Genomic DNA, 52,185 nt, shown 5'->3' with positions numbered 1-52,185 from the left:
AAGTTGCATATCCGGTATTAGCATTCGTTTCCGAATGTTATCCCGGTCTTACAGGCAGGTTGCCTACGTGTTACTCACCCGTCCGCCGCTAACCTTACCCGAAGGTAAGATCCGCTCGACTTGCATGTATTAGGCACGCCGCCAGCGTTCGTCCTGAGCCAGGATCAAACTCTCCATAAAGGCGAAATGGCGGAGCCATTTGCGCCAAATGAATTCGCTTGTTAGCTCATTCAAAAAACTAGCTTAATTGTATGACCTTTTGACAGGTCGCTCATTGTTCAGTTTTCAAGGAACAAAATGTTTCTTTATTTCTCGTCCCAGTCTCGCGACCGGAATTAGAATATATCATATTTCGAAACTTAATTGCAAGCTTTATTTTTGGGCTTGTTTTCGTTTCGTCCACCGTGCTAACGTGTACGTCTCAGCGGCGGAATTAGAATATAACACGACATTATTCGACTTGGCAAGTCTTTTTATAAAAAAAGTTTGGAGGCGCCAAAGGCACCTCCTATTGCTCCCTATATCGCTTGATCAAATCCAGCTTCAGCTGCCATGCAGCAACGCTGATATTGACGCGGTACGTCTCAGGGTTCAGCTTGCGCAGATACTGCGGCCAGAACTGGTGCATTTGCTGCTTATGATAGTCCCGGATTTCCCCGAGGCTCGGCATCGTATACACAAGCTTGCCGTCGCGGAAGATATTGCGCAGCAGCGATACAGCTTCATAGTCCTTAATGATAGTCGGTATATAAGGATGAAGTGGATCATGCAGCTGAATAGGCTCGCCGCGCTTTACCCCCTCTTCCTCACGAAGCGCAATATAATCGCCGTCCGCCATACCAGTCTTCCGGTTTATTATGCGGTACACTTCTTTGATGCCTGGCGTGCTCACTTTCTCGGGATTGCCTGAAATCTTAATAACCGGTATGAATGCTCCATCTTCCTCCCGAGCGACAAGCTTATAGACTCCGCCGAGCGACGGCTGGTCGCCAGCAGTAATCAGCTGCGTACCTACGCCCCATGTATCAATACGCGCGCCTTGCGCCTTCAGGTTGAAGATAATGTTCTCATCCAAGTCATTGGATGCCACGATCTTCACATACGGCAAGCCCGCTTCATCCAACATTGCCCGCGCCCGCTGCGACAGATACGCCAAGTCGCCGCTGTCCAACCGGATGGCGTTCATTCGCTTGCCCTGCTGCTCCAGCATATGACCGATGCGAATTGCATTCGGCACCCCGCTGCGAAGAGTATCATACGTATCGACAAGCAGCGTCACCTGATCGGGAAGCACCTCCGCATATTTGCGGAATGCTTCCTCCTCAGTTGCATGCCCTTGTACCCATGCGTGAGCATGCGTGCCTTTGGTCGGTATTCCAAACAGCATGCCACAGCGCATATTGGAAGTCGCATGGAAGCCAGCGATATAGGCTGCCCGCGCCCCCCATATCGCAGCATCCGCCTCCTGTGCGCGTCGAGTGCCGAATTCGAGCAGCACGTCATCGCCGGCGACCTGCTTGATTCGCGATGCTTTGGTCGCGATCAAAGTCTGGAAGTTGACGAAGTTCAGCAGCGCCGTCTCCACTAGCTGCGCCTCAAAAACGCGAGCTTCAACGCGCACCAAAGGCTCGTTCGGGAAGACAATCGTTCCTTCCGGCACAGCGTCCATGTTCCCCGTAAAACGAAACTCGCGGAGCAGCTGCAGGAACTCTTCCGAGTAATTCTCTTCTTGCTCCTTCAGGTAGGCGATTTCCTCCTCGCCGAAACGAAGCCCTTCTATATAGGCAATCACCCGCTCCAGCCCGGCAGCTACAGCGAAGCCGTTCCCGAATGGCAGCTTGCGGAAGTAAACCTCAAACACCGCGCGCTCATTCAACGAGCCCTGCGCCCAGTGCGCGTACATCATATTGATCTGATATTTGTCCGTGTGAAGCGTTAGATTCTCATAGTTCATTGCCCTTACCCCTTCCACCAATCGTCGTAGATTGTAACCGGTCCGCGACGTTTATGTTCTGTCGCACGGTAGCGCGCTTCGATCCGCTCGCTCAGTTCCTCAGGCAATGTCACTCCTTCCAAATAGTCGTCCAGATTCTCATACGACATGCCAAGCGCTTCTTCATCCGGCAATCCTGGCTTCAAATCCTCCAAGTCGGCAGTTGGCTTCTTCATATAGAGACGCTCCGGGCATCCCAGCGATTGAAGCACCGCCCGGCCTTGCCTCTTATTAAGACCGTAGATCGGAGCCATGTCACAAGCACCGTCGCCATGCTTGGTATAGAAACCTGTGATAGCCTCAGCCGCGTGATCCGTTCCGAGCACCAGCAGCCCATAGTGAGCAGCGATATCATACTGAGCCTTCATCCGCTCGCGCGCCTTCACGTTTCCTTTGTGAAAGTCGCCCAGCTTCTCTCCTGTCGCCACAGCAAACTGCTCAACCGCCGCGTCTACTGCCGGTTTCACATTCACCGTTACCGTACGAGTCGGCGCGATGAACTTAAGCGCGTCCTGCGCATCCGCTTCATCCTGCTGCACGCCATATGGCAACCGCACGGCGATGAAGCTCACTTGATCCGAATGCTCCGCATTCCACTCATCAACTGCCAGCTGTGCGAGCCTGCCTGCAAGGGTCGAATCCTGCCCGCCGGAAATGCCGAGCACGAAGCCCTTAGCCTTCGTCCGCTTCAGATAGGCTTTCATAAACTCCACTCGGCAGCGCGCTTCCTCGGCAGCATTGATCTGAGGCTTCACTTTCAGATCGGCGATGATCTGTTTCTGCATCGTTGTAGCCATCGTCACACATCTCCTCTTTTATAACGTAGTAGTCGGTCCATTATTCTTCAACACAGCAGCACCCAGCGATCCTGCAAAATGCCCCAGCGCCCACTCGTGCCCGTTCTGATTAAACGAAGCGACGCTATCAGCATGAACGACGATTTGGAAGCCGCGGTTATACGCATCCACCGCTGTATGCAGCACGCAAATATCCGTACATACACCAACGAGGTGAAGCTCCGTAATGCCTCGCATCCGAAGCTGCAGCTCCAAATCCGTTCCGCAAAATGCGCTATATCTAGTTTTGTCCATCCAATAGATCTTTTCATGCTCGGCTTCATAAACATCTCGCAGTTTGCCGTACAGCTCGCGCCCCGGCGTGCCTTCAATATTGTGCGGAGGGAACAGCTTGTGCTCCGGATGCAGCGTCTCGTGCTCATAGTGAAGGTCAACTGCCATAACGACAAAATCGCCTTCCCGAACAAACTGCTGCGTCAGCTCGGCAATCCGGTCCTCAATCGCAACTGCAGGATCGCCGCAAGGCAGCTTTCCTATTACAAAATCAACGGTGTAATCGATAACGATCAATGCTTTCATCTAACCCACCATCCTCATCATAATTATGTCATAACGACATTATTAAACTGTATAAAAGAATGCCTAGCTGTAGATTGACAGCTGAGGCAGAAAATCTGTGAATCGGTACAGCTGCGCCGCACGCTGGGAGTAGCGATTCGACATCTTCAGCTCGCCGCGGGAATCTCGCACTTCTTCAATAATGCCCCTGCGGCTCTGTGTTGATGTGATTTTGCGGATAAAATTTCGTTCAACAAACTCCGGCACGACGGCTTCAATGACTTGGTACAGCTCGCCGATCGTAAATTCCTCCGGAAGAAACTCGCGTGCTATGGTCGTCGTCAGCATCTGATGCCGGATATGGTTCAGCGCATCCTGCAAAATGAGTTTGTGGTCAAAAGCGAGATCCATCGCCAGCGCCTCTTCCACCGGAATCAGCCGAACATCTGCCGCATCGTCAGCAGCACTGCGTCCTGCAAGATAGCTCTCGTGCACGAGTGCAACGAACGCATGCGAGATAATCCATCCCCGCGGATCACGCCCCGGCTCGCTATAGACATTCAAATATTCGATATGGACATCCTCTACGCCCGTCTCTTCCTGCAGCTCACGCTTCGCGCTTTCCATAATCGTCTCCGTATCCTTGGAGAACCCGCCTGGGAGTGCCCACTGCCCTGCAAAAGGCCAGGCTTTGCGCTCAATCAGCAGCACTTCGAGCTGCCTTGTCGGGAGCGACTTCTTCACCGTATTGCGTACCTGAGATGTAATGGTGAAGATAACAATATCGGCAGGCGCACCGTCCGGCGTCCGATACTTAAGCGGAGAATACGTGGAGGCTGTGTCGTCTATTGGTTCGTTCAAGCGGCCATCACCTGCTTCTTTGTTTTAATAATGTCATAATGACATTATTAAATTATTTTGTCAAGCGGTTATCCGCCCAGTTCAAGTATGTTAAGATTACGTTTGGCAAAAATGCTTATTATCTAGTTCAGGGGGTTCATTACCGTTGTCCAAAGTCATTCAAGTTGATGAACGGCCGTCACTGCTCGCCAGTGTCCCGCTCAGTTTGCAGCATCTGTTCGCGATGTTCGGCTCGACAGTTCTTGTACCTATCCTCTTCAAAGTGGATCCGTCGACGATTCTGCTTATGAACGGCATTGGCACGCTGCTCTATCTCATACTTACGAACTTCAAGATTCCGGCTTACTTGGGATCGAGCTTCGCCTTCCTCTCTCCAGTGTTCGTGGTGCTTAACTCGAAAGGCGGCTATTCCGCTGCGCTTGGCGGCTTTATTATTGTCGGGATTATTTTTACACTAATCTCTCTTATTATTAGAGTGGCCGGGACAAGCTGGATCGATGTTGTGTTCCCGCCTGCAGCGATGGGTGCGATCGTTGCCGTTATCGGGCTTGAGCTCGTGCCGGTTGCCGCGCAAATGGCAGGCTTCATCGCCGGATCCGACGCCCCGGCAGATTGGTCACCGGATGGAACGACACTGACCGTATCGATTGTTACACTGTGCATCGGAGTCGTCGGTTCGGTACTATTCCGCGGATTCCTCCGGGTCATTCCGATTCTTGTCGCCATTATCGTCGGATATGTGCTTGCATGCATCCTGGGCATTGTTGATGTAAAAGCAGCCCTTAGCGCAGCACCGTGGTTCGGCGCTCCTACGTTCTATAAGCCGACCTTCGACTGGTCCAGCATCGCCATTATCGCGCCTGCTGCACTTGTCGTAGTCGCTGAGCATATCGGGCATCTGATCGTGACAAGCAACATTGTCGAGAGAGATCTCACCAAAGATCCCGGCCTCAGCAAATCGCTGCTCGGCAACGGCATCTCGACGATTATTTCCGGCTTCGTTGGCTCAACGCCAAACACGACATATGGCGAAAATATCGGCGTTATGGCGATCAGCCGCGTGTACTCGGTATGGGTTGTCGGGGGCGCGGCTTGCGTAGCGGTTGTGCTTTCTTTTGTCGGGAAACTGTCTGCGCTGATCCAAACGATTCCGTCGCCGGTTATGGGCGGCGTATCCTTGCTGTTGTTCGGCGTTATCGCAGCGTCCGGTCTGCGGATGCTCGTGGAGACGAAGGTCAACTACTCGAAGCCAGCGAATCTGATGCTGACAACGGTCGTGCTCGTTATCGGACTTAGCGGGACTACGCTGAAATGGGGCAATTTTGAGCTGAAAGGGATGGCGCTGGCGACAGTTGCCGCAATTGTGCTCAGCCTGTTCCTGAAGCTGATCGAAGTGCTCGGTTTGACGGAAGAGGACGAACGGAATAAAGCAAAGAAAGAAAGCTAAGAAAGCTAGCTAAGAAACCTAAGAAAAATAGCAAAAGACTCAGCCCCATAGGGACTGAGTCTTTTTGTTATTAAGCTAATGAGGGCGTCATCGTGCGCAGTTTGCGCTCGAACTCGACAAGCGATGCGGCTGCCGCTCCGCAGCCCCAATCGAAAATCGTAAATTCGCCGAGACCTTCGACCGCCGTACCATCATTGTGGCCAAAGTTCTCCATATGGAAGCCATAGTCTTGCTCATTGAACTGTGTATGCACGCGCTCGTATTTAGCCTTCACGACCGGATTAAGAGGGCAGTACATCATATAGAACGATGCTTTCATCGACCATAGCGCTCTCGCTTTATAAGCAGCGTTGCCAGTTACGCGGTAGTAGTCGAGATACGTGAGGGCAAACAGGCTTTGCCGCGCATCATTCCACTCGTCATCCGAGGTCATAACGCCAAACCCGCCGATAGCCGGCACTTCGATGAACGGAGGCTGCCAGATCTGTTGATAGAGCGACGCCTCGGCAAGTACCTGCTCTCCGGCATCCAGCCACAGCACCGAACCGGTTGCTTCATACAAGTCTTTGAATGCTTCCGCCGTCCAATACATGCCGAAGTTGCACTGGTTGTAAAGCCCGCTTCGCGCATCCAGCACGCCGTGCTGCTTGTATTCCCACTCCCTGGAGCAGGACCAGTACGTCTCGAAGTCCTCCCAGCGTCCTTGTTGAACGACATCACGTAGCACCATCTCCGCCGCCCGCTCGGCAGCATCGATATAGTGCGCATCCGCTTCGATGCGATTAAGCAGGCAAAGCAGCATGACATGCATGGAAGTTTCAGGACTCTCCAGCAGGTAAGGAGCGATGTCGCCATTCACGGGATTGACCCATGCCGGGAAGCCGCCGCTCTCTAGCTGAAGCTCCAGCAGACGATTCACGTAATTGCGGACATACGGTAGAATCCGTTCGTCTGCGCCTACATCCTGGTACCACTTCAATAGCCAGTAACAGGTCCACGAAGCATCCAGCAGATGGACATAGTCGTCCAGCCCATCCGGGCGACGAGGACAGGACATGTACCATCGGCCCGTCTCCCAGCTATTATCATCCCCGGCTTTAAAATAACCCGGGAACAGCCCGTTCTGCTGCGGAGCACTCAGCGCGAAGTTAAGCGCTTTCTGAGATTTCGCTACCCAGTCCTCGCGGCCGTGAGCTCGACCCCACCCCGCATATCCGTATGCGGTACGCAGTCCGCAGAACCACGCTTGGTTCCAGAGACTCTTCGGCTCACGCCACTGATCTTCCTCGCCAAGACCTGGCTTCTGCCGGGCACGAACGATAAAGACTACGCCGCCGACTTCTTCGCCGCTGCTTAGCGTAAACTCTTGCCACGTGACATCCTTCCATCGATCAAGCGCCCAGCCGAACGCGTGCTCGGCATAAGGCTGCAGCTCCTCGATTTGGGTTAGCTCCTGCTCGGCAGGCATCCGCGTGTCCAGGGAATAAAGATTCCATAGGAACTTCTCGACGAAACGATAGTCTTTGTCACGTGCATCTGCATCTTTCGCCCACTCTACGAGATAGAATCGGAAGACGAGCGGCTCTGTAACTATAGTAGGCGATGGTGTCAGCTCGTGATACACATGCCCTGTTTCTACGTAACTGCACAGACCATACATAAGCGAGTGATCCTGCAATGAATAATCCATCACATACGGAATGCGACGGTCCTGCTCGATTGATTTCAAGTCAGGCACGAATGCGGCCATATGCTCGGCGTTCTCGAAGACGATGGCGGGGGAACGGAACATTTTGTCCCCGATAGCCATGTTATCTTGCGGCGCGAGCTGCGGTTTCCACACGCATGTCTGGTCCGCTGCGACTGGCATCGTTAGCTGAATGCCGCTTAACGCGAGCTCGGCTTGTTTCGGCGTTATGATGACTTCAGCCTCGCAGCAGCTCATTCTGGAATCGATTGCAGTAGGACGAATGGTAAGTTCGATCTTTGCTTCGGGCAGCTCTGCTACATAGCTTGCGGTGTCTCTGTCAGATGAATTCTCTTCGCTCGCAGGAACGAGCTTATGGTTGTGCCATTGATGCTGCGTGAACCATTTGATTCCTAATCCTTGTTGAAGCCAGCTTGCCATGAAAGTGTTCATCCTCTCGCCGGAAACGATGTAATTGGAATTCTACGCTGTGCAACATGCTGCTCATATTAGTATAGCATGGGAGATTCCGGCGTAAGGATAGAAGAATGTTTTATTTTACGAGAGCTGCGCGCAGTTTCGCACCGTATTCGAGGTAGCCCTTAAGGCAGGTGAGCATGTAGGTCCACCCTTCCTTGTTGTCGATCATGGCTTGCCGCAGTTCTTCGCTGTCCGCGCTTGGGTCGAACCCTGCTTCTATAACCTCCACAACCGTTGTCGTTGGCTGCTCTGGATGCATGATGATCGTGACGAAATTGCCGCCATCTTCGCCGCCCCAGCGGAATACGATACGTTCGTTCGCTGACAGCTCTGCGATGTAGATCGGCACCTCGGCATTGTACTCTTCATAGCGCCAAGTGAAGGTCCTACCTTGCTCAAGTCTTGCGGAGCCTGAGAACCAGAACTGTGTCAGCTTGTCCGGATCGGCGAATGCTTCATAGACATCTTCGGCGGACTTGTTGATGCGGATCTTCGTTACGTTGGATAGATTGCTATTGTTATTGTTATTGTTATTGCTATTGTTATTGCTATTGCTATTGCTCGACATCGTGTAGTGGTCACTCGCTTTCGTTAATAGGATTAGAGGGATACAGGCGGCAGCGTTCTGCCCGTTTCCAGCAAGCTCTTCAGATTACTCAGGATTGCCGGCCAGCCGTTGTTTAAGCCCTCGAAAGTATCATCGCGGTCGACAATATCCGAAGGGATCAGATTCTCGTGCTTCAGCGTCAGCTTCACGGAGCCGTTCATCGGTACGAGAGTAAACGTTACTTGCGACGGCTCGGCGCGTCCGGACTTGTCCGCCACATAGTTCCATGTGAACGACAGCAGCCTATGAGGCTCGCATTTCAATATCGTACCGTAATCCGTCACTTCCCCGCCCCGCGAATAAGTCACCTTGGACCCTATCTTCCAATCGGATTCAATCCGACTGCCGAAGAAATACTGCTCCGTAAACTCGCTGCTTGTCAGCGCCTCCCACAGCTTCTCCGGCGTAGTGGCAATATACGTCGTGTAAACAAAAGCATTAGTCGTTGTCATGGCGTTCGTTATGCTCCTCCTCTAGTTTCCGTTTCAGCAGCTGCAAAATATTTACCCGGTGCTGGTCGAACTTGCTGATCCAGCGATCATGAATTTCTCCAAGCGGCGCGGTGTTCAAGTAGTGCAGCTTGCTGCGCCCCTGCCACTCGGTTACGACGAGCTGCGCATCCTCCAATATCGATAGATGCTTCGTCACCGACTGCCGCGTCATCTCCAAATGCTCGCACAGCTCGGTTAAGGTTTGTCCATTGCGTTTGAAAAGCTCGTCGAGCAGCTGTCTGCGGCTGGCGTCGGCGAGCGCTCTAAATATGTTGTCCATGGGAATATAATATGCAGTCTAATGGTTGCATGTCAAGCGTGAGCAGCAGTCCCCTGCTACTCCCCTGTAAAATTCGGCTTTCTCTTCGCGCGGAACGCTTCGAGCGCCTCTTGGCGATCCTTCGTCGGAATCGTCACTTCGTAGGCGGCATTCTCGATGTCCATCCCGGACTCAAGGTCCGTGTCGAGTCCTCTATTAATGGCGAGCTTCGCTTGATAGACGGCGATCGGGGCGGCCTGCAGCAGCTCCGCCGCCAGCTGCGAGACGAGCGCCTCGAGCTGCGTCTCGTCATCGGCAACGCCGTTCAGCAGGCCGAGCTCGCAGGCCTGCTCCGCTGTTATGCGCCGCGCGGTCAGGATGAGCTCCTTCGCGCGCGCTGCCCCGATGAGCCGCGGCAGCCGCTGCGTGCCGCCGCCGCCGGGGATGATGCCGAGGCCGACCTCGGTCAGGCCGAGCTTCACCCCGCGCGCGGCGTAGCGGAAGTCGCAGGCGAGCGCGAGCTCGAGCCCGCCGCCGAAGGCGAGCCCGCCGAGCGAGGCGATCGTCGGCTGCGGCAGCTGCTCCAGCGCGGCGAGCACCGCTTTGATGCGATGGATGCTCTGCCGGATTTGCTCCGGCGAGCCCATCGTCTGGCGCTCCTTCAGGTCAGCGCCGGCACTGAACGCGCGGCCAGCGCCTTCGATGACGACGACGCGCGTGTCCCGCGCGCTGCGTCCGATCTGCTCGATGAGCGCGCCAAGCGCATCCAGCATCGCCCGGTTAATCGCGTTCAGCTGCTCCGGACGATTGAGCCGGATATAGCCGATATGGCCGCGATGCTCAAATACGATCGGCTCCTGCTCCGCTTGCTGCTCCTGCTCCCGCTCCTGCCCATGCTCCGTTGACATCAGCTCAGCCTCCTTCTTGTCAGACCGGATTGACCGGATGCTTGCGCTCGGTGAACGTAAGGGTCTTCGACGCATACACGTCGAACCGCTTAATCAGCTCGCGGCGCAGGCCATGCGCCGGAACGATCCCATCAACGACCATATCCGAGGCGAGCTGGTAGAGGTCGATATCGCGGCTGTATTCCTCGCGCTTACTCGCGATATAACCAGCACGCTCCGCCTCCGGCAATTCCGCGATCTTATTCGCGTACACCGCATTGACCGCCGCCTCCGGCCCCATGACGGCGATCTGCGCCGAAGGCAGCGCCAAGCAGCAGTCCGGTTCGAACGCCGGACCGGCCATCGCATACAGTCCCGCACCGTACGCTTTGCGGACAATGACGGAAATCTTCGGCACGGTGGCCTCGGACACCGCTGCAATCATTTTCGCGCCATGGCGGATAATGCCTGCCTGCTCTACCGCAGTACCAACCATAAAGCCCGGAACGTCGGCGAGGAACAGCAGCGGAATATGGAAGGCGTCGCACAGGCTGATGAACTTCGCCGCTTTGTCCGCCGAATCGTGGAACAGGATGCCGCCTTTCGTCTTCGGCTGGTTGGCGATAATGCCGATCGGCTTTCCGTTCAATCGCGCCAAGCCCGTGATCAGCTCGCGCGCGAACAAACGCTTGATCTCGAAGAAAGAGTGCTCATCAATCAGCCCTTCTATAAGCTGGTACATATCAAACGCTGTGTACTGATTGTCTGGAATGATGCTGTCCAGCGGCACCTTGAGGTCCGCAGGCGGCTCAGCTCCCCGCGAAGGCGGCAACTCCGTAAAGTTTGCAGGGAAGTAGCTGAGATACTCGCGGGTCAGCCCAATCGCTTCCTCCTCGTTCTTCGCAAGCACATCGCCGCAGCCGGAGACGGAGCAGTGCATCCTAGCCCCGCCGAGCGCTTCGAGCGTTGCCTTCTCCCCTGTCACCATCTCCACAATCCGTGGAGAGCCGAGGTACATGGACCCGTTCCCCTCGACCATAATGACGATATCGCAGAACGCCGGAATATAGGCGCCGCCTGCAGCGGACGGTCCAAACAGGATGCACACCTGCGGGATGCGGCCCGACAGCTTCACTTCGTTATAGAAGATCCGTCCCGCTCCGCGCCGGCCCGGATACATAAGCGCTTGATCGGTGATCCGCGCGCCAGCCGAATCGACCAGATACAAGAGCGGAATTCGAAGCTTGTCTGCGGTCTCCTGCATGCGGATGATTTTCTCCACGGTGCGTGCTCCCCAGGAGCCGGCTTTCACGGTCGAATCATTCGCGATGACCGCGACCGGCTTGCCGTGAATGCGGCCGATCGCCGTAACGACGCCGTCGGCAGGTAGCCCGTACTCCGCACAGCTGGCGAACATGGCGTCCTCCAGCTCCACATCCGCATCGAACAATAACGAGAGCCGGTCACGGACGAACAGCTTACCCTGCTCGGCATTCTTCGCATGGTACTTGGCAGCGCCGCCTTGCTTGATCTCGTCGATCTGCTCCTGCAATCGATCCTTCACCGGTTCCGCTTCATCATGTTCATGCTCCATCTGCTTCTCCCTCCTTGCAGGCACATCAGCGCGTCGCTGACTTCAACAGCCGAGCTGCGCAGCGATGACCATCCGCTGAATTTCCGAGGTGCCCTCGCCAATCTCGAGCAGCTTCGCGTCACGCATGAACCGCTCCACCTCGTACTCGCGCATATATCCATAGCCGCCATGGATTTGTACGGCTTGATCGCATACCTTCATACAAATCTCCGACGCGAGCAGCTTCGCCATTGCTGCCTCTTTCTTGAACGGCCTGCCTTGATCCTTCAGCCAACCGGCCCGATACACCATCGTGCGCGCCGCGTCAATCTGCGTTGCCATATCCGCAAGCTTGAACTGAATCGCTTGGAACGAGGACAGCGTTCTCCCGAACTGCTTGCGCTGCTTCGCATAACGAAGCGCCCGCTCGAAGGCGCCTTGCGCAATGCCGATCGCCATCGCGCCGATGCCGATGCGGCCGCCGTCGAGCACGGCGAGAAACTGCTTGAAGCCATTGCCTTCGGTACCAAGCAGATTATCAAAAGGCACTTCCACCTGATCGATTACGAGCTCGGTGGTGTTGGAGGCGTGAAGCCCCATTTTCTCGTAGTTATCGATAATGCTGAAGCCAGGCGCATCCGTTGGTACGATGAAGGCGCTGATGCCACTCGTTCCTTTCGCCCGGTCAGTCACCGCCGTAAGCGCGAGATGCTTCGCATAGCTGGCATTGGTGATGAAGCATTTCGAACCGCTGATGACCCAACCTTCTCTGCCTCCGCTTCCGCTTCCGCTTCCGCTTCCGTCTCCATCTCCATCGCCAACGCCATTACCTTTTCGCACCGCCGTCGTCCTCGTCCCGCCCGCGTCTGATCCGGCATCCGGCTCGGTAAGCCCGAACGCCCCTAAATAATCACCCCGACACAGCGGAGCTAAGTACTGCTTCTTCTGCGCCTCCGTCCCGAAGAGGTAGATCGGGGAACCGCCGAGCGACACATGCGCCGAATAAGTAATGCCTGTCGAAGCACACACTCGACTCAATTCCTCAACTACAATCGCGAAGCAGATCGTATCCGCCCCGCCGCCATCGTACTGCTCGGGAAAAGGCAGCCCCATCAGCCCGAGCTTCGCCAGCTTCTCGAATATATCAACCGGGAACGTGCCGGTCCGGTCTCGTTCAACCGCTCCCGGAGCCACTTCCGCTTCTGCAAAATCACGAATCAGCGTTCGAATCATCGCCTGCTCTTCCGTTAAGTCGAAATTCATCCTCGAACACCCTCTCTTGCTTATGACTTGGAGCTAAGAGCCTGCTAGTACGGTGTCGTCGATATCGATTTCGAGCCTCATCAAATTGGCCGCATAGCACTTGCCGAGATTATCGATGCGCAGCGTTCTGGAGCCGCCCCCGCCGAGCGCGCCACGGCACACAAAGTTCATCGCATGAAGACCGGGCACCTCATAACGTTTCACATCCCCCTCTACCATGCCGCAAAAATGTGCCTTCACCCGCTCAACCGTCACTTCCTGCAGGAGCACGGCATACACCTCGGCGTTTGGCGCGATCACGGCAATATTGATCGTATTGCCCTTATCGCCGGAGCGCGCCTGCACGAGATGCCGCAGCTGCTTGCGAACTAAAGCCATCGTTAGACCACCTCCTGCACGGTCACGCGAATGCCCCGCTCGATAATCTCGCGCGGCACGAGGCACGACCACATGCCGAGCAATTCCCGCGGCTTCATCACGCCGAGAAAAGCGCCCATCGCCGGCGGGCCGCTCAGCATCAGCGGCGGAACGAGCCTCCCGAGCTTCGCCGCATCGTCTCGACTTGTTGTCCGCACTGCCATGCGAAGATAAATCTCGTTCGGCTCCTCCGCTGGCTCCTCTGCCAATACGCCATGGATGGAATTCAAGCCAATATAGTCCGTTCGAATCTCTTCGTATTGCAGCTGCAGCGCCTCGATCTGCTTTCGAATAATCCGGTCCGCTGCCTGTGCCTTCGCCACCGCATCCGGCCAGGAATAGCCCCATATCGCTTGCCCAAGCCAACCGTCCGCGTAGCCCATGACGACTTTGAACGTATCCGGTCTTGCAGCCCCGCGCGCTCCGGTCACCTGCACCCGATTCGGTCCGACATCTTGCAGCTGCACGCCGGTTAAGTCCAGCATCACATCCGGCGTCTTGTAGGACGACGGATCGTGGATCTCATAGAGCAGCTGCTCCTTCACGGTGGCGGCGGAGACAAGACCGCCGGTCCCTTCCGTCTTCGTGACGACGAACTCTCCGTCTTCGCGAACCTCCGCGATCGGAAAGCCGATGCTCTCCAGCGACTCGACCGCTTGCCAATTACCGCTGAAATTCCCGCCGCTCACCTGACCGGAGCATTCCAGCAGATGCCCCATGAGTACGCCTTGCGCCAGCAGCTCCCAATCCTGCTCGGCATTCCAGCCGAATTCATAAATAAGCGGTGCGAGAAATAGAGCCGAATCCGACACCCGGCCCGTAATGACGATATCCGCGCCTAACCGAAGCGCTTCCACAATCGGCTCCGCTCCGAGGTAGGCGTTCGCGAACACGATCCGATCTTGCACGGCAGCGATGTCGCGCCCGTCTTCCATATGCGACAGCGTGACGCCTTCTGCCGCAATATCGGATAACTTCAGCTTCACGTCATCGCCTGTCACGACGGCCAGCTTCAAGCCCTGCAGCCCAAGCTCCCGAGCCAGGCGCTCTGCCACGTTCAAAGCTCCAAGCGGATTCATGCCGCCCGCGTTCGTAATGAGCTTCAGCCCCGTTGCTCTCGCAATCGGGAGCAGCTCCCTGAGCATCCCTGCTATATCCGACGCATAGCCCTTGGCCGGGTCCCGCTGTCGGTCCTTCTGAAGAATGGCGAGCGTAAGCTCAGCCAGCGAGTCAAAACAGAGATAATCGACATTGCCGCGCCTCGCGGTTTCAAATGCGGGGATGATCGAATCGCCATAGAAGCCTTGCCCCGCTCCAATGCGTATTGTTCGCATTCGATCCTCCTTTCAGCTGTCTTACGCTTGCGTAATACTACATTCTATGGAGCCGTACAAGCAGAACAGACCGCCGATCCGTTACATCCGTAACGATTCTGCGGTCTGTCTCTATTTCTATCATGGGCAAACAGTCAAACAGCCCTCTATTCGTCCTTGTTCAATACCGTCGACAGGTCATGTGCCGTCTTATCAATCTCCTCGAACGATGCGCTCAATTCCTCCATGCTCGCTGCATGTTCCTGCGTTGAAGCGGCAATATGCTTGATCGCCCCATCGATACTGCCTACATAACGCTGCATCTCTTCAAGAATCGAGGTAATCGTCGCGACAGAGCTTTTGCTATTCTCCGCCATCTTGCGAATTTCAGTTGCGACGACGTTGAATCCGAGCCCATGCTCGCCCGCTCTAGCCGCCTCAATGGCAGCGTTTAGTCCGAGAAGATGCGAATTCGAAGCAACTTCCTCCACGAAGGAGAGGATCGAAGTAACCTTCGTCACGTTCTCATTCAGCAGCTGGGAATCCTCGAGAACGCCTTTAATCTGCTCTGCCACCTCAAGCGATGATACCGTCATCTGCTCCGTCGATGCTGCAACGTCATCAACCGACTTCGCCAGCTTATCCGCGCTCTTGCGAATAATATCCGCTTTGTCGTTCGCCGCGACTGTCGTGTAGTAGCCAATAATCTCGCCGCCGTCATAGACAGGAACGCTAGTCGCCACATACGCAATACCTATAAACTCCGGTCCCCGCTCTTGGCGGACCAGCTGCTGCTTCTCTCGCGCCGCGTAGGTTACGCTTCCTTTCAGCTTCCCTTCGAACGTATCGCCGACCTCGAATGCGAGGTTAATCCGATTCCCAGGCAGCTTGGCCAGCAGCTTCTCCTGGTCGAGCACGAATATATTCAAATCCTCCACGCTGGATTGTTGGATCGTTGTCATACTGTTCATTAACTCTTGCAGCTTTGGATGCATAATGGTTCCCCTTATCTGTTCATCTAGGATCATGATCATCGGTTACCATTATTTCTTTCTACAAAATATGACAAAGTCCTTGTCGCCCCTCAGCTGTTCTCGTTCAAAGTTACTGTAAAGATCGCGAGGCTGCCATTACGATTGTCCTCCCACACGATCTGGCCGCCGCTAATCGCAGGCTCGTAGTGCTTGGAGTCGTCCGTCGTAACCCGACTCTCTAGTCCAGTCGCGAGATTGTAGAGATAGATATTCCAGTTGCCGTCCCGCATATCGACCCAAACGACGTTGTCTCCGGACACCTTCGGACTCCACTTCTTCACATCCGGATTCGTGTCGCTTGGAAGCGAGCGCTCTTGCCCCGTGCCCAGATCGTAGGTGTAAATCTCGTCCCTGCTGCTGCGTTCATCCAGCCAAACGACGGTATTGCCGCTAATCGAAGGCAATGACTGATCGGAGATATCCGTCGTTAACCGTCTCTCCAGCTCCGTGTTCAAGTTGTATTGATAAATATCCGAGCTGCCATTGCGGTCATCCTGCCAAACGACGTTGTCTCCTGCAATCGCCGGCGCATACTGATCCGCGCTGTTCGTCGTAATCCGGCACTCCTTGTTCGTCGTCAGATTAAAGCCGTAAATATCCGAATTGCCATTTCGGCCGTCTTCCCAGACAATCATATCCCCATCGATGGCAGGGTCCCACTGACCTGCAGCGTCCTTAGTAATCTGGAACTCTTCCCCTGTTGCGAGATCGAACATATAAATATCCGCATTCCCGTTCCGATAATCGGTCCATACGATACGGTCGCCGTTAATAGCCGGGTCCACTTGTTTCGAGCTGTTCGAGGTGATCTGCCGCTCTTTCCCTGTAGTTGTATCCATCATATAAATATCGAAGTTCCCGCTGCGCTTATCCGCCCATACAATCCGATTCCCATCAACCGCCGGTTCAATCTGAGCTGCCTCACTTCCTGCCTTCACCTGCTTGTCCGCCGCCAAAACAGTTGGAGCAAAAGCAAAAGTCGTTCCCCCGAGCATCAGCAACGCCGTTACCGCACTAGCGATTTTTCTCATGGGCTCACTCCTCTTCGATATGAAGTCGACTAAAAGGGCTCTATATGCCTAGAATGATAGCAGAAGAAAGCGTTAACATCATTAACAACGTTAACATCAAAAAAGAACCGAATCCCCCTCCATAGGAAAGAAGACTCGATTCTACTGTTGCCCTATTCGCTAGATCGCAAACCCATCCTGATTGAGGTTAACCGGGCGTCTGCCGAGCACCCGATTCAGAATGCTGCTCTCGTAATGGGTGAATCCGTTATCCTTCTCGCGCGGTCTCGCCAGCGCGATCGCCGTATCCTGCGAGATCGTGCCGTTCTCCACGAGCACGACGCGATCGGCAAGCGCAACCGCTTCGCTCACGTCATGGGTGACGAGCACCGCGGTGAACTTGCGCTCCTGCCATAACCGTTCGATGAGCTGCTGCATCTCGATGCGGGTGAGCGCATCCAGCGCGCCGAGCGGCTCATCGAACAGCAGGAGGCTCGGATTGCTGACGAGCGCTCTCGCAAGCGCCACCCGCTGCCGTTGTCCGCCGGACAGCACGGAAGGCCATTCCTTCGCGCGGTCGGCCAGGCCAACGAGCTCCAGCGCATCCAGCGCTTTGGAACGGTCGCCGCCCGGGACGCCGATCCGAACGTTATCCAGCACGCTTTTCCAAGGGAGCAGCCGGGCGTCTTGGAACATGACCCGCACATCCGATCTGAGTCCGGATGAAGCCGCGCCACCTATGGCTACCGAGCCTTGCGATGCTTGCTCCAAGCCGGCCAGAAGGCGAAGCAGCGTGCTTTTGCCGCAGCCGCTCCGTCCGACGACAGCCAGAAACTGACCTGCAGGAATCGATAGTTCAAGCTTCTGAAGCACGGTCAGATCGCCGAACTGTACCACTGCATCTCGTACTTCTACTTGCAGCCCTCGGGTAGAGGTAGATGTCGAAGTTGGAGTGCCTCCTGAAATCACAGTTTGTGCCTGCTGCTGAAGCGTTATTTCGCCCGCCGGTAGTGTGGATGCCATTGCAGCCAACTCCTCTCCAGTAGCTTCGCCATCCAATCCGACAGCTTGCCTAGCAGCGCATAGATGATAATGCTGAGCACAACAACGTCCATCTGGAAAAACTCCCGCGCGTTCATCGCCATATAACCGATGCCGCTATTCGCCGAAATCGTCTCCGAGACGATCAGCGTGAGCCACATAATGCCGAGCGCAAATCGAAGTCCGACCAGAATGGAAGGCATCGCGCCTGGCAGAATAATCGTTCGGAAGAGCGCAAAGCCCCGAAGCCCGTAAGTCCGGCCCATCTCAATCAAACCGGTCTCGACGGATCGAATGCCGTGAAGCGTATTTAAGTAAATCGGGAATGCGACGCCGAGCGCGACGAGGAAGATTTTTCCCTGCTCGCCGATGCCGAACCATGCAATGATGAGCGGAATGAGCGACAGATGCGGGATCGTGCGAATCATCTGAATCGACGAATCCGTCAGCTTCTCCGCAAGCGGCAGCAAGCCGTTCAGAATGGCCATCACAAACCCGATTATCCCGCCAATGGCAAACCCGATAATGGCACGTCTTGTGCTGGAGCCAATATAAGTAAATAGGTCACCGCTCTTAACCAGTTTGACTCCTGCCTCGATCACGGATGCAGGCGTCGGCAAAATGCGCTGCGATATCCAGCCCGCGCTGCCGAGCCACTGCCATACAATGACGACGACAATGGGAATCAACCACTCGAGCCCGATAGATAACGTGCCAGTTTTCCAGTTACGTGCCGCTGGACTCTTCATTCTCGCTTCCCCCTATCTGGCTGCCGTTGCCCGTTCCGCAGGCTTAACTGCATTGGCGATCAGCTCGCCGAACGGACTCGTCGATGTTGGGCCACTCGCCGGCTGAACTCCTTGAAGCGGAAGCAGCGGGAACACGCGCTCTGCGAATTGATAGGCTTCTTCCAAATGCGGATAGCCGGACAAAATGAATGTATCGATGCCAAGGGCCGCGTACTCTTTCATCAGCCCTGCTACTTCTTCCGGGTTGCCTACGAGTGCCGTACCTGCGCCGCCGCGGACGAGACCGACGCCAGCCCAGAGGTTCGGATAAATCTCCAGCTTGCTCCGATCGCCGCCATGCAGAGCGGACATCCGCTGCTGCCCTGCCGAATCGTAACGGGCGAACACTTTGCGGGCAGCTGCAATCGCATCGTCATCAACTTTGCTGATTAGACGATCCGCTTCTCTCCACGCCTCTTCGGACGTTTCACGAACGATGACATGCAGTCGAATGCCGAAGCGAACTTCTCTTCCCCGCTCTGCCGCCAGCTTGCGCACCTGTTCAATCTTCTTCGCTACCTCTTGCGGCGGCTCGCCCCACGTCAGGTACACATCGATATGATCTGCGGCCACCTCTTGGCCCGCTGGGGACGATCCCCCGAAGTAAAGCGGCGGATATGGCTTCTGCACCGGCGGATAGAGCACCTTGCCGCCTTTTACTTGCAGATGCTTGCCTTCGTAATCGACCGTCTCTCCGCTAAGCTCCCTGCGCCAAATATCGAGGAATTCGCTCGTCAGCTCGTAGCGCTCGTCATGCTCAAGGAAGACGCCTTCGCTCGCAAGCTCCACCGGATCGCCGCCGGTTACGACATTGATAAGCAGCCGTCCGTTCGAGATGCGATCGAAGGTCGAAGCCATTCTCGCGGATAGCGTCGGCGACATGAGCCCTGGACGCAGCGCGACTAGAAACTTCAGCCGCTCCGTGACCGAAATGAGCGAAGAAGCGGTTACCCATGCATCCTCGCACGACGTTCCTGTCGGGAGCAGTACACCGCCATAGCCAAGTCGATCTGCTGCTTGCGCAATTTGCTGCATATATTTGGCATCGACGACGCGCGCGCCTTCTGCACTTCCTAAGTAACGCCCATCGCCATGTGTCGGAATAAACCAGAATACTTCCATTTTCATACATCCTTTCCGTTGTCGGTTATCGGTTGGATTCTATTACTAACAAACGTTGCGTTAACATCTATTTCAGCGTTGCATCCTTCACCTGAATGGCTTTCGGAATCAGCTTCAAGTCGAAGAACGTCTCTGCGATCTTCTGCTGCGCTTCAACAATTGAATCTTCGATCGGCGCCAAGCCATAGCCTCTGCGTGCTGCTGCCAGCTCAAGTGACGGAACATCGATGCCGAGCTGCGGGGACAGCAGTGCTGCGACATCCTTCTGGTTCGTCTCCGCCCACTTGTCGATTTTGTCCAGCTCCTCCTTGAACGCCTCAATGACAGGACCGTTCTCTTCCGCGAATTTGCGGGAAGCGAGGTAATACTCAATATTCGATACGAGATCCTTGCCATCTGTCAGCAGCGTACCGCCAGTCGCCGTTTGCGCGGCTGCCAGGAACGGGTCCCAAATGACCCAAGCATCGACCGTACCATTCTCAAAAGCAACGCGTGCATCGCCTGGCGGCAGGAACACCGTCGTAATGTCGCTATATTTCACGCCCGCCTTCTCCAGTGCTTTAACGAGCAGGTAATGGACGTTCGAGCCTTTGTTGAGCGCAACCTTCTTGCCTTTCAAGTCAGCGATTGATTTGATCGGGGAACCTTTCGGCACGAGAATGCCTTCGCTATTCGGACTTGCAGGCTCATGCGCCAAGTAGACGAGCGGAGCGCCGGCTGCCTGTGCGAAGATCGGCGGAGCTTCGCCTGTGTGACCGATGTCGATGCTGCCGACGTTCAGCGCTTCAAGCAATTGCGGACCTCCAGGGAATTCCGTCCACGTAATTTTGTAGCCTTCCGCTTCCAAACGTTTATCGAGCGTGCCTTTGGCTTTGAGAATATTGACCGTACCGTATTTCTGATAGCCGATGTGGATTTCCTTGGTGCCGGATGCGCCTTTGGAGTCATTGGAATCTTTGCTGTCGGAGCTTGCATTTGAATTGGTTGAAGTGGAGCCGCCTTCATTCGCAGAGCTGCCGTTGTTCGAGCCGCAAGCAGCGAGCAGCAAGGTCAGACTAAGCAGCGTAATCATCACTAGGGATAAGTTCCGGTAAACCTTGTTTCTCTTCGTCATCATAAACACCCCTCAATTTGGATAAGCGGACAACACAAAAACCGGAAGTTTCCCTATCCCAAGCTCCATCAAAGGAGAATTAGTGTAGGAAACTTCCGGTCGTCCGGTAAGCTCATTGATCTATGCGTTTATAATATACATATAATTCCGATGTGTCAACTATGAATTAATAAAAGGGCATTAAGCGTGAATTTTCACCATCGTCCCCGTCGGAATCGTATCGAACAGCCACTCCACATCCTTATTGTTCATACGGATGCAGCCTGCGCTGGCATTGGTACCGATTGAGGAAGGCGCGTTCGTGCCGTGAATGCCATACTTGGTGCCGCCTGTATTCGGTACGCTTAAACCGAGCCATCTGCTGCCAAGCGGATTCTTCGGATCGCCGCCAGGAATTTCTTTGGCCAAGTACCACGGATTCTTGACCTTCGTTATAATCTCGAAGCTTCCGATTGGCGTTAGCCCCTGCCGCTTCCCGCTGGCGATGTCGAAGCTCTTCACGATGATGCTGCCGGCGTGGACATATAGTTTATTCCGCGTCACGTTGATTTCAAGCGAGACGCTCTTCGACTGCTTCACAACCGATATGGACTTGTCTGGCATAGCGGCAGCTTCCACCGGCCCCGATAAGTAATACGGATTCGGAATTTGCAGCACTTGCCCTGCTTTGATAGAATCTACCGTTTCCAGCAGGCCGTTGTAACGTGCAATTGCCTGTTGATAGTCTTGGAACTTCATATACTGCGCCACCAAGCTGTAGATCGTGTCGCCCTTAACGACGGTATGCCTCTTCTCTCCCGTAGGCAGCGGAATACGCAATTCCATGCCGAGCTTCAGCCCCGTGTTCGGATCCGTAATCTGATTGTAGCCCATCAGCACGTCCATATACTGAGCGCGATTGAAGTATTGATTCGTAATCGCGTACAGCGTGTCTCCCAGCCTAACCGTATATTGGTCCAGTACAAGCGGATTCGACAGCTCAAGCGTTGTCCCCGCTTTTAAGCTTGCTTTTGGATCCAGCCCATTCGCCTTCGCTACCCGCTCGTAATCGCCGGTCAGGTAGAACTTTTTCGCAATTGCGTATAACGTATCCCCCGGTTTGATACTATATGAAACCATAATAGAGGTGTCCGTGTCTGCCAGCGCATTTGATATCTCCGGACGGCTAGTAAACAGCATGACTAGTAAAACAATACCAAGTACCCACTTCGACTGCTTGCTCAACGATTATCACCCTTCTGTGCCCAAATGAAATTTTGCGGCTCAGAGGATTCGCCTTGTTTCGTCAGTATTCCTTCTTCTTCATCGCTGATTTTAGTAAATTAATCCAATAGGCGGAGAAAAGCGATAGTGACCGCCGTTCGCGGGTTCTTGGGTAGGGAATATATGGTCCTTGTTCGGTTGCAGCAGTTGCGGGGGAAAAGTCCCAGCCACTAGTGCTAGAGCGTTCAATTATCCCGAGCGATGGCGTGACTTTCCAATACTTCTAGCCTTCCTCGCGTACTTTCAAGTCAAAGAAGCTAACGGCATACAGCACGACTGGAAGCGGAAAGAGCACGATTCTTAGAAGAATCAGCACGATCTGTCCCAGCATCGTCGCTAAACCTTCCGAGCCGATTATTGCGTTAAATAACGGCTCAACGACAACTGAAAAGATTCCCACGATTAGGTTCATCACGAACATAACCCCGAATAACCGCCAAAAGCTGCTTCGCGTAAGCGCCCAGCTTCGGCCTAGCCCGAGCGGTTCTTCTCTCAAAGCGGTAACCGGCAAGTAGTACATCCAGCGAATAACGAAGTAAGACCATAGCAGAAGAACGCCAATGTAGATCAAGATGAAACTAATAACTACGCCAACGACTGTGCCTCCGACTGACCCGCCGCCGCTGGCATAAATTCCGCCAGCACCAATAGCAAACAATATCCCGATCAAAATCATAGTAACGATTCCGATACCGAAGATAATGAGACCGAACAACAAGCTGCTGCCAAGCAGTGCACCGAAACGCTGAAATGCTCGTTTTATAGCTTCCTTGATGGACATAGGCGCTTCTCTATTGAATACAGCCTGGACCAAGAAGACGTTCGCAGCGGCGAATACCGGTCCTAGCAGAACAACATACAGGATGGAGAACAGGGAGAACAAGACCATTCTTACGATGCTCACAAACGCACCTGTATCCAGCGTTTCTCGCTGCCACGTAGGATCGATAGCACCGCCTGCGAAGATGTGATACAAGTTATTTAGACTCGTACTGCTTTGCTCCATCGCAGCGGGCATTAGCAGATACATAACCAAGTAGATCGGCCCGAAATAGAATAGAGAGAGTAAGAATAGTTTCTCAAAATGCTGCTTGTAGAGTTGGAAACTGTACTTCAGCATCCGGCTAATCCCCAACGGCAATCGTGGTTCGTTCGACATGAGCAGTATCCTCCGGCTTTTGTGTATTGGATGTTATATGATGCATGATGGAAACTCTTGTCTATTTTAGCATGTATTTTGGATATTTTTGTATGCAATATTCAAAAAAGAGGGGCATAATCGCCCCTCTTCTTGTTCTAGTCATGTGTTGTGCTTATTGTGGAGCATAAGGCTTGTAATCCCTTTCATATGCAAGCTTCGTTTCTTCATAGGTTGCTATTCTTATCAATTGCACTTCTTCTACTGACATGTGAAGGAATTCGCTCGCTAATACTTTTACAATGTCTGTAATACTGGCAACGTCCCAATGCAGGGAAAGCTTGGACCAGACAAATATATAAATCGGCTTGTGGCCCTTGTCATTCTTTGGAGTAAAATGGTCGACTTGATGAAGCAAGTCTTCTTCATCTCGCGGATAGATGTAGCTGTAGCCTACGTCCAAGCTACCGTTAATAAACGATTCAATCGCGCTGTAATATACTTCGTCATCCGCTCTATCCAGCTCCATACCAGAACTGCCAGTGACGCACACGTACATAAATTGTTGTCATTGAAATTACCTCATTTGATGGATGTTCGATCAAACAGTCAGCAGCTCCTCCATCCTGAATAAAGACCGGAATACGAATCCGGCATTCTCCAGGTTTGCTCTTCCCGCTTCCTCTCTCTCGATCACGCAGATCACATCTTTGACCTTAGCGCCATACTGCTTCAGATCCTCGGCACTTAGCAGAATTTGCCCGCCGGTTGTAACGACATCCTCAATGATACAAATCCTCTTACCTTGTATATCCATACCTTCTGCCAGTTTACACGTTCCGTACTCCTTGGCTTTTTTGCGTACAAATACAACGGGGATGCCTGTCTTCAACGATAACGCTGTTGCAATTGGGATACCGCCCATTTCTAATCCGGCCAATACTTCCGTACCTTCCGGAATAAGCGGCGCCAGCTGTTCGGCGACTTCAGCCAACAAAGCCGGGTTCGATTCAAACAAGTACTTGTCAAAATACTGATCCGACGTCTTGCCCGATCTGAGCTTGAATACCCCGGTAAGATGCGAAGTATCGTAGATTTCTTTCGCTAACTTTTCCCGTTCCAAATGCGATCCCCGTCCTTTGAGGTAGGTTGTTTTTGCCAAAATTCAGATTAACAACCTGGCCAGGGGTGTGTCCAATCAAACATTTTAGGGTGGGGAGAAAGTTTTGTTTAACCCCTCGACTACTAAAATGATGAAAACAAACAGACACGGAAGATTACTCCGTGCCTTTCCTCGGTTTATGAATTGCCTGATTGCTTCAGATAATCCCACATTCTCAGTAGAATCGTGACTGCCTCAGCTCTAGTCGCATCTCCGGCTGGATCGAAAATGTTATTGTTCTTACCTTCGATAAGCCCCAGCTCGCGGACTTCTGTGACTGCGCCTCTCACCCAGCTCGGAATGTTCTTGTCATCCGCGAAGCCAGTTGCTCTAACTGACGTGGTGTTCAATTTAAGCGCATTGGCAATCATGGCCACTATTTCTGCGCGTGTAATTTCGGCGTTCGGACGGAAAGAACCATCCTTGTAACCATGAACAATGCCTGCTTGAACCGCTTGTGCGACAGCTTGCTGCGCCCAGCTTCCGATCTGTGTTTTATCGGTAAAATCAAATGTCACCCCTTCGCTGATCGGCTTCAGCGTATTCATCAGCATCACAGCAAATTCAGCACGAGTTACGGTTCGATTCGGCGCAAATGTTCCATCTGGGTAACCTGCGACGATTCCACTGTTGATTGCTCGCTTAATGTTCGTTTCAGCCCAGTGGCCAGCGACGTCTTTTAAGCTGAGCGGCGGTGGATCTATGTTCGGCTGCCCCATTACGAATACCCCGTACTTTGTGAAGTGATTGACCTCTACGGTAATGTGATCTTCGTTGATTCTACCGCCTGGAACCTCGACCCATTCCTTCTTCGCTTCGTCAAAATAGAACACCGCTACCGATTGATCACCGCTCAATTTTGCCCGATCAAATGATAAAGTGAGGGTGACTGGATTATGGAAGTTTTCCGCGAAGTTTTTCAAAATCTCAAATATGGAGCTCGCTGACATGTTCCGATCTGTTAGAAGCTCCTGCGTATTCAACAGTTTCTCTATCGTTAACCTCAGCTCTTTGTCTGTAGCGTTGGCTGGAATGGAGATAACGACCTCATTCTCCAGGCTAACCGTGCCTCTCTTGCCAGCAGGGAGCACTAGTGTGCCATCTGTTGACGTTACAGGAGTGTCAGTTACAGGCGTTGTTGAGCCGCCAGCTTTACGAGCGACGACAACTTCTATTCCCGCTGTGAGGTTGTCCGTGTTTGTTGTATTTGCTGGCAAAGATCCTAGCGTCGCCATGAAGGTGTAGCTCCCTGGGACGGTTGCGTTGTAGCCGTCTTTATCGTACCAGCTAGTTACCGGCACCGTGATTGTGCCGTTGTTGGCTGTTACTGTTGCGTGGCTAGCGAGCAATGCCACTGAGACTGATGTTCCATCGGCATAGGTAGCCGAGCCTGCTGTTCCTGCCGACACATCAGCAATCGCATCAAACACCGTGATGTTCTTCGGCGACACGACGACTTCCAATGTCGCTGTTAAACCGCCCGTGTTTGTTCTGCTTGCCGGCAAGCTGCCTAGCGTTGCCGTGAAGGTATAGCTCCCAGCTACCGACGCGCTATAGCCATCCGTATCCGTCCAGCCCGTTACCGGCACAGTAATTGTGCCGCCGTTGGCTGTTACTGTTGCGTGGCTAGCGAGTAATGCCGTTGAGACTGATGTTCCATCAGCATAGGTAGCCGAGCCTGCTGTTCCTGCAGATACATCACCAATCGCATCAAACACGGTGATGTTCTTCGGCGACACGACTACCTCCACTGTCGCTGTCAAACTGCCCGTGTTTGTTGTGCTTGCTGGCAAGCTGCCTAGCGTTGCCGTGAAGGTGTAGCTCCCCGCGACCGTTGCGTTATAGCCATCCGTATCCGTCCAGCTTGTCACAGGCACTGTGATTGTGCCGCCGTTTGCTGTTACTGTTGCGTGGCTAGCGAGCAATGCGGATGAGACTGATGTTCCATTGGCATATGTTGCCGCTCCTGCCATTCCTGCCGCGATGTCTGCAATTGCATCGAAGGTGGCGATGTTTTTAGGAGCGACGACTACTTCCACTGTCGCTGTTAAACCGCCCGTGTTCGTTATACTTGCCGGCAAGCTGCCTAACGTCGCCGTGAATGTGTAGCTCCCAGCTATCGACGCACTATAGCCATCCATATCCGTCCAGTCTGTTACCGGCACCATGATTGTGCCCCCGTTTGCCGTTACCGCTGTATGACTCGCCAATAATGCAGTCGATACCGCTGCTCCATTAGCGTACGTTGCAGAACTAACAGTTCCTGCCGATACATCACCAATCGCATCAAACGCAGTGATGTCTTTAGGAGCAACGACTACTTCCACTGTCGCTGTTAAACCGCCCGTGTTTGTTGTGCTTGCAGGCAAGCTACCTAGCGTCGCCGTGAAGGTGTAGCTGCCTGCGACCGATGCGTTATAGCCATCCGTATCCGTCCAGCCTGTTACTGGTACCGTGATTGCTCCGCCGTTGGCTGTTACTGTTGCGTGGCTAGTGAGCAATGCCGTTGAGACTGATGTTCCATCGGTGTACGTTGCAGAACCCGCAGTTCCAGCAGAAACATTACCAATCGCATCAAACGCCGTGATGTTCTTCGGCGACACGACGACTTCCACTGTCGCTGTCAAACCACCCGTGTTTGTTGTGCTTGCAGGCAAGCTACCTAGCGTCGCCGTGAAGGTGTAGCTGCCCGCGACCGATGCGTTATAGCCATCCGTATCCGTCCAGCCTGTTACCGGAACCGTGATTGTGCCGCCGTTTGCAGCCACTGTCGCATGGCTCGCCAATAATGCAGCCGATACTGCTGTTCCACTAATATATGTTGCCGCTCCTACTATCCCCGCCGACACATCACCAATCGCATCAAACGCGTTGATGTCCCTCGACGACACGACGACTTCCACTGTCGCCGTCAACCCGCCTGTGTTTGTTGTACTTTCAGGCAAGCTGCCCAGCGTCGCCGTGAAGGTGTAACTACCAGCTACCGACGCGCTATAGCCATCCGTATCCGTCCAGCTTGTTACCGGCACCGTGATTGCGCCGTTGTTTGCCGTTACTGTTGCGTGGCTAGCGAGCAACGCCGCTGATACCGCGTCCCCATCGACATAAACAGCCGAACCCGCCGTTCCTGCCGACACATCACCAATCGCATCAAACGCGGTGATGTCTCTCGGCGATACGACGACTTCCACTGTCGCTGTCAAACCACCCGTGTTTGTTGTATTCACTGGCAAGCTACCCAGCGTCGCCGTGAACGTGTAGCTGCCAGCAACCGATGCGTCATATCCATCCGTATCTAACCATCCCGTCACAGGCACCGTAATCGTGCCGTCATTCGCCAACACGGTCGCATGACTCGCCAACAACGCCGCCGATACCGCGTCCCCATCGGCATAAACAGCCGATCCCGCTGTCCCCGCTGATACATTCGCAACACTATCGAATGCTGCGATATTCGTAATAAGCGCTGCCACAGTTGCCGTTGCTGCCGCACTTATAATCTCGCCTGCCGACTGTGCAGTAACGCTGATCGTATCGCCTGGGGCCAGCGTCAATCCAGACACAGTCCAATTGCCATTGACCGCCGTAACCGGAGCCGCAGGTACCTCGTTCACACTGAGAGTGACAGTCGCACCTGCTGCTGCGGTACCTGTTACGCTCGTATCTCCAGCATGTACCGTACCTGTTATAACAGGAACTGCCGTCACCGACGAAGCGGTTGTCCACTTCGCGATATAGTTCGCCGAGTTTCCGTCCGCTGCTGTAAAACCTCCGCCTGCGTAGACGTCGCCATTCGATACGGCTATTGAACTAACCGAGCCGTTGACACCAGCGCCAGGGCTGGACCAGCTGCTGCCATCCCACGTCGCAATACGACCAACCGGGATGCCGCCAGATGTAATAAAATCACCGCCCGCGTACAGGGAATTGCCCGACACAGCCAATGCGGAAACCGTGTTGTCGACTCCGCTGCCGAGGCTCGACCAGCTGCTCCCGTTCCATTTGGCGATACGACTTGCCGAAGCGCCGCCCGCTATGGTGAACGTTCCTCCTACGTAAATGCTATTCTCTGATATAGCCATCGCATAGACCGTACTACTGCCTGTACTGCTAACTCCAGTTCCAAGACCGGACCAGCTGCTCCCGTTCCATTTTGCGATATGACTTGCCGAAATGCCGCCTGCCAACGTAAAATCTCCGCCTGCATAAACATCCGTGCCTGATACAGCAAGCGTGTAGACTGCGTTATTAAGACCTGTCCCGAGGCTGGACCAGCTTGTCCCGTCCCATTTCGCGATATTGCCCGCAGAATTGCCATTCAAGTATAGTGCTGAGCCGCCAACATATACATCCGTACCCGACACAGCAATTGCATAGACCGTACCGCTAAGCCCGGAACCTAAAGCGGACCAGCTGCTTCCGTTCCATTTGGCAATGGGCCCTGTCGCAACCCCGCCAGCAGTTCCAAAAACACCGCCTGCATAGACGTCGGTTCCCGCTGCAGCTACCGCAAAAACATGAAAATCCATGCCCGTGCCGAGGGAGGACCACTGACTGCCGTCCCATTTGGCAATACGGTTAACCGTATTGCCGCCTGCCGTGGTGAATACTCCGCCTGCATAAACATCTGTACCGGAGACTGCAATCGCACGCGGCTGTCCGTTAAGCCCGGCTCCCAAGCTCGACCATGCATTGCTGCTCGCATTAGCCGGCCCTCCACCTATAAATCCCAACACCTGGACCGCCAGCGCGACTACCAGAACGATTTTCCAAACCATCTGCCTTGCCCTTTGCATCATCAAATCCCCTTTCCTTCTATGAATGACAATCTATTGAATCAGCCCAAGCCACTTCCAATACGGTATACACGCGACCGCAAGCGCAGCGATGACAATGATGTACCCAACAGCAACCAGCTGGGCCTGCCGGTGATTGAACAGCTTCCCGTTCGTGCTGTAATACGCCGTTAGGTACGTTGGCGATTGATAAGTGAAAAAGAACGGATCGGTGGATAGCAAAATAACGAATACGAGCACCCACGGATGAATGCCAACCTCTTGCGCTAAAGGCAGCATGGAGATGACGAGCAAAATAACCGCCGGATCATCCCGCACGACCAGCGTTACCAAAGACGAGATGACGATGACTGCAACGAGGAACAATGCCGGGTTCCCCATAAACGGCTTCATGAACGCCCCCACCCAGTGAGTCGTCACCTCGGTAATGCCGAGCTCGGATGCAACCGCCGCGAAGCTAAACGCGATGCCGATGAAGAGCAGAAACGTCCAATCGATTCGATTCAGGAGCGTCTTCGTATCAAGCACGCCGCCTATGACAAGCGCCGAGAATCCCAGCAGCATCACCCATGCGTTGTCCAGATGATGAATAGGCTGAAGCATCAGAAGCGCTACGCAGCCAAGCGTAACGGCCGATGTCACTTTCTCTTCCTTGGTCAGCTTGCCTAGAATCCGAAGCTGCGCCACAAGCACCCCTTCGGACACGGTCGGTTTCTCGCCCTTCTTGGGCTTGTAACGCATCGTGATCCACAGCCACATACCGGCTAGAAAGACGAGCAGCGCAGGAAAGGCGTACACGAACCAGTTGAGCCACGTCACTTCCTCTCCGTCGCCAGCCAAACTATAAGCCATGACGTTCGTATAGGATCCGGTCATGAAGAATGGCGCTGTAAATCCGAAGAAGATCATGCCCGCAAGCCCCAGCCCTGCCGAGCCTTTGCTTCGAGGTGCGAATCCCATCGCTTCCGACACCGTTCCGGCAATCGGCACGCCAAGTGCGACCTTGGCAGACGACGACGGAATGAGCGGATTCAGCAGCAGCCCGCTGGCGATCATCCCCCAGAGCTGACCTTGGTAGTGCTTGGGGAATGCTTTTAACGCATATAGTGACACTCGGTACAAAATGCCCGACTTCGAAATGGCAGCGCCCAGCGCAAGAATACATAGCATATAGATCCACGTCGGAGAGGCGTAGCCAGATAAGGCAACCTCGGGCGTGACCAACTTCGCCAGCACCCAGTACATCGCCATGAACAGCGCGACGAGATAATCCGGAATAATGTTGACGATCCAGAGGACAACCGCGGCAAGCGCGACGCCGATGAATACCATGCCCTCATGAGACAAGCCCCCGAAAGGCGGCGACCACTGGAAGAACCCGACGCTCGCGAGGGCAAGAGCAATTGCGATCCAGCCCGTGAATCGGCTCCGGGTCCACCATTTGACTGCATTTTCCGCCTTGCCTGCCGTTATTAGCAGATCCAGATTTTGCTTGGCGAGAAGGAAGCTTCGTCCTTCTTCCTGATGATCCGGTGCAGTTGTGGTCGCCGCTGCCGCAAGCTGCAAGTACTCCATCGCCTTCTGATGATGCTGAAGCCGGTGGCAAAACTCCGCTGCAACCTCATACAATTGAACGGTCTGCGTGCCTGAGAAGTAGACCGAGCTTTGGCCGAGTGCCTGCTCAAGCCTAGCCAATTCGCTCTCCCGAGCTTCTTCCTCCAGAGCGATTTTCAAATAAGTAACGTAGAGATCATACTCGCGAAAAAGCATTTCGTTCGGACAGGCGTCCAGCAGACGGAGTACTCGAAGCTCTTCATCCGGGATGCCGGGATTCCAGGACTTGCCGGAATTGCCGGAGTGTTCATCCCCCAAATTCCGCATGAGCTCCAGCGCCGTCGCCCAATCGCCCTGCTCCACATGGAGCTGCACAGCGTAAAACAGCTTGTTGTCATCCAGATACCGCTGGCCCGTCCGGCTCAGCAGCTCTGTCTTCGCCCGAACTCCGTAGCTGCTCACATATACTTCCGCTAACGTGCTCTTCACCGAGCTATGGATGGTAAACCAATCCGGACCATCATCCAAAGGCTGGACATAAGCTTGCCACAGCGGGCGATCTGCCAGCGCTTCATGAATCGAGGCCACTCCATAATCCCGCTCCGCCCATTGGTTGTGGAATGCCGGTACAATTGACGCCGAGAGCAGACACCAGCGAAGCGAATCCGGTAGAGCTTCCAGCTCCTCGACCAGGTGCTTCTGTTTCTGCCCCTTGGACGCTTCCAAGTCGCGATTCGTCCGAACGAGACGCTGTGACAGCAGCCGGATAAAATAAGCCGAGAACGAAGGATATTCGTCCACCAGTTCCTGAAACGTATCGACGTTCATCCGCAGCAGCACGGTATCGCTTACCGTAATCGCCGACGCCGAACGCGGCTCTCCCGTCAGTAAAGCCATCTCGCCAAAAGCGCTCGCTTCCCCTAGCACTGTGAGTGAATGTTTACGGCCGTCTGGCGCAACCGTGAACAGCTCGACTCGCCCGCTTCGGACGATGTACATGCTGTCTCCGGCATCCCCGTGCTCGAATACGGTCGCACCCGCTTTGTAATGCTCGGTTACAAGCTTCCCGATTAATCTCGCTTGATCGACATGGGATAACCCATGAAATAGTTCTAATTGCTCTAGCATTCTATGTAATCCCTTTCCAGAGAACTCTTGACCTTAGACTCACACATTCTAGCAAACCGACCGTTACACTATCATTAATCTGGCGGTCCACGAAATAAGAAAAACCCCCGATTTCACGAGGAAACCGAGGGTTTGCTTATACGATTTTCTTATACGAATCGGTCGATGAACTTCTTATATCGCTCCGACTGGCGACGATCGTTGTTTTGCTCGTAGTACTCCACCGTCCAGCGCGCAAGCTCCTCCAACTTATGCTCCACCTTCTCGATAATGGCAAGCAGCCAATTGTCGAAGATCCCCGTAGCCAGCGAATACGCGGTCTTGTCGAGAATATCTCGGCTGAGCAGCGCTTTGCGCTTCGTGTTCGGTTCGGCTGCTGTCGCTTGCAGCTTCTCCAATAGATCCTGCAGATCGCATTTGATATTGCCGCGTAAGTGGATGTACTCGCGGTCCGCGACGAGGAGCGGATTCGCCCCGCCCGTATGCTTGTCCAGCAGGCTCTTCAAATAACTGAGCGATACGCGAAGCCTGTTCTTCGCCTTGGACAGCTCCGCTTCTGGCCACAGCACATCGCACAGCTGCTCTCTCGTGACCGACGGATGGAACAGCAGATAGACGAGGAGCCGCTTGGCGTATCGCTGATTCCATTCTCCTGCTACCACTTGCCGATTGACTAAGACGCGAAAATTACCCATGACTTCGACTTCGAGCGTGGTGGTCGATTCATTTTGCTGGCGAACCTGCTCTACGAAATCTTTGATCTGATTCTGCATATGAGCGGACAGTTTCTCTACCACCTGAATCTCAGGCGCCTCTGCGGCTTTCCGAATATGCTCGTCAATCCACTGCGCCACAATCGCTGGTTGATCCAGCTGAACGGCGTTAGCCGCGTCGGGAACGACGAGAAACCGGTAGTTTTGCAGCAAAATCGTCCCTAACGCCAGCACGCTTGGCGGGAACAGCCTGTCATATTCCCCACCTAGAAACAGCACAGGAAGCTCGACTGGACCTATCTGCTGCGCGGCGATATAGGCTGTAATCCGATCTCGAATCTGCACGTAGCGGCGGAAGTTCACTTTACGATACGTTTCATATAATAGTTCTTGTTTGTCCGGAGTGACACGGTGGCAAGCAGCGCTCAGTAAGCGCTCGGCAACCGGCATAATCGAGTTGCTCTCGAGTACGGTCTGCGTTCGGTCTCCCGATAATATCGGCATCACGGTCACCGGATAATACAGCGGTACGGACAACAAACAGAGCGTTAGCGCCCTTCCGGGATACTCGCGAACGAATTCCAATCCGATATAGCCGCCCATCCCATGACCGACGAGATGAAAACGACCAATATGCAAATGTGCCAGCAGGCCAGCAAGGTCATCACACAGCTGCCGCCATGTCATGTCGTCGTCCTCGCCTAGAGGCTGGTTCTCGCCGTGACCTCTGACATCATATACGAGAATATGGTAACGCGACTGCAGATATGGAATCGTCCAGTTCCAGATGCTAAGGTCCGTTCCTAGGCTGTGAATCATCACGATCGTTTCTGCAGCGTGCTCCGTGCCGCTCGCCCGATGATATTCGTAGTACAAGTTCTCTTGATTGATTCGTGTGAACGGCATTACGTTCTCCTTCAAAGTTAGAAATAAGCTTCACAACTTATTCGACTTTTTCCGACAGGTTTCCTGCTATTGATAGGTAAAGAAAAAAGCACCGCGGGGGGTGCTTGGCAGGTTTTCGAGAAATATGGGCGGGCGCTAGTCGCACCTGAAGCCCTAATGCTAAGCTGAGGTTCATTTTCGGCGCTCTCAACCCTTGTCGCACAACGGCTATAGTGGATTTATCCACTCATTTTTATCGAAATGAGCCATTTTCGCTTATTTCGAGCTAAAATGAATGGATTTTTCCACTATAGCTCGCCGTTTCCGCCCCAAATGCCTTCCTATGTTGGATTTATCCATGATAGCCCTCAAGGAGACGGGTTAACCTAGACCGTTGCGGGCTTCGGTATGTTCATTTCATCATAAATGAAATCAAAATCATTTAGAATAAAATATTCAATCCGATTAGAGTCATCTTCATAGGCAACGAAGGATAGCGAATATAGATTATTCCGGTGATACTTACTGTCGGCCCACCTGTAGAAATTCATAGACTGTAACTGAGCTCCAACCTGTTCAAAATGATACTCTAGACCGCTCGACTCACTAGACGTCGGTTCTCCGTACATTCGAAGAACTTCGTTTCGGCTTGCTGGCATACGAAGCCCTTTATTCGTCTGTGTATCTGCCTTGGGGTCAACGAGGATCGCCGCTACGATCTCGTCCCGATAGAATACCGATATCGTGCCATAGGTATCCATGACCGCCATACCATAAGAAAGCTGTCCATCGGGCTTGCCGTACTTTTCTTCAACCGTTTCACGGTTCATGCCCAGAGAAATCCGTTTGTCGCCACCGCTGCTAATGCCAATAATGTCTTCAACCGCAAAGGCTGATCGATTCGGATCCGGCTTATTTATGCGGTCTTCCATCGCTTGAGTGAAAGCCGATTGTTGGACAGATATGCCTATAATGTTACCGTTTGATTTTACGGTGAATCGTAACGTGTATACGTCAGACCTACCTTTGCTCAGTGGAACGGCTTGTCCATAAATCTGCTTCAGTTTACCGTTTGTGATCTGAAACACGTACTCATAGCGTAAATCATTCTTCTGAGAAGGCTGACCAAGCTTGGCTAAGACCTTCGTCCCAGGAGTTCCTCTCTTGAAAAGGCCATTTAATGATGCTTCGGTTGTCGACGTGGCAATCGAAGCCACTCTACCATCTAGATAGCCTATCATCAGCGATGCCATGGAATAGAAATAACCTCTGAAGCTGTCGCTTTCTACTACAGCAGGAGTACCAAGCAGCTTATCCACCTGCTGTTTACTCATACCCGGTCTAATGGAAGCCGGAACTCCCTGCTTCTGGAATTGAATGGTTAAGTAGGGATGCTGAATGACACCGCCACTGACTATACTGGTGCTGCTTGCAGCCGCATTCACGCTGAGCGGACCAGAAACCGCCATTAAGCTCAGAATCAGCACTAAAGCCAAAATCACGGCAGTATGTGACACCCACCGCCTACACCATGCAAACTTTGAATTCATCTTCATAAATCGTTCCCTTTCTTTTTCCCACTCCATAGTTCCCGTACGCTTCTACAACCATTATATACCAGACCAGACAATGCTAAATGAGTCACAAGCCATGATCAAAATTCCGAGAGAACGGATACGTTCTCTCGATTTCTTTTTCGCGCGTTTCCGTTCCTGAGAGCACGTATGTGTTCTCTCGATCTAAGCTAAGCCATCATTCAGGCATAATCTGCCGCTGAAAGAACATACGTGTTCTCACAGCTCCGATTCCACGCGATTTCACCCCCGAGAGAACGTATATGTTCTCTCGCCCCCGCTACCCAGCTAATCCCGCCGCCTAACGGACCCAAAATATACCTCCCCAAACTAAACCTGCAAAAATGCGACAAGAGGGCCCATTCCTTTACAATTGTGCTATAATTTCCTTTAGTTTTTCGAAGGCACTTCAGACTAAAACGGAAATCGGTGATGACATGTTTCAGTTCAAATGGCTTTGGCACAACTTGAAAGGGGACCGGGCAGGGTATATCTTCGCGCTTTGCATGTCGGTCATAGGCTGCTCGCTTACTATCATTAATCCTTACATCGGTCAGCGCATCGTAGATCACTTTATTGCGGGAAACGATGCGGCTCAGCACCTGGCGACGGAAAAGGGATTGCTCATCGGCCTTGTGCTTGGCATGGTCGGCTTCTCGCTGCTTAGAACGGGCCTCGCTTATTTCACAACCCTTCTGTATGAGCGTTCCTCGCAGAACATGCTGTTTCGCATCCGCGTGTATCTGTACAACAAGATTCAAGGCCAGGATATGCGATATTACGACCGGAACCGCACCGGCGACCTTATGACCAAGATGACGGGCGACATCGAGATGGTACGTCACTCCTTGGCGTGGATCATGAAGACGATCATCGAATCGCTGACGGTATTCATCGCGGCGGTCGTCTACTTCTTCTTCATCGACGCCGAACTGACGTTATGGCTGCTTCTGCTATCGCCTCCAATCGGCATTGTTGCGTTCATCTTCGCACGGCGCGTACGCCCGATGTATGTCGATCTGCGGGAGAAGCTTTCCCAGCTGAACACAATCACGCAGGAGAACATTGCCGGCAATCGTGTCGTCAAAGCGTTCGCGCGCGAGGACTACGAAATCCAGAAGTTTACGGAGAAGAACGTCAATTATTCCAAGGCCAACAAAGCCGCAGCGCTTGTCTGGCTGGATTACTTCCCTTACTTAGAAACGTTCTCTCAAGCGTTCCTTGTTATCCTAATGCTTGTCGGCGGTCTATTCGTCATGAATGGGCGCATTACGTTCGGCGAGCTTTCCGCCTTTTCCGCGCTGATCTGGGGCCTATCTAACCCTATGCGCACGATCGGTATCGTCATCAACGATATTCAGCGCTTCTTCGCCAGCTTGAGCAAAATCATCGAGGTCTACTACGCGAATCCCGACATCGTCAATGAACACAACGCGGCAGGCAAGAAGCGTTACCATGGCTACATCAAGTTTGAAAATGTAAGTTTCAAGTATGACAGTGCAACGGTGCTCGATAATATTAATTTCAGCGTAGATCCCGGCGAAACCATCGCCATTATGGGAGCGACAGGCTCGGGCAAAACGACGCTTATTAACCTTATCCCCCGCTTCTACGATGCGACTAAAGGACGCGTACTCGTCGATGGCATTGACGTGCGCAAGCTGGAGCTCGACGAGCTGCGCAGCAACATCGGGGTGGCGACGCAGGATGTGCTGTTGTTCTCCGATACGGTCGACGGCAATATCGCCTTCGGCGATCCGGATATGCCGGAGGAGGACGTGACGAGCTTCGCCAAACTGGCTGCGGCGCATGACTTCATCGCGAAGATGCCGGAAGGCTACAATACGATCGTCGGCGAACGCGGCGTCGGCCTGTCGGGCGGACAGAAGCAGCGGATCGCGCTTGCGCGGGCGCTCGCCGTCAAGCCGCCGATTCTGATCCTCGACGATACGACGTCCGCCGTCGATCTCGAGACGGAGGAGCATATTCAGCAAAGCTTGCGCGAGCTTGACTTCACTTGTACGAAAATCATTATCGCGCAGCGCGTGTCTACGACAGCGAAGGCGGACCGGATTCTTATTATCGAAGACGGCCGCATCATTGAGGAAGGCACGCACGCCGAGCTTCTAGAGAAGCGAGGATATTACTACGACGTATTCATGCTGCAGAACGAGGGCATCGGAAGGGAGGCGTCCATCCAGTATGGCAAGAAATAAATTCGATATCGACGAGAACCTGGAATCGCCGTTTAACATCAAGCACTTCCGGCGCGCGCTCGTCTACATTCGCAAGCAGCAGAAGCCAATGATCATTGCATTCTTGCTTAGCGCCCTGTCGGCCGGCATCGCGCTCTCCGCGCCGCTCATCATCCAGCATATCGTGGACGTGACGATTCCTGCCAAGGATAAGACGGCGCTGCTAGGCTGGTCCGCACTCATCTTCGCAACGATCATTGTCAGCGTCATTCTCGCGACCATCCGTTCGCGGATGATGACCCGCGTCGGTCAAGATATTATCTACGATATCCGTACGGACCTGTTCAAGCATCTGCAAGAGCTGCCATTTCAATATTACGACGATCGCCCGCAGGGTAAGATCCTTATCCGCGTCGTCAACTACGTCAACTCCGTGTCCGACGTACTTTCTAACGGTATTATCAACTTTGTACTCGAAATCTTGAATCTGCTCTTCATCGCGATATTCATGTTCGCCGTTGACGTGAGACTGTCCTTCGTTATCCTCGCAGGACTGCCTGTCTTCGCGGTCGTCATCCTGACGATTAAGAAGAAGCAGCGCAGGGGATGGCAGAACATCTCGAATAAGAGCTCTAACTTGAACGCCTATCTGCAGGAGAGCATCAGCGGCATTCGCGTCACCCAGCTCTTCACCCGAGAGCAGCATAACGAAGGCACATTCACGCGTCTGGCGACGAACTACCGTTCCGCATGGATGAAATCGATGCGTATTAACTTCTTGGTCCCGTTCTCGGTCGATAATTTGTCGACGATCGTGACGGCGGCGATTTATTTTGTCGGCTTGCTGGCGATTGGACCGAAAGAAGCGACATTCGGCGTCATTCTGGCGATGAGCGGTTACGCGGCGCGCTTCTGGCAGCCGATATTGAACATCTCGAACTTGTACAACAGCTTCGTCAACGCCGTCGCTTATTTGGAGCGGATCTTCGAAACGCTTGACGAACCCGTCACCATCAGCGATAAACCAGGTGCGCGGGAGCTTCCGCCAATCCAAGGCCGCGTGACGTTCGATAATGTGACCTTCGCTTATGACCCCGGCGTTAATATTCTGGAGAAGCTGTCGTTCGACGTCAAACCGGGCCAGAGCGTTGCGCTTGTAGGTCCGACAGGCGCAGGCAAAACGACGGTCGTGAACCTGATCTCGCGCTTCTACAACATTACGGGCGGCAAACTCTTCATCGACGGCCATGATCTCTCCGAGATTCAGCTGAAGTCGCTGCGCAGTCAGATGGGCATCATGCTGCAGGACAGCTTCATCTTCTCCGGCACGATCATGGACAATATCCGCTACGGCAAGCTCGATGCCACGGAGGAAGAGGTCATTGCGGCTGCGAAGACGGTATGCGCCGACGAGTTCATCCGCGAGTTCGAGAACGGCTACATGACCGAGGTGAACGAACGCGGTTCGAAGCTGTCGCAAGGTCAGCGGCAGCTGATCTCGTTCGCTAGAACGCTGCTTGCGAATCCGCGCATTCTCATTCTCGATGAGGCGACCTCGTCCATCGACGCCCAGACAGAACGGCTGCTCCAGAAGGGGCTCAATGAGCTGCTGAAAGGGCGGACATCGTTCATCATCGCGCATCGCCTCTCGACGGTGAAGAATTGCGACCGGATTATGTACGTATCCGACAAGGGCATTGCCGAGAGCGGCTCGCATGATGAGCTCCTCGCGAAGCGCGGAAGGTATTACAAGCTGTATTCGGCGCAGAAGATGGAAGCGATCAGTTAGTGGTTTGGCAAAAGAAGGGCCCCCGATCTCGCGATGCTGCGAGATTGGGGGCTTTGTTATTACACTATTATAGAACCGTACGCAGGCTCCACAGCTCTGGAAAATACCGCTGGCCCACGACATGCTTCAAATAATCGACGCCGGATGAACCGCCGGTTCCGCGCTTGAAGCCGATGACCCGCTCCACCGTTCCCATATGGTTGAAGCGCCATTGCTGCTGGCGGCTGTCGATATCGACGAGCTTCTCGGCGAGCTCGTACAGATCCCAATATTGATCCACGTCGCGGTACACCGTCAGCCAAGCTTCTCTGACGCTGTCGTTCTCGGCATAAGGCTGCGACCAATCGCGCTGCAGATAGTCTTGGTCAATTGGAAGGCCGCGCTTCGCAAGCGCGCCAATCGCCGCATCGTAGATGCTCGGCTCGTTCATCGCATCAGTGAGTTGCTTGTGCAGCTCTGTCTGATGCCCGTAAACATCGAGCACAGTCGGCTTCTTGAGGCCGAGCATGAATTCGATGAGCCGGTTCTGGTACGACTGGAAGCCGGAAGAGCTGCCGAGCGCATGACGGAACTCCATGTATTCCGCAGGCGTCAGCGTGGACAAGACATCCCAGGACTGAATCAGCTGCTGCTGGATTCTGGAGACGCGCGCAAGCATCTTGAAAGCCGGCTCCAGATTGTTCTGCTGAATGCTGGCGCGAGCGGCAGTCAGCTCGTGCAGAATCAGCTTCATCCACAGCTCGCTCGCTTGGTGAATGATGATGAACAGCATTTCATCGTGGTGATTAGACAGACGATGCTGGCTGGACAGAATTTGATCCAGGTGCAGATAGTCACCGTAAGACATGGACTTCGAGAAGTCCGATACGAGATTTTCGTTATTTTGTGGTGTTGGTGAAGGCGTAGGGTTAGGCGTTGGCGTGTCGGCCATCTGTTCGTAACTCCTTTAACTATGTTGTGTATGGTCGAAGCACTGCACGTACCGGGCTGCCATCCGCTTCTGTAAGCGGGAGCGGAAGCGCGATCAGTTCATAATCTCCTGGTGCAACGTGCTCGAGCGCGAGCCCTTCCAGGATGTGAATGTCATGGGAATGCAGGCCGTGATGGGCCGCAAGCTCTTTGCTATCCAGCGGATCGACCGAAGGTACATCGACCCCGATGAGGCGAATGCCTCGCGCATGCAGGAACGGCGCCAGATCTGCTCTCAAATAAGTGATTTGAGCCGGAAACTCGTTGGCGTTCGTCCACGAGTTTGTGCGAAGAAGCAGACGCGTAACACCTTCCAGATCATACGCAGCCAGATCATCTGCACCAATGCTTGAGCGGCCAGATACATCGATCATCCGCGCCGGCCCGATATAGAGCTGCAGGTCGAGCTCCATCACTTTGCGGCCATCGTTGTCGAAGTGAAACGGCGAATCGATATGCGTCCCTGTATGAATGCTCATCGTCAGCTTGCCTACGTTCACCGAGCCGCTTTGCTCCTTGGACCAGCTCACTTCATAGGAGAAGGCGGTGTCCCCCGGCCAAGTCGGCGTTCCATTCTGGAGCGGGCGAGAAATATCAATCAACGTCATAGTGGCTCCCTCACCTCCATCTTATGCGACGACATCACGTGTATTGGCGAATTTCTCGTACTGTTTGTCCGCCATGATCGTCTTCAGGCGCTGCACGGTTTCCCATACATCACTGTAGCTCGTGTAGAGCGGAACAGGTGCCAGACGAATAATGTTCGGCGCACGGAAATCCGGCACGATGTGCTGCAGCTCCTTGAGCGCTTTGCAGATCCGCGCAGCATCCTGATGCTCTAGGCTAACATGCCCGCTTCTGCGCTCATCCTCAGTCGGATTGCCAAGCGTAAAGCCGAATCCGCCCAGCTCCTGACCAATCAGTTCCATCATATAGCGCGTCATGTGCAGCGATTTCTGACGCAGCTTCTCGAGCGTCGCTTCCGCGAACAGCTCGAGCGAGCCGAGGAGCGGCGCCATGCTGAGCAGGTTCGGCGTCCCGATCTGGAATGCGCCGGCCGTCTCGTCTTGATGGAACTGATGCTCCATATCGAACTGTTTATCTTTGCGCGAACCGAACCAGCCTGCGAGACCCGGAGAAGTCCCGTGGTGCTTGCGGTTGACGTACAGACTCGCCGTGCCGCCAGGTCCGCTGTTGAGGTATTTATAATTGCACCAGAAGGCAAAATCAACGTCCCACTCGGTAAATTGGTGAGGGATGGAGCCGACCGAATGGCAGCCGTCAAAGCCGATCAGAATGCCGCGCTTATGCGCTTCGTCCGTCAGGCGCTTCACATCAAGCAGCTGCCCGCTACGGTAAAGCACCGTCGGCAGCACAATAAGCGCAACCTCGTCCGTCATCGCAGTGATAATATCGTCTTCGCTCAAGAAGCGGCCGTCGCGGCTTGCCACTCGGATAAGGTGCTCAGCCGGGTCGTAGCCGTGCAGCTTCAGCTGGCTTTGCAGGGCATAGATATCGGATGGGAAGTTCAGCTCATCCGCGAGGATCTTCGTACGCGTGCCTTGCGGCTTATAGAACGTAGCGACCAGCTGGTGCAGATTCACCGTCGTGGAGCCCGTTACAATCACTTCTTCCGGAGATGCCCCGACAAGCGGCGCGCTCATAGCCGCCAGCTTCTCTGCAAAGTAGAACCACGGGTTCTCGCCCTGCGTCCAGCCGTCGATGCCTTGGATTTTCCAGGCGTTCAGCACTTCGAGCAGCGTCCGCTCGGCGCGTTTGGAGAGTAGGCCAAGCGAGTTGCCGTCCATATAAATCGAATCCGGGCTCAAGTAAAATTCATCGCGAAAGCGTGCAAGCTTGTCTTGTTCATCAAGCTTCGCGGCATATTCAAGGGAATATGGATTGAGGTCGTGCGGGATGTTGGACATGGTGAGCCTCCTTACTCCTGCTGTAATCGGTTGCAAGTTGCTTGATTATCTTAACTTAGATTTTGCAGAGGCGTCAACGAACGAGATCCATCATGCCCAAGGAATGGGTTTGAAAAATCTGGATAATCTAAATGGGGTATCATACCGCGCGTAACAAGGGGTTGTAAGAGATGCTTCTGTTCTTGTACATCTTAATGAATGCAGCTGTTCTATTTGTATTCATGAAAACACGAAGAACGATGCACATGCTTGAAATCTTCGTGTGCTGGTGGATGGCCTCTTATGTCTATCAGAACTACTCCGCCCTCTGCTTCATGAATTTCAAAACCTTGATTATTCCCGACATGTTCACGCCAAAAGCCGCTCATTTCCTTAATCGAATCGTGCTGTACCCGGTGCTTATGGTCGTCTTCCTGCAGCTGCTGCTTCGGATGAGTACCTTCCTGCGGAAGTTCGCTCTATACATCGGCTTTATCCTTCTCTTATCCGCGCTGGATGGATTGGATCATGTGTCCGGCATACTCATACATGCCGATTGGAGAGCCTGGTGGACGATTGCGCTCTGGGTGATCACATTGCCTTTTCTGATCGTATGCATGAAGCTGTTTCGCATCATTTTGTTCAAAGGAGATCATACGGCATGAACGTGAAGTTCGATTGGAACGAATGGTACTTCATTATCACCGCCGCTATCGCCTTAATCGTCTTCTTGCCCATTCGCAAGTACTTCTCCCTTGCAATGATTGTCGTCATCTGGATGTACAACTTGGTATTAGTGGCAACCATCGATTACTTCTTTATTGCGACTCCGTTCCATCTGTACTACTTTGGCGATAATCCGACGTATGAGCTTTCGGGCGCGCTGTATCATTTCTTCATGTATCCTTGTTGCTCCGTGATCTTCCTATTTATATATGATAAGTTCGAGCTGTATGGGAAGAAAACCATCGGGTACGTTGTTTGCTGGACCGCTTTCTCGCTATTCTTCGAATGGTTGTGCGTCCAGAACCGCGTGCTGAACTACACCGGCTGGAAGCTCTATTATTCCATCGCCTTCTACCCGACGGCTGCGATAGTGCTGATTGCGCTGTTTCGGTTTACGAAGGGGAAGCTGCATGAGCTGGCGCTGCCGAAGCTTAGAGTGTGACAAAAGGAAGCGGCTGTGCCAAAAGAGAGTCATTGCAGCTGTGAGCGCCCGGTTTCGCGCCGCCTGCGAGGCTGAGAGTCGGGATATCCGACTCTCAGCTGCAAGCCCAGGATGGGATATCAAAGAGAAAGACGTGACTGCCGTGCTGATCGCCTAAGCGATCCTCACTTCAGTACACGTCTTCGCATGTTCGGGCTTCAGCTAACATAACCAGTATTATTCCCGGCAGCCTCCCCGCAAGAAGGCCAGCCAAGCGGCCGCCAACCGAGGATCGAACTGCCGGCCGGCCTGTGCCTCGATCTCGCGCTGTGCCTCGCTCGGGGATAGGGCTTGCTTGTATACCTGATCATGTGTCATCACATCGTACGCATCCGCAATCGCCAGCAAACGGGATAGATAAGGAATTTGCTCCTGTGACAGTCCATAGGGATACCCGCTGCCGTCCCAATGCTCATGCATGCCTCGAATCGCTTCGGCAAGAGCCCATTCGCCGATGGAAGCGGCCATCCGGTAGCCGATCTCGCTATGGCTCTTCACGATCTCCCATTCCTCGTCGTTTAATGAACCGTGCTTGAGCAAAATGTCTTCGGGAAGAGCCAAATAACCGACATTATGCATCGAGACCAACGCTTCCAGCACCTTCATATCATGCGAGCCCGGCTGTATGCCGACCCAAAGGGCGAACCTCGCAACCTGCCCGGCCAGCCGCTCCTGATAGTCGATCTCCACGACGCGTTTGGCATACAGAGCGGAAGTCACGCTTTTCATCATCTCGGCACGAACCATCCGGTTCTCCCGCAGCTTATTCTTATACATCTGCTTCTCTGCAGCTGCAAAAGCAGTCATGAGCTGCGCGTCGGTATCGATCAGCGTCGCGTATCCGATCGCCATCGAAACCTGCACGGGATCGACAGCCGACCGCTCGCATGCCGCCTTCAGCCGAGCCGCTGCGGCTGCGCAATCGTCCTTGTCCGTGTTGGGCAGCAGGACTACAAATTCGTCCCCGCCCCAACGCGCCAGCGTCGCCGATTCGTCATCGAACACCGACTTTATCAGCTCCGCGCTGCGAACTAACAGCCTGTCGCCTTCGCGATGCCCGAATACATCGTTGGCCAGTTTCAAGCCGTTCAAATCAATGACAAGCACGCTGACCGGCAGCCAATCCTGCGCAGGCGGCAAGCTCAGAACAGGCTCCAGATAGCTGCGGTTATACAACGATGTCAGTACATCCCGGTAACTTAAATACTGGATGCGTTCTTCGGACGCAATTCGTTCCGTCACATCCGTAATAATCAGCAGCATCAGCCGATCGTCGGTCATTTCATCTACGATTGGCCGGTATTCCAACGTCACGACGGTCTCCCCGATCACCGCCCGCTCCGGCAAACTTGCAAGCAGCAGCCGGCCTTCATTCATGGATACGCCCGCGCTAAGCGCCATGCTTAACAGCCGGCGAAGCGTCGACACATCCTCATGCGTCGCACCGAACAGCAAGTCGACGATATCCTCTCCGAACACGCTTCTGCCGAAGATGCGTTTACACTCCTTGCTGAACTGAGGATTGACGCGCAAATTGGAGCCGAACGTCAGGAAGCCTTGATTCGCATGATCCAGCAAACACTTCAAATCGTTCTCGCGGCGCCGAAGCATGCCTGACTGCGCATCGCTGATCGAAGCGATCTTCTTGGATATTTTCATCAGCTTCTCATATTCAAGCAGCAACAGCCCATACTCCTCTTTCAGACTGTCGGCCGACAGATCGGAACGATTCAGCTCCTGCTTGCTCCGTAAGAGTACGTTATGCTCATGCCGATAGATGTCATAATGCTTCTCCAGATTCCTCATCCGATTCCCCTCTGTATCCGTGTTCCTCGCCAACAAGAAAAGAAAGCACTGTAATATCATCTCGCTGCCGTTCTTCGCCCATATAGGACTCGAGCGATTGAATCATCTTGTCTCTCTGCTCCGTCTCCTTCAAATCCCCTATGGACAATAACAGCTCTTCAAACCTCTTTCGCCCGAATGAGTGATCCCGGTCTCCGCCGTTCTGATCCATCAAGCCGTCCGTTAAGAGATACATTCTTGCTTTGCCTTCCGGCAGCGCAATATTCGTAAAGCGGTAATCGCCCGGCGTACGCCGATAGCCGATGCCGCGGCGGTCGCCCTTCCACGACTGCAATCCCTCTGCGTCCAGACGGTAGAGCCAGCAGGACGCACCGGCAAAGGTGACGGCCCCATCTTGCTCTATGGCGCATAAGCCGATAGACATGCCGTCGTCCGTTATCTCCTCTTGGCCCTCGCGATGCAGCGTTTCCTTGATCAGCCGGTTAAGCGCCTCCAGCATATCCGCCGGACTAGAGCAGGCATCGGTCTCTGCAATACGATTGAGAGCGGACAACGCCAGCATCGTCATGAACGCGCCGGGAACGCCGTGCCCGGTACAATCCCCCACCGCGACGAAAGTTCTGCCGTGTCGCTTCTTCACCCAGAAGAAATCGCCGCCGACGACATCTCTCGGCCGCCAGAGGACGAAAGGCGCGCTCAGCAGATTCTCGATAGCCTCCGGCTTCGGCAGAACCGATTGCTGCAGCAGCCGCGCATAATTAATGCTGTCCAGCATCTCCTCATTACGCTCCGACAGCTCCTTCGTCCGAAGCGCAATCTCGTCTTCCAGCCGCCGGTTCATTTCCACCGCCCGTTTATACGGATTGACCATTCGGCGGGAGATATAGAAGAAGAAGCCGATGGTTGCCAGAATGATCACCAAAGCCGCCAAAGCGGTATTCCAGCGGATCGACTGCAGGAAGCCTGTCGTCTCCCGTCTCTCCACCTCGACATACAGCTGCAGCTCCGTCGATTTCAGATGCTGTCTGATTAAATCCACTCTTCCGGCATCAGGCGTGTCATATTCCAGAACGACCATTTCGCCTTTCTGATCGCGGGTATTCTCCGACAGCTGACTCTTGGCTGAATCGGGCAGTACATCGCTAATATTGCGTCCGTTATCGGATGCATTGTCGGACAGATAAATTTTCCCGTCGCTGCCGGTCAGCCATAGATTGATTCCGCTGCCCTCTTTATACGAATCAAACTCCTCCGACAGCCCGTCCAGCTTCATCCCGACGCCGACGATGCCGAGCGGTCGCTTGAGGTCGCTGCCGGCCAACACGTTGATGAACGCAAATACACCATGAAGCTCTTCGTTCGTATCGAAATTAATGGATACTTCACGCCCCGCTGCCAAGGTGTCGAAGAACCAGGCGTCTGCAGGATCTTCCTTCTTGATCACGGACAGCAGGCTGCCGTCGTAACTCCAATACTTGCGGGAGGCTGCGCCTACGATAAACGTGGCGCTGTAGCCGAGTTTCTGGTGCAGGTAGCTTGTCTTCTTGCTAATCATGTCGGCAAGCCTCTTGTCCTTCTCTTCACCGGACAGCCACTCCAGCACGAACGGATCGTGAGACAGCGTAAGCGACGTTTCCACCGCCCGCTCGATTCTGCCGTCCACGCGTGCGGAGATCGACTTCGCGAGCGTCGGCAGATCACGCGCCTTCAGCTTATTCAGCGCTTCCTGCTCCGTAACCCGATAGATATAGGAGCCGATCAAAATAATCGATAGCGCAATTAATGCGCTCGCCAGCACCATTACCCTGCGAATGCCAATATCCAGCTGCCGCCCATCGACAAAGCCCTTCGGCGCAGCCCGCTGCAGCCTCTCGTCCTTCACGCGCCTGTACCTCGCGGGAGTATGGCGAACGGCAGCTGCAAGTCTTCCTTGAATTCTTCCGCGCATTCCTGCTCCGCTTCATTCTCTTCGTCGCAGTACCAGCGAACCTCGACCTTTTTGCCGCTTGCAAACGCTTTGTCGAGCTTCTCCAGCAGATGCATTAAGCACTTGGTGCTGCTCGTATTGACGTATGGCAGATGCAACTCGATGGTGACAACAGTGCTCTGCTTCATGTGCTCCAGATAGTCATCCAGCCAATTCATCAGCGGTTCATAGAATCGGAACGCATTCTCGGGATAGGATTGACCTGTGATAACGAGCGTTCCCCCTGCCGGATCGAACCGAACTTCCGGGGTGCTCTTGGTTGATTCAACATATAGTGGATTCATGCTGACACTCCTCGTACAGTCGCCTTCAAAGTAAAAAAGGATAGCCCATTATTCTGATCGACGATCGAATATTCCAGCTTCGTCGATGATTTGCGTGCCATATCGATAAGCCCAAGACCGGCTCCGGTTTCCTCCGGCGCAATCTCCGCTTTGAGCTTCATTTTGTATAGCGCTTTAAGCTCCGTCTTATCCATCACAATGAGCGAATCCAGATAAGTTTGAAGCGCTTCGGCATCCTCGTTAAGAATCAAATTGCCGGAACAGACCATATAGCCCGCCTCTTCCTGCTTGCCGATCGTCACAATGCTGGAATAGAGCAGCAGGCCGTGATGGGGACTGTCGGCCTTGGCCACATTATATTTATTAATATTTTGCGTTTGCTCGATGAACAAAGAGAAAATATTGTACACTTCGTTCTGCGGACGGTGCTCCGTTTCCAGATAAGACTTGACCGCCTCTCCGTATTCTGCAATAAGCGCTTGCGACAACCTGCCCGAGAAGCAGATCAGGATTCCGCGAGCGCGCAGCGCTTGCTGTACTTCCAACACATCGATCATCATGAGCCGGCTCATTCCCCTACTTTCAAATTCATACCCGCGGCTTGCGGCCCAGGATACGTCCTACCAAAGGAATACATTTCCTTACTCATTCGACAACGCCGTTCTTCCTCCTGCCCCCATGCATAAAAATGCAATCGTTTCTGCTCAAAATATGTCAAATTATGAACTGAATTGTCGGAAGGGTGCCAGGAGAGTCTCACTATGCTGTGCGAGCTGCCGCAAAGTTCGTTCCCGCAGCTCCCTAAGCACAAGAAAGACCGCTTTCGCCTGCCCGAATGGGTAAGCGAAAGCGATCTTTCGAGTCTGGTGCTTATGAAATGAACGGCATTTCTACCTGCTTCGCAGCAGCACGGTTTAAGGTCAGCTCAAATTCGGCCAACGAGGAGGAAGCCGCTCCGCAGCCCCAATCGAATATGGTGAATTCCCCTAAACCGTCCACCGGCGTACCGTCGTGATGATTAAAATTTTCCATATGAAAACCGAAATCATGCTCGTTAAACTGCTTGTGTACACGCTCGTACATCGCTTTAACGGCGGGATTAAGCGGGCAATACATCATATAGAACGAAGCCTTCATCGCCCACAGCGAGCGAGCGAGATAGCTCTCTCTGCCGGTAAGAAGGTAGTAGTCCAGGTAAGTAAGCGCAAACAAGCTTTGGCGAGCGTCGTTCCATTCGTCATCGCTATTCATGACGCCAAAGCCACCTACGGTCGGAACCGGAAAATAAGAGGGCTGCCATATTTGCTGGTAGAGCGAAGCTTCGGCCAGCACCTGCTCGCCCGCATCCAGCCAATGCTCCGATCCCGTTGCCGTATAGAGGTCCTTGAACGCTTCAGCAGTCCAGTACATGCCGAAGTTGCACTGATTGTACAGGCCGCTGCGCGAATCGAGCTGACCGTACTGCTTGCCTTCCCATTGCTTGGAACAGGACCAGTACGTTTCGAAGTCTTCCCATCTTCCCGCAGCTACCACCTGCTCCAGCACCCTGTTTGCGGTACGTTGCGAGGCTTGGATGTAAGCCGCATTCGGCTCGATTTCGTTCAGCAGGCACAGCAGCATGATATGCATCGACGCTTCGGGACTTTCGAGCAAGTAGGGCGAAGATTGCGAGGTCGTTGGCTCCACCCACGCCGGGAAGCTGCCGTTGTCCAGCTGCAAACTCAGCAAGCGGTTCACATAACGGCGGACAAACGGCAAAATCCGTTCGTCCGCGCGAACGTCGCGATACCACTTCAACAGCCAGTAGCATGTCCAGGAGCTATCGAGCAGATGCACATCATCCTCGTGCCCCGGCGGTCGCCGCGGACCGGACATATACCACCGTCCCGATTCCCACTCATTGTCCTCTCCGGCCTGGTAATACCCAGGGAACAGCCCTTCGGTCTGAGGCGCGCTCAGGGCGAAGTTAAGCGCAAGCTCCGCCTTAGCCGCCCAATCCTCGCATCCGCCGCTTCGTCCCCACAGCGCATAGCCGTAGGCGGTGCGCAAGCCGCAAAACCAGGCTTGGTTCCACAAGCTTTTCGGCTCGCGCCACGCTTGCTCCTGACCGCCACCGGGCTTTTGTCTGGCGCATACGATAAAAGCGACACCGCCGACTTCTTCTCCGTTCAGCCTGAACTGCTGCCATGTCACATCGCCCCATCGCTCGAACGCCCAGCCGTAGGCATAGTCCGTATAAGGCTTCAGTGCATTCACCACTAGCCGTTCATCTTCCAGCGGCATTCGCTTCGCGGCGAACAGCTCCCACAGCAGCCGTTCGACAGGCCGGTAATCCTTGTCCCGGCCGTTCTCCGGCTTTATCCACTCCGCCAAGTAGAAGCGGAATGATAACGGCTGCGCCGCGCTTGTCCGCTCAGGCGCAAGCTTGTGATACACATGACCGGTTTCTTCATAGTCGCACAAGCCGTACATCAAGCTATGATTCGATTCCGTATAATCCATAATATGCGGAAGCACGCGCAGCTGCTCGATTGCGTCAATATTCGGCACCAACGCGGTCATCTTCCGCTCGCTCTCAAAAATAATCGCAGGCGAGCGGAACAGCCTGTCTCCGACCGCCATATTCTCGAACGGCGACAGATGCGGCTTCCAGACGCACTTCAATGCCGGGTCGATCGGCCATACAAGCTGTATGCCGCGAATTGAAGCCGCTTCGCTCGACGGCATGATCGCTATCTCCGCCTCATATACTTGCTGCACATCCGTCTGCAGTTCGGGAGACGCAAGGCGGACTTGGAGCGTGACCTCCGCTCCGGACACGGCCGCATAGGATGTATGCGCTTCGCCTGCCGGAAGAGAAACCGGATAGTCGTTCCATTCATGATCGGCGTACCACCTCAGATGGGCGCCTGTCTTCAACCAGCTTGCCATGGAGCTGTCATCCTTTCACGCCGGACATCGTAATGCCTTGCACGTAATATTTTTGCAGCAGGAGAAAGACGCCGAGAATCGGTACGGAGCTGATCGTCGTAGCAGCCAGCACCTTCCCCCACGATATATTCCGAAGGGATTGAAACGATGAAATCGCCACTTGAATGACCTGCTTCTTCTCCTCGTTAATGACGACAAGCGGCCATAGGAACGAATCCCACTGGTTCAGGAACGTCATCAAGCCGAGCGTAATCAGCGCCGGAACGGCCGTCTGCAGCACGATCTTGGAATAGATGCGCAGCCAGCCAGCGCCGTCTATCTTCGCAGCGTCCAATATATCTCTCGGAATGTCCGCAAAAAACTGGATCAGCATGAAGATGCCGAATACCCAGACGATCTGCGGCACGATCAGCGCTTTGTAATCGTTCATCCAGTGCAAGTCGCCGATCAGCAAATACTGTGGGATCATGATGACCTCATAAGGAATGACGAGCGAGGAGAGGAAGATCACGATCAATGTCTTCTTGAACGGAAAGCGCAGCTTGGCGAACGCGAAAGCGGCGAGCGAATTGACGATCAGCCCCAGGAAGGTGACGATAACCGCCACGAGCAACGTATTCAGCATATATCTGCCGAACGGCTTTGAATCGTCCATGAAAATTTCTTTGTAGTTGACGAGCGTCCACTTGACAGGAAAGAACAGCTGCCAGCTTAAGGTGCTGTATTTGAATATTTCCTCATGCGTGCGGAATGAGCTCATAATCATCCAATACACCGGAAAAATGACCAGTAAGGCGATAAGTGTCATGACAACATATTGAACGGCGAGAATGCCGATCCGATTCTTTCTCATACCCGTCCCTCCTTCTAATACGCAATCGGACTAGTATTCTACATCCGTTCGGAACAATCTAAGCTGAATAACGGAGATGACAAGCACGATAGCGAATAAGACGAAGGCAGCAGCCGATGCGTACCCCATATTCATTTGCTTGAACGCCGTCTCGTAGATGTAGAAAACGACGGTGCTGGTGGATTGCGCCGGGCCTCCGCTAGTCGTGATGTAGATCGGAACGAATATCTTGAGTGCATCCATTGTCGTAATAATAATGACAAAGGCCGTTGTACGCTTCAGAAGCGGAAGCGTCACCTTGAAGAACTGCTGAACCGCTCCAGCGCCATCCACATGCGCGGCTTCATAGAGCGAATCGGGAATGTTGTTCAAGCCGGCGAGAAATACGATCATAAAGAAGCCCATTGCTTTCCAGATACACAAAATAATGATGCCGATCATGGATATGTCCGGATTGGACAGAAAATCCCACGCAGGCAGTCCGAGTCCCCTCAACAAGACGTTCAGCATGCCGTAGTCTTTGTTGTAAATAAGCTTGAATATGGTAGACGCAATCGCGAACGACACGACTACCGGCAGAAAGTAGACCGTCCGGAATAGGCCGACGCCCCGAAATACGCGGCGGACGAGCAGGGCGAGACCGAGTGCGATTACCGTTTGCAGCGGAATGACGACAGCGGCAAAATAAAACGAGTGGCCCAGACTCTCCAGAAAGGATGAGTCCTCGAACAACTGCCGGTAATTGGCAAGCCCCGCTGGACTTGTATTTGCGGAAATCAAATTATAATTTTGGAAGCTGATGAGAAGCGCGCGCGCCATCGGATAGAAGATAAACAATATGAGCAGCAGCAGCGCGGGCAGAATGAACAGGAACGCCGCTCGCATCTCCTGCTTGTCATAGATCCCCGATTTGTATCCTCTCACGACTGTCCCTCCCCACATAACGAATGAAATAGACAGCACAAAGGGAGACGGAGCTTATGCACCCCCTCTCCCTTCGTGCACCAGCTATGAACGATTACTTTACCTGCGCAATCGCGTTGTCGATCTTATCTACAGCTTTGGCTAATGCATCGTCGATGTTGGCATCGCCAAGACCAACATCCTCAAACAGGAGCCGGACTGCCTCGCTGACCGCCGGGTAAGCAGGCGTGACCGGACGAGGATGAGCAAAGTTGGCGGATTGCTGTACGAAAATGTTCATCGGATACTCCTTCAGTTCTGCGAAGGCTTCCGCTGTGGACAACCGGGCAGGCAGATTTTTCGTATCCTTATACCATTCCTTGGCCCCTTCCACACCGG

The 52,185-nt window shown here is 53.7% G+C and carries 43 protein-coding genes and 1 rRNA gene (1 of these 44 only partly in view); 5 read left to right on the top strand and 39 right to left on the bottom strand.

Annotated elements, in window-relative coordinates:
* From A8990_RS07595 to A8990_RS07575, 5 genes are all read right to left on the bottom strand, one after another.
* Positions 1 to 180, bottom strand: a 16S ribosomal RNA gene (locus A8990_RS07595); the annotation flags it as partial.
* A 328-nt stretch (positions 181 to 508) separates the two neighbouring features.
* Entirely contained in the window at positions 509 to 1,954 is a 1,446-nt protein-coding gene (locus tag A8990_RS07590; RefSeq protein ID WP_116188405.1) for a nicotinate phosphoribosyltransferase, read from the bottom strand.
* 5 nt (positions 1,955 to 1,959) lie between these two features.
* Complete coding sequence (gene nadE, locus A8990_RS07585; RefSeq protein WP_116188424.1) at positions 1,960 to 2,778, bottom strand: ammonia-dependent NAD(+) synthetase; 819 nt, start codon at positions 2,776 to 2,778, stop codon at positions 1,960 to 1,962.
* A 30-nt stretch (positions 2,779 to 2,808) separates the two neighbouring features.
* Positions 2,809 to 3,369 (bottom strand): cysteine hydrolase family protein, encoded by a 561-nt coding sequence (locus tag A8990_RS07580; protein WP_116188404.1) that lies wholly within the window; start codon positions 3,367 to 3,369, stop codon positions 2,809 to 2,811.
* A gap of 63 nt (positions 3,370 to 3,432) precedes the next feature.
* Positions 3,433 to 4,209, bottom strand: coding sequence for an NUDIX domain-containing protein (locus A8990_RS07575; RefSeq protein ID WP_245995884.1), 777 nt, complete (start codon positions 4,207 to 4,209; stop codon positions 3,433 to 3,435).
* A 145-nt stretch (positions 4,210 to 4,354) separates the two neighbouring features.
* Between A8990_RS07575 and uraA the strand changes: the two genes are divergently transcribed.
* Positions 4,355 to 5,656 (top strand): uracil permease, encoded by a 1,302-nt coding sequence (gene uraA, locus A8990_RS07570; protein ID WP_116188403.1) that lies wholly within the window; start codon positions 4,355 to 4,357, stop codon positions 5,654 to 5,656.
* Between the two features lie 70 nt (positions 5,657 to 5,726).
* Here uraA and A8990_RS07565 read toward each other — a convergent pair whose 3' ends face one another.
* The 23 genes from A8990_RS07565 to bamE all read right to left on the bottom strand — a co-directional run bounded on the left by A8990_RS07565 (position 5,727) and on the right by bamE (position 34,967).
* Positions 5,727 to 7,784, bottom strand: coding sequence for a prenyltransferase/squalene oxidase repeat-containing protein (locus A8990_RS07565; protein WP_116188402.1), 2,058 nt, complete (start codon positions 7,782 to 7,784; stop codon positions 5,727 to 5,729).
* Between the two features lie 112 nt (positions 7,785 to 7,896).
* Positions 7,897 to 8,391 carry an SRPBCC domain-containing protein gene (locus A8990_RS07560; protein WP_116188401.1) on the bottom strand — a complete coding sequence of 165 codons (495 nt, stop codon included), beginning with the start codon at positions 8,389 to 8,391 and terminating at the stop codon, positions 7,897 to 7,899.
* A gap of 32 nt (positions 8,392 to 8,423) precedes the next feature.
* Positions 8,424 to 8,882, bottom strand: coding sequence for an SRPBCC family protein (locus A8990_RS07555; protein WP_116188400.1), 459 nt, complete (start codon positions 8,880 to 8,882; stop codon positions 8,424 to 8,426).
* Positions 8,869 to 9,201, bottom strand: a complete 333-nt coding sequence (locus A8990_RS07550; RefSeq protein WP_181909448.1) for an ArsR/SmtB family transcription factor — start codon at positions 9,199 to 9,201, stop codon at positions 8,869 to 8,871. Before A8990_RS07550 ends, A8990_RS07555 begins: the two co-directional genes overlap by 14 nt.
* Positions 9,202 to 9,257: 56 nt before the next feature.
* The gene (locus A8990_RS07545; RefSeq protein WP_116188398.1) at positions 9,258 to 10,088 is read right to left on the bottom strand and encodes an enoyl-CoA hydratase-related protein; all 831 of its coding nucleotides are present in this window, start codon (positions 10,086 to 10,088) and stop codon (positions 9,258 to 9,260) included.
* A 19-nt stretch (positions 10,089 to 10,107) separates the two neighbouring features.
* Positions 10,108 to 11,661 (bottom strand): acyl-CoA carboxylase subunit beta, encoded by a 1,554-nt coding sequence (locus A8990_RS07540; RefSeq protein WP_116188397.1) that lies wholly within the window; start codon positions 11,659 to 11,661, stop codon positions 10,108 to 10,110.
* A 42-nt stretch (positions 11,662 to 11,703) separates the two neighbouring features.
* Positions 11,704 to 12,903 (bottom strand): acyl-CoA dehydrogenase family protein, encoded by a 1,200-nt coding sequence (locus tag A8990_RS07535; protein WP_116188396.1) that lies wholly within the window; start codon positions 12,901 to 12,903, stop codon positions 11,704 to 11,706.
* A gap of 33 nt (positions 12,904 to 12,936) precedes the next feature.
* A complete protein-coding gene (locus tag A8990_RS07530; RefSeq protein ID WP_116188395.1) occupies positions 12,937 to 13,281 on the bottom strand; it encodes an AtuA-related protein in 345 nt (114 codons plus the stop codon).
* A gap of 2 nt (positions 13,282 to 13,283) precedes the next feature.
* Positions 13,284 to 14,654: an acyclic terpene utilization AtuA family protein gene (locus tag A8990_RS07525; RefSeq protein WP_116188394.1), complete on the bottom strand. Its 1,371-nt coding sequence runs from the start codon at positions 14,652 to 14,654 to the stop codon at positions 13,284 to 13,286.
* Positions 14,655 to 14,800: 146 nt separating this feature from the next.
* The gene (locus A8990_RS07520) at positions 14,801 to 15,595 is read right to left on the bottom strand and encodes a methyl-accepting chemotaxis protein (protein WP_425463888.1); all 795 of its coding nucleotides are present in this window, start codon (positions 15,593 to 15,595) and stop codon (positions 14,801 to 14,803) included.
* Between the two features lie 122 nt (positions 15,596 to 15,717).
* Entirely contained in the window at positions 15,718 to 16,698 is a 981-nt protein-coding gene (locus tag A8990_RS07515; RefSeq protein ID WP_116188392.1) for a TolB family protein, read from the bottom strand.
* 159 nt (positions 16,699 to 16,857) lie between these two features.
* Positions 16,858 to 17,700 (bottom strand): ATP-binding cassette domain-containing protein, encoded by an 843-nt coding sequence (locus A8990_RS07510; protein WP_116188391.1) that lies wholly within the window; start codon positions 17,698 to 17,700, stop codon positions 16,858 to 16,860.
* Positions 17,670 to 18,467 carry an aliphatic sulfonate ABC transporter permease SsuC gene (ssuC, locus tag A8990_RS07505; protein WP_116188390.1) on the bottom strand — a complete coding sequence of 266 codons (798 nt, stop codon included), beginning with the start codon at positions 18,465 to 18,467 and terminating at the stop codon, positions 17,670 to 17,672. Before ssuC ends, A8990_RS07510 begins: the two co-directional genes overlap by 31 nt.
* 12 nt (positions 18,468 to 18,479) lie before the next feature.
* Positions 18,480 to 19,628, bottom strand: coding sequence for an FMNH2-dependent alkanesulfonate monooxygenase (gene ssuD / locus A8990_RS07500; RefSeq protein ID WP_116188389.1), 1,149 nt, complete (start codon positions 19,626 to 19,628; stop codon positions 18,480 to 18,482).
* 67 nt (positions 19,629 to 19,695) lie between these two features.
* Entirely contained in the window at positions 19,696 to 20,742 is a 1,047-nt protein-coding gene (locus tag A8990_RS07495) for a sulfonate ABC transporter substrate-binding protein (protein WP_116188388.1), read from the bottom strand.
* Positions 20,743 to 20,922: 180 nt separating this feature from the next.
* Positions 20,923 to 21,966: a LysM peptidoglycan-binding domain-containing protein gene (locus tag A8990_RS32705; protein ID WP_116188387.1), complete on the bottom strand. Its 1,044-nt coding sequence runs from the start codon at positions 21,964 to 21,966 to the stop codon at positions 20,923 to 20,925.
* Positions 21,967 to 22,228: 262 nt separating this feature from the next.
* On the bottom strand, positions 22,229 to 23,164 hold the full coding sequence (locus A8990_RS07485; RefSeq protein WP_116188386.1) for a glycerophosphoryl diester phosphodiesterase membrane domain-containing protein: 936 nt from the start codon (positions 23,162 to 23,164) through the stop codon (positions 22,229 to 22,231).
* Positions 23,165 to 23,318: 154 nt separating this feature from the next.
* Positions 23,319 to 23,672 (bottom strand): hypothetical protein, encoded by a 354-nt coding sequence (locus A8990_RS07480; protein ID WP_116188385.1) that lies wholly within the window; start codon positions 23,670 to 23,672, stop codon positions 23,319 to 23,321.
* 72 nt (positions 23,673 to 23,744) lie between these two features.
* Positions 23,745 to 24,266 (bottom strand): orotate phosphoribosyltransferase, encoded by a 522-nt coding sequence (gene pyrE / locus A8990_RS07475; RefSeq protein ID WP_116188384.1) that lies wholly within the window; start codon positions 24,264 to 24,266, stop codon positions 23,745 to 23,747.
* A gap of 176 nt (positions 24,267 to 24,442) precedes the next feature.
* Complete coding sequence (locus A8990_RS07470; RefSeq protein ID WP_116188383.1) at positions 24,443 to 29,104, bottom strand: S-layer homology domain-containing protein; 4,662 nt, start codon at positions 29,102 to 29,104, stop codon at positions 24,443 to 24,445.
* Positions 29,105 to 29,134: 30 nt separating this feature from the next.
* The gene (locus A8990_RS07465) at positions 29,135 to 31,783 is read right to left on the bottom strand and encodes an SLC13 family permease (RefSeq protein ID WP_116188382.1); all 2,649 of its coding nucleotides are present in this window, start codon (positions 31,781 to 31,783) and stop codon (positions 29,135 to 29,137) included.
* 149 nt (positions 31,784 to 31,932) lie between these two features.
* The gene (locus tag A8990_RS07460) at positions 31,933 to 33,402 is read right to left on the bottom strand and encodes an alpha/beta hydrolase (protein ID WP_116188381.1); all 1,470 of its coding nucleotides are present in this window, start codon (positions 33,400 to 33,402) and stop codon (positions 31,933 to 31,935) included.
* A gap of 365 nt (positions 33,403 to 33,767) precedes the next feature.
* Entirely contained in the window at positions 33,768 to 34,967 is a 1,200-nt protein-coding gene (gene bamE / locus A8990_RS07455; protein ID WP_116188380.1) for an outer membrane protein assembly factor BamE domain-containing protein, read from the bottom strand.
* Between the two features lie 425 nt (positions 34,968 to 35,392).
* Here bamE and A8990_RS07450 point away from each other — a divergent pair, with 425 nt between their 5' ends.
* Positions 35,393 to 37,171 carry an ABC transporter ATP-binding protein gene (locus A8990_RS07450; protein ID WP_116188379.1) on the top strand — a complete coding sequence of 593 codons (1,779 nt, stop codon included), beginning with the start codon at positions 35,393 to 35,395 and terminating at the stop codon, positions 37,169 to 37,171.
* Positions 37,158 to 38,939, top strand: a complete 1,782-nt coding sequence (locus tag A8990_RS07445; RefSeq protein WP_116188378.1) for an ABC transporter ATP-binding protein — start codon at positions 37,158 to 37,160, stop codon at positions 38,937 to 38,939. Before A8990_RS07450 ends, A8990_RS07445 begins: the two co-directional genes overlap by 14 nt.
* Positions 38,940 to 39,006: 67 nt before the next feature.
* Here A8990_RS07445 and kynA read toward each other — a convergent pair whose 3' ends face one another.
* The 3 genes from kynA to kynU are packed head-to-tail and all read right to left on the bottom strand — an operon-like array spanning position 39,007 to position 41,836.
* Complete coding sequence (kynA, locus tag A8990_RS07440; protein ID WP_116188377.1) at positions 39,007 to 39,870, bottom strand: tryptophan 2,3-dioxygenase; 864 nt, start codon at positions 39,868 to 39,870, stop codon at positions 39,007 to 39,009.
* Between the two features lie 19 nt (positions 39,871 to 39,889).
* Entirely contained in the window at positions 39,890 to 40,516 is a 627-nt protein-coding gene (gene kynB, locus A8990_RS07435; protein WP_116188376.1) for an arylformamidase, read from the bottom strand.
* 21 nt (positions 40,517 to 40,537) lie between these two features.
* Positions 40,538 to 41,836, bottom strand: a complete 1,299-nt coding sequence (gene kynU / locus A8990_RS07430) for a kynureninase (protein ID WP_116188375.1) — start codon at positions 41,834 to 41,836, stop codon at positions 40,538 to 40,540.
* Positions 41,837 to 42,006: 170 nt separating this feature from the next.
* On the opposite strand from kynU, the gene A8990_RS07425 reads away from it, so the two are divergent.
* Complete coding sequence (locus A8990_RS07425; protein WP_116188374.1) at positions 42,007 to 42,480, top strand: hypothetical protein; 474 nt, start codon at positions 42,007 to 42,009, stop codon at positions 42,478 to 42,480.
* A complete protein-coding gene (locus tag A8990_RS07420; RefSeq protein WP_116188373.1) occupies positions 42,477 to 42,983 on the top strand; it encodes a hypothetical protein in 507 nt (168 codons plus the stop codon). Before A8990_RS07425 ends, A8990_RS07420 begins: the two co-directional genes overlap by 4 nt.
* 216 nt (positions 42,984 to 43,199) lie before the next feature.
* Here the strand turns inward: A8990_RS07420 and A8990_RS07415 are convergent, their stop codons facing one another.
* The 8 genes from A8990_RS07415 to A8990_RS07380 all read right to left on the bottom strand — a co-directional run.
* Positions 43,200 to 44,828 carry a bifunctional diguanylate cyclase/phosphohydrolase gene (locus tag A8990_RS07415; RefSeq protein WP_181909446.1) on the bottom strand — a complete coding sequence of 543 codons (1,629 nt, stop codon included), beginning with the start codon at positions 44,826 to 44,828 and terminating at the stop codon, positions 43,200 to 43,202.
* On the bottom strand, positions 44,803 to 46,776 hold the full coding sequence (locus tag A8990_RS07410) for a SpoIIE family protein phosphatase (protein ID WP_116188371.1): 1,974 nt from the start codon (positions 46,774 to 46,776) through the stop codon (positions 44,803 to 44,805). The genes A8990_RS07415 and A8990_RS07410 overlap by 26 nt, the downstream gene beginning before the upstream one ends.
* Complete coding sequence (locus A8990_RS07405; protein ID WP_116188370.1) at positions 46,707 to 47,099, bottom strand: DUF1987 domain-containing protein; 393 nt, start codon at positions 47,097 to 47,099, stop codon at positions 46,707 to 46,709. Before A8990_RS07405 ends, A8990_RS07410 begins: the two co-directional genes overlap by 70 nt.
* Entirely contained in the window at positions 47,096 to 47,659 is a 564-nt protein-coding gene (locus A8990_RS07400; protein ID WP_220376788.1) for a SiaB family protein kinase, read from the bottom strand. The genes A8990_RS07405 and A8990_RS07400 overlap by 4 nt, the downstream gene beginning before the upstream one ends.
* Before the next feature lie 310 nt (positions 47,660 to 47,969).
* Complete coding sequence (locus tag A8990_RS07395; protein WP_116188368.1) at positions 47,970 to 50,030, bottom strand: hypothetical protein; 2,061 nt, start codon at positions 50,028 to 50,030, stop codon at positions 47,970 to 47,972.
* Between the two features lie 7 nt (positions 50,031 to 50,037).
* Positions 50,038 to 50,883, bottom strand: coding sequence for a carbohydrate ABC transporter permease (locus A8990_RS07390; RefSeq protein ID WP_116188367.1), 846 nt, complete (start codon positions 50,881 to 50,883; stop codon positions 50,038 to 50,040).
* A gap of 30 nt (positions 50,884 to 50,913) precedes the next feature.
* On the bottom strand, positions 50,914 to 51,807 hold the full coding sequence (locus A8990_RS07385; RefSeq protein ID WP_245995883.1) for a carbohydrate ABC transporter permease: 894 nt from the start codon (positions 51,805 to 51,807) through the stop codon (positions 50,914 to 50,916).
* Between the two features lie 94 nt (positions 51,808 to 51,901).
* Positions 51,902 to 52,185: the 3' end of an ABC transporter substrate-binding protein gene (locus A8990_RS07380; RefSeq protein WP_116188366.1), read on the bottom strand. It continues 1,096 nt past the right edge of the window; only the last 284 of its 1,380 coding nucleotides appear in the window; its start codon lies beyond the right edge, outside the window; its stop codon occupies positions 51,902 to 51,904.

This window comes from Paenibacillus taihuensis (assembly GCF_003386535.1).
In the GTDB taxonomy this organism is placed as follows: Bacteria; Bacillota; Bacilli; order Paenibacillales; family Paenibacillaceae; genus Paenibacillus_Z; species Paenibacillus_Z taihuensis.
This window is presented reverse-complemented; position numbering and strand designations above follow the sequence as displayed.

Bases quoted from the DNA above. Each gene is read 5' to 3' on its own strand.
- A8990_RS07515 (WP_116188392.1), bottom strand. From the start codon at position 16,698: ATGAGAAAAATCGCTAGTGCGGTAACGGCGTTGCTGATGCTCGGGGGA.
- A8990_RS07485 (WP_116188386.1), bottom strand. From the start codon at position 23,164: ATGTCGAACGAACCACGATTGCCGTTGGGGATTAGCCGGATGCTGAAG.
- A8990_RS07545 (WP_116188398.1), bottom strand. From the start codon at position 10,088: ATGTCAACGGAGCATGGGCAGGAGCGGGAGCAGGAGCAGCAAGCGGAG.
- A8990_RS07460 (WP_116188381.1), bottom strand. From the start codon at position 33,402: ATGCCGTTCACACGAATCAATCAAGAGAACTTGTACTACGAATATCAT.
- kynB (WP_116188376.1), bottom strand. From the start codon at position 40,516: ATGACGTTGATTGATATTTCTCGCCCGCTCCAGAATGGAACGCCGACT.
- A8990_RS07480 (WP_116188385.1), bottom strand. From the start codon at position 23,672: ATGGAGCTGGATAGAGCGGATGACGAAGTATATTACAGCGCGATTGAA.
- A8990_RS07395 (WP_116188368.1), bottom strand. From the start codon at position 50,030: ATGGCAAGCTGGTTGAAGACAGGCGCCCATCTGAGGTGGTACGCCGAT.
- A8990_RS07550 (WP_181909448.1), bottom strand. From the start codon at position 9,201: ATGGACAACATATTTAGAGCGCTCGCCGACGCCAGCCGCAGACAGCTG.
- A8990_RS07580 (WP_116188404.1), bottom strand. From the start codon at position 3,369: ATGAAAGCATTGATCGTTATCGATTACACCGTTGATTTTGTAATAGGA.
- A8990_RS07510 (WP_116188391.1), bottom strand. From the start codon at position 17,700: ATGGCATCCACACTACCGGCGGGCGAAATAACGCTTCAGCAGCAGGCA.
- A8990_RS07520 (WP_425463888.1), bottom strand. From the start codon at position 15,595: ATGACAACGATCCAACAATCCAGCGTGGAGGATTTGAATATATTCGTG.
- A8990_RS07560 (WP_116188401.1), bottom strand. From the start codon at position 8,391: ATGTCGAGCAATAGCAATAGCAATAACAATAGCAATAACAATAACAAT.
- kynU (WP_116188375.1), bottom strand. From the start codon at position 41,836: ATGTCCAACATCCCGCACGACCTCAATCCATATTCCCTTGAATATGCC.
- A8990_RS07415 (WP_181909446.1), bottom strand. From the start codon at position 44,828: ATGAGGAATCTGGAGAAGCATTATGACATCTATCGGCATGAGCATAAC.
- A8990_RS07525 (WP_116188394.1), bottom strand. From the start codon at position 14,654: ATGCGAACAATACGCATTGGAGCGGGGCAAGGCTTCTATGGCGATTCG.
- A8990_RS07400 (WP_220376788.1), bottom strand. From the start codon at position 47,659: ATGATGATCGATGTGTTGGAAGTACAGCAAGCGCTGCGCGCTCGCGGA.
- A8990_RS07565 (WP_116188402.1), bottom strand. From the start codon at position 7,784: ATGGCAAGCTGGCTTCAACAAGGATTAGGAATCAAATGGTTCACGCAG.
- A8990_RS07540 (WP_116188397.1), bottom strand. From the start codon at position 11,661: ATGGAGCATGAACATGATGAAGCGGAACCGGTGAAGGATCGATTGCAG.
- A8990_RS07450 (WP_116188379.1), top strand. From the start codon at position 35,393: ATGTTTCAGTTCAAATGGCTTTGGCACAACTTGAAAGGGGACCGGGCA.
- A8990_RS07420 (WP_116188373.1), top strand. From the start codon at position 42,477: ATGAACGTGAAGTTCGATTGGAACGAATGGTACTTCATTATCACCGCC.
- A8990_RS07465 (WP_116188382.1), bottom strand. From the start codon at position 31,783: ATGCTAGAGCAATTAGAACTATTTCATGGGTTATCCCATGTCGATCAA.
- A8990_RS07405 (WP_116188370.1), bottom strand. From the start codon at position 47,099: ATGAATCCACTATATGTTGAATCAACCAAGAGCACCCCGGAAGTTCGG.
- A8990_RS07410 (WP_116188371.1), bottom strand. From the start codon at position 46,776: ATGCGCGGAAGAATTCAAGGAAGACTTGCAGCTGCCGTTCGCCATACT.
- bamE (WP_116188380.1), bottom strand. From the start codon at position 34,967: ATGGAGTGGGAAAAAGAAAGGGAACGATTTATGAAGATGAATTCAAAG.
- A8990_RS07445 (WP_116188378.1), top strand. From the start codon at position 37,158: ATGGCAAGAAATAAATTCGATATCGACGAGAACCTGGAATCGCCGTTT.
- ssuD (WP_116188389.1), bottom strand. From the start codon at position 19,628: ATGGAAGTATTCTGGTTTATTCCGACACATGGCGATGGGCGTTACTTA.
- A8990_RS07530 (WP_116188395.1), bottom strand. From the start codon at position 13,281: ATGGCTTTAGTTCGCAAGCAGCTGCGGCATCTCGTGCAGGCGCGCTCC.
- A8990_RS07495 (WP_116188388.1), bottom strand. From the start codon at position 20,742: ATGACGAAGAGAAACAAGGTTTACCGGAACTTATCCCTAGTGATGATT.
- A8990_RS07470 (WP_116188383.1), bottom strand. From the start codon at position 29,104: ATGATGCAAAGGGCAAGGCAGATGGTTTGGAAAATCGTTCTGGTAGTC.
- ssuC (WP_116188390.1), bottom strand. From the start codon at position 18,467: ATGAAGAGTCCAGCGGCACGTAACTGGAAAACTGGCACGTTATCTATC.
- nadE (WP_116188424.1), bottom strand. From the start codon at position 2,778: ATGCAGAAACAGATCATCGCCGATCTGAAAGTGAAGCCTCAGATCAAT.
- A8990_RS07390 (WP_116188367.1), bottom strand. From the start codon at position 50,883: ATGAGAAAGAATCGGATCGGCATTCTCGCCGTTCAATATGTTGTCATG.
- A8990_RS07590 (WP_116188405.1), bottom strand. From the start codon at position 1,954: ATGAACTATGAGAATCTAACGCTTCACACGGACAAATATCAGATCAAT.
- kynA (WP_116188377.1), bottom strand. From the start codon at position 39,870: ATGGCCGACACGCCAACGCCTAACCCTACGCCTTCACCAACACCACAA.
- A8990_RS07535 (WP_116188396.1), bottom strand. From the start codon at position 12,903: ATGAATTTCGACTTAACGGAAGAGCAGGCGATGATTCGAACGCTGATT.
- A8990_RS07555 (WP_116188400.1), bottom strand. From the start codon at position 8,882: ATGACAACGACTAATGCTTTTGTTTACACGACGTATATTGCCACTACG.
- A8990_RS07425 (WP_116188374.1), top strand. From the start codon at position 42,007: ATGCTTCTGTTCTTGTACATCTTAATGAATGCAGCTGTTCTATTTGTA.